Origin of the sequence: Paracoccus sp. MKU1, from assembly GCF_001447385.1 — a bacterium.
Lineage (GTDB): Bacteria > Pseudomonadota > Alphaproteobacteria > Rhodobacterales > Rhodobacteraceae > Paracoccus.
The window spans coordinates 1-54093 of record NZ_LLWQ01000162.1; the positions used below are offsets into that span (position 1 = coordinate 1).

The 54093-nt window shown below is 67.7% G+C and carries 58 protein-coding genes and 1 pseudogene (1 of these 59 only partly in view); 34 read left to right on the plus strand and 25 right to left on the minus strand.

Annotation, left to right across the window (positions count from 1 at the left end; translation table 11 throughout):
* Positions 1-313: pseudogene (locus AQY21_RS11690) on the plus strand (serine O-acetyltransferase); the annotation flags it as partial.
* Here the strand turns inward: AQY21_RS11690 and AQY21_RS11695 are convergent.
* Together AQY21_RS11695 and AQY21_RS11700 are read right to left on the minus strand one after the other, a co-directional pair.
* A complete protein-coding gene (locus tag AQY21_RS11695) occupies positions 310-1368 on the minus strand; it encodes a quinone-dependent dihydroorotate dehydrogenase (protein WP_058097827.1) in 1059 nt (352 codons plus the stop codon). The pseudogene AQY21_RS11690 and the gene AQY21_RS11695 overlap by 4 nt on opposite strands.
* Positions 1365-1697, minus strand: a complete 333-nt coding sequence (locus AQY21_RS11700) for a DUF952 domain-containing protein (RefSeq protein ID WP_058097961.1) — start codon at positions 1695-1697, stop codon at positions 1365-1367. The genes AQY21_RS11695 and AQY21_RS11700 overlap by 4 nt, the downstream gene beginning before the upstream one ends.
* 128 nt (positions 1698-1825) lie before the next feature.
* Here AQY21_RS11700 and AQY21_RS11705 point away from each other — a divergent pair, with 128 nt between their 5' ends.
* Positions 1826-3427 carry a bifunctional UDP-sugar hydrolase/5'-nucleotidase gene (locus AQY21_RS11705; protein ID WP_058097828.1) on the plus strand — a complete coding sequence of 534 codons (1602 nt, stop codon included), beginning with the start codon at positions 1826-1828 and terminating at the stop codon, positions 3425-3427.
* Between the two features lie 67 nt (positions 3428-3494).
* On the opposite strand, the gene AQY21_RS11710 is transcribed toward AQY21_RS11705, so the two are convergent.
* On the minus strand, positions 3495-3851 hold the full coding sequence (locus tag AQY21_RS11710) for a helix-turn-helix transcriptional regulator (protein WP_058097829.1): 357 nt from the start codon (positions 3849-3851) through the stop codon (positions 3495-3497).
* A 186-nt stretch (positions 3852-4037) separates the two neighbouring features.
* Between AQY21_RS11710 and AQY21_RS11715 the strand changes: the two genes are divergently transcribed.
* The 5 genes from AQY21_RS11715 to AQY21_RS11735 all read left to right on the plus strand — a co-directional run bounded on the left by AQY21_RS11715 (position 4038) and on the right by AQY21_RS11735 (position 6711).
* Positions 4038-4379: an AtpZ/AtpI family protein gene (locus tag AQY21_RS11715; RefSeq protein WP_058097830.1), complete on the plus strand. Its 342-nt coding sequence runs from the start codon at positions 4038-4040 to the stop codon at positions 4377-4379.
* A gap of 2 nt (positions 4380-4381) precedes the next feature.
* Positions 4382-5128, plus strand: a complete 747-nt coding sequence (locus tag AQY21_RS11720) for a F0F1 ATP synthase subunit A (RefSeq protein ID WP_058097831.1) — start codon at positions 4382-4384, stop codon at positions 5126-5128.
* Positions 5129-5186: 58 nt separating this feature from the next.
* Complete coding sequence (locus AQY21_RS11725; protein ID WP_010394077.1) at positions 5187-5420, plus strand: F0F1 ATP synthase subunit C; 234 nt, start codon at positions 5187-5189, stop codon at positions 5418-5420.
* 77 nt (positions 5421-5497) lie between these two features.
* Positions 5498-6160, plus strand: coding sequence for a F0F1 ATP synthase subunit B' (locus AQY21_RS11730; RefSeq protein ID WP_203416485.1), 663 nt, complete (start codon positions 5498-5500; stop codon positions 6158-6160).
* Entirely contained in the window at positions 6157-6711 is a 555-nt protein-coding gene (locus tag AQY21_RS11735) for a F0F1 ATP synthase subunit B (protein WP_058097832.1), read from the plus strand. Before AQY21_RS11730 ends, AQY21_RS11735 begins: the two co-directional genes overlap by 4 nt.
* Positions 6712-6881: 170 nt before the next feature.
* On the opposite strand, the gene AQY21_RS11740 is transcribed toward AQY21_RS11735, so the two are convergent.
* Both AQY21_RS11740 and AQY21_RS11745 read right to left on the minus strand, forming a co-directional pair.
* On the minus strand, positions 6882-7529 hold the full coding sequence (locus AQY21_RS11740; protein ID WP_058097833.1) for an OmpA family protein: 648 nt from the start codon (positions 7527-7529) through the stop codon (positions 6882-6884).
* A 162-nt stretch (positions 7530-7691) separates the two neighbouring features.
* A complete protein-coding gene (locus AQY21_RS11745; RefSeq protein WP_058097834.1) occupies positions 7692-8288 on the minus strand; it encodes a methylated-DNA--[protein]-cysteine S-methyltransferase in 597 nt (198 codons plus the stop codon).
* 101 nt (positions 8289-8389) lie between these two features.
* On the opposite strand from AQY21_RS11745, the gene nth reads away from it, so the two are divergent.
* Together nth and AQY21_RS11755 are read left to right on the plus strand one after the other, a co-directional pair.
* Positions 8390-9058, plus strand: coding sequence for an endonuclease III (nth, locus tag AQY21_RS11750; protein ID WP_058097963.1), 669 nt, complete (start codon positions 8390-8392; stop codon positions 9056-9058).
* On the plus strand, positions 9055-10062 hold the full coding sequence (locus AQY21_RS11755; RefSeq protein ID WP_058097835.1) for an adenosine kinase: 1008 nt from the start codon (positions 9055-9057) through the stop codon (positions 10060-10062). The genes nth and AQY21_RS11755 overlap by 4 nt, the downstream gene beginning before the upstream one ends.
* Positions 10063-10142: 80 nt before the next feature.
* Here the strand turns inward: AQY21_RS11755 and AQY21_RS11760 are convergent, their stop codons facing one another.
* The 6 genes from AQY21_RS11760 to AQY21_RS11785 all read right to left on the minus strand — a co-directional run bounded on the left by AQY21_RS11760 (position 10143) and on the right by AQY21_RS11785 (position 17166).
* The gene (locus tag AQY21_RS11760; protein WP_058097836.1) at positions 10143-12326 is read right to left on the minus strand and encodes a 3-hydroxyacyl-CoA dehydrogenase NAD-binding domain-containing protein; all 2184 of its coding nucleotides are present in this window, start codon (positions 12324-12326) and stop codon (positions 10143-10145) included.
* Between the two features lie 11 nt (positions 12327-12337).
* Entirely contained in the window at positions 12338-13549 is a 1212-nt protein-coding gene (locus tag AQY21_RS11765) for an acetyl-CoA C-acetyltransferase (protein WP_058097837.1), read from the minus strand.
* A complete protein-coding gene (locus AQY21_RS11770; protein WP_058097838.1) occupies positions 13546-14187 on the minus strand; it encodes a glutathione S-transferase family protein in 642 nt (213 codons plus the stop codon). The genes AQY21_RS11765 and AQY21_RS11770 overlap by 4 nt, the downstream gene beginning before the upstream one ends.
* A 279-nt stretch (positions 14188-14466) precedes the next feature.
* On the minus strand, positions 14467-16245 hold the full coding sequence (locus tag AQY21_RS11775; protein ID WP_058097839.1) for an acyl-CoA dehydrogenase C-terminal domain-containing protein: 1779 nt from the start codon (positions 16243-16245) through the stop codon (positions 14467-14469).
* Between the two features lie 23 nt (positions 16246-16268).
* Entirely contained in the window at positions 16269-16658 is a 390-nt protein-coding gene (locus AQY21_RS11780; RefSeq protein WP_058097840.1) for a MerR family DNA-binding transcriptional regulator, read from the minus strand.
* 91 nt (positions 16659-16749) lie between these two features.
* Positions 16750-17166: a MerR family DNA-binding transcriptional regulator gene (locus AQY21_RS11785; protein WP_058097841.1), complete on the minus strand. Its 417-nt coding sequence runs from the start codon at positions 17164-17166 to the stop codon at positions 16750-16752.
* 136 nt (positions 17167-17302) lie between these two features.
* Here AQY21_RS11785 and AQY21_RS11790 point away from each other — a divergent pair, with 136 nt between their 5' ends.
* From AQY21_RS11790 to AQY21_RS11800, 3 genes are read left to right on the plus strand one after another with little or no spacing between them, the layout of a single operon-like run.
* A complete protein-coding gene (locus tag AQY21_RS11790) occupies positions 17303-17746 on the plus strand; it encodes a PaaI family thioesterase (RefSeq protein WP_058097842.1) in 444 nt (147 codons plus the stop codon).
* 1 nt (position 17747) lies between these two features.
* Positions 17748-18251 (plus strand): PaaI family thioesterase, encoded by a 504-nt coding sequence (locus AQY21_RS11795; protein ID WP_058097843.1) that lies wholly within the window; start codon positions 17748-17750, stop codon positions 18249-18251.
* Positions 18244-19581: an MATE family efflux transporter gene (locus AQY21_RS11800; protein WP_058097844.1), complete on the plus strand. Its 1338-nt coding sequence runs from the start codon at positions 18244-18246 to the stop codon at positions 19579-19581. The genes AQY21_RS11795 and AQY21_RS11800 overlap by 8 nt, the downstream gene beginning before the upstream one ends.
* Before the next feature lie 46 nt (positions 19582-19627).
* Here AQY21_RS11800 and AQY21_RS11805 read toward each other — a convergent pair whose 3' ends face one another.
* Positions 19628-19942: a DUF1476 domain-containing protein gene (locus tag AQY21_RS11805; protein ID WP_058097845.1), complete on the minus strand. Its 315-nt coding sequence runs from the start codon at positions 19940-19942 to the stop codon at positions 19628-19630.
* Positions 19943-20089: 147 nt separating this feature from the next.
* On the opposite strand from AQY21_RS11805, the gene purC reads away from it, so the two are divergent.
* The 9 genes from purC (at position 20090) to rnr (ending at position 30376) form a co-directional block, all read left to right on the plus strand.
* Positions 20090-20854, plus strand: coding sequence for a phosphoribosylaminoimidazolesuccinocarboxamide synthase (gene purC, locus AQY21_RS11810; RefSeq protein WP_058097846.1), 765 nt, complete (start codon positions 20090-20092; stop codon positions 20852-20854).
* Positions 20855-20880: 26 nt separating this feature from the next.
* Complete coding sequence (gene purS, locus AQY21_RS11815) at positions 20881-21120, plus strand: phosphoribosylformylglycinamidine synthase subunit PurS (protein ID WP_058097964.1); 240 nt, start codon at positions 20881-20883, stop codon at positions 21118-21120.
* A gap of 87 nt (positions 21121-21207) precedes the next feature.
* Positions 21208-22080 carry a LysR family transcriptional regulator gene (locus AQY21_RS11820; RefSeq protein WP_058097965.1) on the plus strand — a complete coding sequence of 291 codons (873 nt, stop codon included), beginning with the start codon at positions 21208-21210 and terminating at the stop codon, positions 22078-22080.
* Positions 22081-22155: 75 nt separating this feature from the next.
* Positions 22156-22635, plus strand: a complete 480-nt coding sequence (locus AQY21_RS11825) for a formate dehydrogenase subunit gamma (protein ID WP_058097847.1) — start codon at positions 22156-22158, stop codon at positions 22633-22635.
* The gene (locus AQY21_RS11830) at positions 22632-24158 is read left to right on the plus strand and encodes an NADH-quinone oxidoreductase subunit NuoF (RefSeq protein WP_058097848.1); all 1527 of its coding nucleotides are present in this window, start codon (positions 22632-22634) and stop codon (positions 24156-24158) included. Before AQY21_RS11825 ends, AQY21_RS11830 begins: the two co-directional genes overlap by 4 nt.
* Positions 24155-27034: a formate dehydrogenase subunit alpha gene (fdhF, locus tag AQY21_RS11835; RefSeq protein ID WP_058097849.1), complete on the plus strand. Its 2880-nt coding sequence runs from the start codon at positions 24155-24157 to the stop codon at positions 27032-27034. The genes AQY21_RS11830 and fdhF overlap by 4 nt, the downstream gene beginning before the upstream one ends.
* 4 nt (positions 27035-27038) lie before the next feature.
* The gene (fdhD, locus tag AQY21_RS11840) at positions 27039-27839 is read left to right on the plus strand and encodes a formate dehydrogenase accessory sulfurtransferase FdhD (protein ID WP_058097850.1); all 801 of its coding nucleotides are present in this window, start codon (positions 27039-27041) and stop codon (positions 27837-27839) included.
* 6 nt (positions 27840-27845) lie between these two features.
* Positions 27846-28067 carry a formate dehydrogenase subunit delta gene (locus tag AQY21_RS11845; protein ID WP_058097851.1) on the plus strand — a complete coding sequence of 74 codons (222 nt, stop codon included), beginning with the start codon at positions 27846-27848 and terminating at the stop codon, positions 28065-28067.
* Positions 28068-28111: 44 nt separating this feature from the next.
* Positions 28112-30376, plus strand: coding sequence for a ribonuclease R (rnr, locus tag AQY21_RS11850; RefSeq protein ID WP_058097852.1), 2265 nt, complete (start codon positions 28112-28114; stop codon positions 30374-30376).
* A 213-nt stretch (positions 30377-30589) separates the two neighbouring features.
* Here rnr and AQY21_RS11855 read toward each other — a convergent pair whose 3' ends face one another.
* A complete protein-coding gene (locus AQY21_RS11855) occupies positions 30590-32188 on the minus strand; it encodes a phosphoenolpyruvate carboxykinase (protein WP_058097853.1) in 1599 nt (532 codons plus the stop codon).
* 230 nt (positions 32189-32418) lie between these two features.
* Between AQY21_RS11855 and AQY21_RS11860 the strand changes: the two genes are divergently transcribed.
* From AQY21_RS11860 to AQY21_RS11885, 6 genes are all read left to right on the plus strand, one after another.
* A complete protein-coding gene (locus AQY21_RS11860; RefSeq protein ID WP_058097854.1) occupies positions 32419-32844 on the plus strand; it encodes an HPr kinase/phosphorylase in 426 nt (141 codons plus the stop codon).
* An 8-nt stretch (positions 32845-32852) separates the two neighbouring features.
* Positions 32853-33812: an RNase adapter RapZ gene (rapZ, locus tag AQY21_RS11865; RefSeq protein WP_058097855.1), complete on the plus strand. Its 960-nt coding sequence runs from the start codon at positions 32853-32855 to the stop codon at positions 33810-33812.
* A gap of 24 nt (positions 33813-33836) precedes the next feature.
* Positions 33837-34262 (plus strand): PTS sugar transporter subunit IIA, encoded by a 426-nt coding sequence (locus AQY21_RS11870; protein ID WP_058097856.1) that lies wholly within the window; start codon positions 33837-33839, stop codon positions 34260-34262.
* A complete protein-coding gene (locus AQY21_RS11875; RefSeq protein ID WP_058097857.1) occupies positions 34259-34549 on the plus strand; it encodes an HPr family phosphocarrier protein in 291 nt (96 codons plus the stop codon). Before AQY21_RS11870 ends, AQY21_RS11875 begins: the two co-directional genes overlap by 4 nt.
* A gap of 9 nt (positions 34550-34558) precedes the next feature.
* Positions 34559-35170 carry a TetR/AcrR family transcriptional regulator gene (locus AQY21_RS11880; RefSeq protein WP_058097858.1) on the plus strand — a complete coding sequence of 204 codons (612 nt, stop codon included), beginning with the start codon at positions 34559-34561 and terminating at the stop codon, positions 35168-35170.
* 98 nt (positions 35171-35268) lie between these two features.
* Positions 35269-35685: a DUF2852 domain-containing protein gene (locus AQY21_RS11885; RefSeq protein ID WP_058097859.1), complete on the plus strand. Its 417-nt coding sequence runs from the start codon at positions 35269-35271 to the stop codon at positions 35683-35685.
* 51 nt (positions 35686-35736) lie between these two features.
* Here AQY21_RS11885 and AQY21_RS11890 read toward each other — a convergent pair whose 3' ends face one another.
* The 5 genes from AQY21_RS11890 to AQY21_RS11910 are packed head-to-tail and all read right to left on the minus strand — an operon-like array spanning position 35737 to position 40045.
* Positions 35737-37116, minus strand: a complete 1380-nt coding sequence (locus tag AQY21_RS11890; RefSeq protein WP_058097860.1) for a glutamate--cysteine ligase — start codon at positions 37114-37116, stop codon at positions 35737-35739.
* 49 nt (positions 37117-37165) lie between these two features.
* Positions 37166-37681 carry a hypothetical protein gene (locus AQY21_RS11895; protein ID WP_058097861.1) on the minus strand — a complete coding sequence of 172 codons (516 nt, stop codon included), beginning with the start codon at positions 37679-37681 and terminating at the stop codon, positions 37166-37168.
* Positions 37681-38097, minus strand: a complete 417-nt coding sequence (locus AQY21_RS11900; RefSeq protein ID WP_058097862.1) for a GNAT family N-acetyltransferase — start codon at positions 38095-38097, stop codon at positions 37681-37683. Before AQY21_RS11900 ends, AQY21_RS11895 begins: the two co-directional genes overlap by 1 nt.
* Positions 38094-39242: a succinyl-diaminopimelate desuccinylase gene (dapE, locus tag AQY21_RS11905; RefSeq protein WP_058097863.1), complete on the minus strand. Its 1149-nt coding sequence runs from the start codon at positions 39240-39242 to the stop codon at positions 38094-38096. The genes AQY21_RS11900 and dapE overlap by 4 nt, the downstream gene beginning before the upstream one ends.
* A gap of 29 nt (positions 39243-39271) precedes the next feature.
* Entirely contained in the window at positions 39272-40045 is a 774-nt protein-coding gene (locus AQY21_RS11910) for a sulfite exporter TauE/SafE family protein (RefSeq protein ID WP_058097864.1), read from the minus strand.
* 157 nt (positions 40046-40202) lie between these two features.
* Here AQY21_RS11910 and AQY21_RS11915 point away from each other — a divergent pair, with 157 nt between their 5' ends.
* From AQY21_RS11915 to AQY21_RS11925, 3 genes are all read left to right on the plus strand, one after another.
* A complete protein-coding gene (locus AQY21_RS11915; protein WP_058097865.1) occupies positions 40203-41858 on the plus strand; it encodes an acyl-CoA dehydrogenase family protein in 1656 nt (551 codons plus the stop codon).
* A gap of 77 nt (positions 41859-41935) precedes the next feature.
* The gene (locus AQY21_RS11920; RefSeq protein ID WP_058097866.1) at positions 41936-42355 is read left to right on the plus strand and encodes an META domain-containing protein; all 420 of its coding nucleotides are present in this window, start codon (positions 41936-41938) and stop codon (positions 42353-42355) included.
* 32 nt (positions 42356-42387) lie between these two features.
* On the plus strand, positions 42388-42771 hold the full coding sequence (locus AQY21_RS11925) for an META domain-containing protein (RefSeq protein WP_058097867.1): 384 nt from the start codon (positions 42388-42390) through the stop codon (positions 42769-42771).
* Here the strand turns inward: AQY21_RS11925 and recO are convergent.
* Positions 42740-43468: a DNA repair protein RecO gene (gene recO, locus AQY21_RS11930; protein WP_058097868.1), complete on the minus strand. Its 729-nt coding sequence runs from the start codon at positions 43466-43468 to the stop codon at positions 42740-42742. The genes AQY21_RS11925 and recO overlap by 32 nt on opposite strands.
* Before the next feature lie 63 nt (positions 43469-43531).
* On the opposite strand from recO, the gene ade reads away from it, so the two are divergent.
* Positions 43532-45307 carry an adenine deaminase gene (ade, locus tag AQY21_RS11935; protein WP_152988207.1) on the plus strand — a complete coding sequence of 592 codons (1776 nt, stop codon included), beginning with the start codon at positions 43532-43534 and terminating at the stop codon, positions 45305-45307.
* Positions 45308-45329: 22 nt separating this feature from the next.
* Here the strand turns inward: ade and recF are convergent, their stop codons facing one another.
* From recF to mutM, 6 genes are all read right to left on the minus strand, one after another.
* Positions 45330-46406, minus strand: a complete 1077-nt coding sequence (recF, locus tag AQY21_RS11940) for a DNA replication/repair protein RecF (RefSeq protein ID WP_058097870.1) — start codon at positions 46404-46406, stop codon at positions 45330-45332.
* Positions 46403-47521: a DNA polymerase III subunit beta gene (gene dnaN, locus AQY21_RS11945; protein ID WP_058097871.1), complete on the minus strand. Its 1119-nt coding sequence runs from the start codon at positions 47519-47521 to the stop codon at positions 46403-46405. Before dnaN ends, recF begins: the two co-directional genes overlap by 4 nt.
* Positions 47522-47609: 88 nt before the next feature.
* Positions 47610-48956 carry a chromosomal replication initiator protein DnaA gene (gene dnaA, locus AQY21_RS11950; RefSeq protein WP_058097872.1) on the minus strand — a complete coding sequence of 449 codons (1347 nt, stop codon included), beginning with the start codon at positions 48954-48956 and terminating at the stop codon, positions 47610-47612.
* 510 nt (positions 48957-49466) lie between these two features.
* Complete coding sequence (rpsT, locus tag AQY21_RS11955; protein WP_058097873.1) at positions 49467-49736, minus strand: 30S ribosomal protein S20; 270 nt, start codon at positions 49734-49736, stop codon at positions 49467-49469.
* 151 nt (positions 49737-49887) lie between these two features.
* Positions 49888-50664 (minus strand): enoyl-CoA hydratase, encoded by a 777-nt coding sequence (locus AQY21_RS11960; RefSeq protein ID WP_058097874.1) that lies wholly within the window; start codon positions 50662-50664, stop codon positions 49888-49890.
* Positions 50665-50770: 106 nt separating this feature from the next.
* The gene (mutM, locus tag AQY21_RS11965; RefSeq protein WP_058097875.1) at positions 50771-51616 is read right to left on the minus strand and encodes a bifunctional DNA-formamidopyrimidine glycosylase/DNA-(apurinic or apyrimidinic site) lyase; all 846 of its coding nucleotides are present in this window, start codon (positions 51614-51616) and stop codon (positions 50771-50773) included.
* Positions 51617-51715: 99 nt separating this feature from the next.
* Between mutM and ubiE the strand changes: the two genes are divergently transcribed.
* The 3 genes in view from ubiE to AQY21_RS11980 are tightly spaced (at most 59 nt apart) and all read left to right on the plus strand, a layout consistent with a single transcriptional unit that may run on beyond the window.
* Positions 51716-52468 (plus strand): bifunctional demethylmenaquinone methyltransferase/2-methoxy-6-polyprenyl-1,4-benzoquinol methylase UbiE, encoded by a 753-nt coding sequence (ubiE, locus tag AQY21_RS11970; RefSeq protein WP_058097876.1) that lies wholly within the window; start codon positions 51716-51718, stop codon positions 52466-52468.
* A gap of 1 nt (position 52469) precedes the next feature.
* Positions 52470-54005: a 2-polyprenylphenol 6-hydroxylase gene (gene ubiB / locus AQY21_RS11975; protein WP_058097877.1), complete on the plus strand. Its 1536-nt coding sequence runs from the start codon at positions 52470-52472 to the stop codon at positions 54003-54005.
* Between the two features lie 59 nt (positions 54006-54064).
* Positions 54065-54093, plus strand: partial view of a TIGR00282 family metallophosphoesterase gene (locus AQY21_RS11980; RefSeq protein WP_058097878.1) — the start only. It continues 790 nt past the right edge of the window; the window shows 29 of its 819 coding nt (coding positions 1-29); the start codon lies at positions 54065-54067; its stop codon lies beyond the right edge, outside the window.

Consider the following 54093-nt stretch of genomic DNA (forward strand, 5'->3'; position numbering starts at 1 on the left):
CATCGGCGAGACAGCGGTGGTGGGCAACGMCGCGTCGATGCTGCATTCGGTATCGCTGGCCGGCACCGGCAAGGAGGAGGGCGCCCGCCATCCCAAGATCGGCAATGGCGTGCTTCTCGGYGCCGGCGCCAAGGTGCTGGGCAATATCCGCGTGGGGCATCATTCGCGCATCGCCGCCGGCTCGGTCGTCTTGGCCGAGGTGCCGCCCTGCAAGACCGTGGCCGGGGTGCCGGCGCGGATCGTGGGCGATGCCGGCTGCGCGGACCCGTCGAACACCATGAACCAGCTTCTGGGTCACGAAGACCTGTTCTAGAGCCAGTCCGCGTTGCCGCTGCCGGTGAGTTCGGCCAGCGTGACATTCTCGCGCGCGAGCCGTTCGTCGAGGTCGTGGGCGATCCGCGCGGCGAGCGAGAATCCCCGATAGATCAGCGCGGAATAGATCTGGACGGCCGAGGCGCCGGCACGCAGCTTCTGCCAGGCCTGCTCGGCCGAGCCGATGCCGCCGACGCCGATCAGAGGCAGGCGGCCCTGCGTCTCGCGGTAGAGCCGGGCGAGGATGCGGGTGGCGCGGTCGAAGAGCGGCGCGCCGGAAAGGCCGCCGGCTTCCGCGGCATGGGGCGAAGCGAGCCCGTCGCGCGAAAGCGTGGTGTTGGTGGCGATGATCGCATCGACCGGGGCAGCGAGGGCCACGGCGGCGATGTCCGCCAGGGCGGCGTCATCGAGATCGGGGGCGATCTTGATGAACACGGGCGGGCGGTTCGGCAGCGCGTCGCGCGCCGCCAGCACCCCTTGCAGCAGCGCTGACAGGGCCTCGGGCCCCTGGAGGTCGCGCAGCTTCTCGGTATTCGGCGAGGAGACGTTGACGGTCAGGAAATCGGCATGGGCGCCGGCGATGCGCACGACTTGCGCGAAATCGGCGCTGCGGTCGGCGCTGTCCTTGTTCGCACCGATGTTCAACCCGACCGGGATACCTGCCGGGCGCTGCGCGAGGCGGTCGGCAATGGCCTGCGCGCCCTGGTTGTTGAAGCCGAAGCGGTTGATGATGGCGCGGTCCTCGGTCAGGCGGAACAGGCGCGGCCTGGGGTTGCCGGGCTGCGGGCGCGGGGTGGCGGCGCCGACCTCGACGAAGCCGAAGCCGGCGCGCATCAATGCGGGCAGGGCGCGGGCGTTCTTGTCGTAGCCGGCGGCGAGGCCGACCGGGTTCGGCAGATCGAGGCCCGCGATGCGCATGCGCAGCCGGTCGGAGGTCACGGGCCGGCCGGGCAGGGGCACCAGCCCGTGCCGCAGCGCGAGGATCGAGAGGTCATGCGCGCGCTCGGGGTCCAGGCGATGCAATGCGGCAAGGCCCAGCCGCTCGATGGGGGTCATGCGAGATCTCCGATGTCGTGGCCGGCGGGGCTGAGGGGTAGGGGGCGGCTCCAGATCACGTCGCCCATGCGCAATTCGCGGTAGAGATGCGGAAAGAGATCGCCGCCGCGCGAGGGTTCCCAGCGCAGCTCGGGCAGGGCGTCGCCGTCCAGCGCCAGCAGGTGCAGCCCGTCCTCGCCCGCGAAATGGCGCGACAGCGTGCCGGGCAGCTGTGCGGCGGTGGAGAGGTGGATATAGCCGTCCGCCAGGTCCACCGGCGCGCCGATGCTGCGGCCTTGTTGTTGGAAGGCCCGGAACTCGGTGGTGCGGAAGATCTTGTAAACCAGCATGCCGGGTTCATGCGTCGCGTCGTGCGGGCCGTCAAGCGGCATCGCAGCCACGCCTTCGTCAATTGACGGCGCCGATGCCATCCCGCAATCTGCCTTTCATTCGGACATTCGGGGTGAGAGGGATCGAGATGAAACGCTGGCTTTTGGTTTCGGCGGCGGTCGTCGCGCTGTCTTCGGGCGCGGCGCAGGCGGATTACACGCTGCATGTGTTGCATATCAACGATTTCCATAGCCGGATCGAGCCGATCAACGCCTATGACAGCACCTGCGACGCCGAAACCGAGGCGAAAGGCGAATGCTTCGGCGGCGTGGCACGCCTGGCAACCAAGATCCGCGAGTTGCGTGACGGGTTGACGGCCGACGGCCAGAACGTGGTCGTGCTGGACGCGGGCGATCAATACCAGGGCAGCCTGTTCTATACGACCTACAAGGGCAAGGACACGGTCGAGTTCATGAACGCCATCGGCTTCGACGCCATGGCGGTCGGCAATCACGAATTCGACGACGGGCCGCAGGGGCTGCAGATCCTGGTGGAGGGCGCGAAGTTTCCGGTCGTCTCGGGCAACCTGGACCTGTCGCAATCGCCCGAACTGAAGGACAAGGTCGGCGACGTGCTGATGCTGGAGGTCGGCGGCGAGAAGGTGGGGATCGTCTCGGCCCTGGCGATGGACACGCCCGAGACCGCGTCGCCCGGCGACAAGGTCATCTTCATGGACGACATGGACAGCCTGAAGGCCGATGTTCAGGAGCTGACCGACCAGGGCGTGAACAAGATCATCGCCCTGACCCATTCCGGCTACAGGCGCGACCAGGAGTTCGCGGCCGAGGTGGCCGGGCTCGACGCGGTCATCGGCGGCCACAGCCATACGCTGCTGGGTCAGTTCGAGGGGGCCGCCGGACCTTATCCGACCATGGTCAAGGGCGCGGATGGCGCCGAGGTCCCGGTGGCGACCGCCTATGCCTATGGCAAATACCTGGGCCATCTGGTGCTGACCTGGGACGACGACGGCAGGCTGATCAAGGCCGAGGGACAGCCGATCCTGCTGGACGGCTCGGTGGTGCCGGACGAGAAGCTTGCCGCCCGGGTCAAGGAAATGGCGGCACCCATCGAGCAGCTCAAGCAAAAGCGCGTGGCCGAGATCGCGGCGCCGATCGACGGCAGCCGGGAATCGTGCCGGGCCCGGGAATGCGAGATGGGCAACCTGGTGGCCGACGCCATGCTGGCGCGCGTCAAGGACCAGGGCATCGCCATCGCGATCCAGAACGGCGGGGGTTTGCGCGCCTCGATCCCGGCGGGGGTGGTGACGATGGGCGACGTGCTGTCGGTGCTGCCCTTCCAGAACACGCTGTCCACGTTCCAGCTGAAGGGTGCGGATGTGGTCGCGGCGCTGGAAAACGGCGCAAGCCAGATCGAGGAGGGCGCCGGGCGTTTTGCCCAGGTCGCCGGGCTGAAATACACGCTGGACTCCGCGGCCCCGGCCGGCAGCCGGATCAGCGAGGTTCTGGTGCGCGACGGTTCGGACTGGGTGCCGATCGACCGTGAGGCGGTCTATGGCGTCGTGTCGCAGAACTACATGCGGTCGGGCGGGGACGGTTACCGGGTCTTTGCCGAGAATGCGATAAACGCCTATGATTTCGGGCCGGATCTGGCGGATGTGCTGGCCGAATACCTGGCCAGGCAGGGGCCGGATTTCGTGCCGAAGCTGGATGGTCGCATCACCGTGAAATGACATGAAGGCAAGGGGCCGGGCATATGCCCGGCCTTTTTTGCGTTTCGGCGCTGCGTTGCGCGGGCCGTCACGGCTTTGCGTCGTCGCCATCCATCAGCGGCAGGGATTCGCGCAGGAAGCGTTCGAAATCGTCCAGGTCCACCGGCTCGAACTGGCCGAAGCCCTGCATCCAGACCGAGGCGTTGCGCAGCCCGTCGGGTTCCAGCTTGCACCAGATGATGCGGCCGCGCCGCTCTTGCCTGATCAGCCCGGCGGCCGCCAGCACGGCGAGATGCTTGGAGATTGCCGCCAGGCTCATCTCGAACGGCGCCGCCACGTCCGTTACCGCCATGTCGTCCTCGAGCAGCATGGCAAGGATCGCCCGCCGCGTCGGATCGGCGAGGGCGGAGAAAATGGCGTCGAGGCTGGGCTGCTGTGCGGGCATCGGCTTTGTTTAACTTGCCGGTTGAATATGGGGCGGATGCCCACCGGACCGCAAGACCGGGTTTTCGCCCCGGCGCGTCTTTCGCGAAATTCTCTTATTTCAATCGGTTACGATTTCTGCCCCCTTGCTTGACTCGGTGGGGATGAATCCCTATCACCGCGCCAACCGATGACGGGGGTGTGAGCCGTGGCCGAGGATGACCATGACGCCGCGCGGGCCCGGGATGCGGAGCGGTTGCGTGCGCTGGAGGCCCGGCTGGGCAAGAAGGCGGCGGACAAGCCGGGTTCGCGCGGGGAAGAGCATTTCAGCCAGGCCAACATGGCCTGGCGCATGGTGACCGAGCTGGTGGCGGGATTGGCCATCGGCTTCGGGATCGGATACGGGCTGGATTATCTGACCGGCCTGCAACCGGTCTTCATGGTGGTCTTTGTGCTGCTGGGCCTGGCAGCCGGCATCAAGACCATGATGCGGACCGCGAAGGAAATAGGCAAGGCACCGGGGCGCCCCGGCGACGACAAGGGTGAATGACGATGGCAGAAGAAGAAGCAGGTGGTCTGGTTTTCCATCCGATGGACCAGTTCGTCGTCAAACCGCTGTTTGGCGAAGGGCCGGTGAACTGGTACACGCCGACCAACGCGACCTTGTGGATGGCGCTGGCTGCGCTGGCCATCACCGCGCTTCTGGTCTTTGGCACCCGCGGCCGGGCCATCGTGCCGAACCGGGTGCAGTCCATCGCCGAGCTGCTTTACGGCATGGTCCACAAGATGGTCGAGGACGTGACCGGCAAGGACGGGGTGAAATACTTCCCCTATGTCATGACGCTGTTCTGCTTCATCCTGTTTGCCAACTTCCTGGCGCTGCTGCCCAAGTCCTTTTCGCCGACCTCGCATATCGCCGTGACGGCAGTGCTGGCGGTGCTGGTCTTCCTCGGCGTGACGGTGTTGGGTTTCGTCAAGAACGGCGCGCATTTCCTGGGCCTGTTCTGGGTCAGTTCGGCGCCGCTGGCGCTGCGCCCGGTCCTGGCGGTGATCGAGCTGATCTCGTATTTCGTGCGGCCGGTCAGCCACTCGATCCGACTTGCCGGCAACATCATGGCCGGCCACGCGGTGATCAAGGTCTTTGCCGCTTTTGCCGCCATTGCTGCCATCGCGCCGGTCTCGGTGCTTGCCATCACCGCCATGTACGGGCTTGAGGTGCTGGTCGCGCTGATCCAGGCCTATGTCTTCACCATCCTGACCTGCGTCTACCTGAAGGACGCGCTGCATCCGGCGCACTGAGCCGGGCCCGCAAGGTCTGAAAACGAAAACCCTTTCCAAAGCCTCAAGGAGCATGAACATGGAAAATCTGGGTCAACTGGGACAGTACCTCGGCGCCGGTCTGGCTTGCGTCGGTATGGCGGGCGCCGCCATGGGGGTGGGCAATGTCGCCGGCAACTACCTGGCGGGCGCCCTGCGCAACCCGTCGGCCGCTGCCTCGCAGACCGCCACGCTGTTCATCGGCATGGCCTTCGCGGAAGCCCTGGGCATCTTCTCGTTCCTGGTCGCTCTGCTGCTGCTGTTCGCAGTCTGATCCTTTTGCCATCCTTGCGGTTGGGTGGGGGCGTCCGGCGCCCACCCGATTGTGAAACGACCGGCATGGGGTAGGATATGTTCAGCCTGTTGCAACAGACCGCGCCCGTCGTGGTCGAAGAATCTGAAACGGTGATCATCACCGAATCCGCCGAAGCGGCGGGTCATGGCGCCGAAGCGGCCCATGCCGTGGCCGGCGCGGCGGATGCAGCCCATGGCGCGGCTGGCCATGCCGCAAGCGCCCCCGGCATGCCGCAACTGGATTTCACCACCTTCGGCAACCAGATCTTCTGGCTGCTGGTCATCCTGGCGGTGATCTATTGGGTTCTGTCGCGGATTGCGCTGCCGCGCATCGGCGGCGTCATCTCGGACCGCCAGGGCGCCATCACCGGCGATCTCATGGCTGCCGAGGAATTCAAGCAGAAGGCCAAGGACGCCGAGGCCGCCTATGACAAGGCGCTGGCCGATGCCCGCGCCGAAGCCGGCAAGATCGTGGCCGCCAACAAGGCCGAGATCCAGAAGGAACTCGATGCCGCCATCGCCCATGCCGACGCGGAAATCGCTGCCCGCGCGGCGGAATCCGAGAAGCGCATCGGCGAGATCCGCGCCTCGGCCGTCGAGGATGCGCGCAGTGTCGCCCGCGAGGTGACGGCGGCGCTGGTGGAGAATTTCGGCGGCAAGGTCGATCAGGGACTGGTCGATGCGGCGGTCGATCAGCGACTGAAGGGGGCGCTGCAATGAAACGTCTGAGCGTTCTCTTTGCCTTGATGGCGAGCCCGGCGCTTGCGGCTTCTGGTCCGTTCTTCTCGCTGCGCAATACCGACTTCATCGTCACGCTGGCCTTCCTGCTGTTCGTCGGCATCCTGGTCTATTTCCGCGTGCCGCAGATCGTCGGCGGTCTTCTGGACAAGCGGGCCGAGGGCATCCGCAACGATCTGGCCGAGGCCCGCCGCCTGCGCGAGGAAGCGCAGGAGATCTATGCCAGCTACGAGCGGCGCCAGCGCGAGGTGAAATCGCAGGCCGACGACATCGTCGCCAATGCCAAGCGCGAGGCAGTCGCGGAAGCCGAGAAGGCCAAGAAGGCGCTGCAACTGTCGATCGAGCGTCGGCTGAAGGCGGCCGAGGAGCAGATCGCCAGCGCCGAGGCCGAGGCCGTCCGCGCCGTCCGCGACCGTGCCATCCAGACCGCGGTCTCTGCCGCGGCCGAGATCCTGGGCAAGCAGGCCAGCCCGGTCGAGCGCAGCGCCGGCATCGACAAGGCTATCGACGAAGTGGCCCAGCGGCTGAACTGACGCGGGTTCGAACGAGAAGGGTGCGGCCGAGCATCCTCATGGGACAGTGACTGGACCCTCGGGGCGGAGACGCTTCGGGGGTTTTTCCTTTTCCGCCCGTCGAGGGGGCAAAGGAAAAGGGCCGGCTGCCTTGCGGCTGCCGGCCCCGCGCCCCGTTCTTCCGGCTGCGATCAGCGGGTCGGAACGATCAGGATTTCCACGCGGCGGTTTTGCGCCCGGCCGGCCGCGGTGTCGTTCGAGGCGACCGGCTGGGTCGCGCCGCGGCCCGTGGTGGTGAGGCGCGATTGCGACACGCCGCCTGCGGCCAGGATGCCGGCGACCGAACGCGCGCGGCGTTCGGACAGATCCTGGTTATAGGCGGCCGAACCGGTGCTGTCGGTATGGCCGACGATCTGGATGCGGCTGTTCGGATACTGGTTGAGGTTGCGCGCGATGGTGTAGAGGTCGTTCTGCCCCTGTGCGCCCACGGCAGCCGAGTCGGTGGCGAACAGCGTGGTTTCCGGCATGACCACCGACAGGTGGGTGCCGTGGTTCACGATCTGGATGTTGGGATTGTTCAGCGACTGTTGCAGCGCGCGCTGCTGCTGGTCGAGGATCGAGCCGCCGACGGCACCCGCCGTCGCGCCGATGATCGCGCCCTTCACGGCGTTCGAGCGGCTTTCGCCCGCGCCGATCAGGCCGCCGACGACGGCGCCCGCGATGGCGCCCTGCTGGGTGCGGCTGGGCTGCTGGGGCTGGCCGTAGGGATCGGTCGGTGCGCAGGCGCTGATGGCGATCACGCCGGCAGAGGCGAGAAGCAGCGAAATACGGGTCTTCATTCTTTTACCTTTCTTTTCAGGGCGATCCTACGCCGCCTGTCCTTGCGACGCGGTCGGCCTCCGGGTTTCCGCGGGGCCGGCGGCTGATGCCCAAACGCCGTCACATTGGCATGGGTTCCGGGCCAACTCCACAGGAATAGACGGCAAATCGCTCCGGCTGGCTCACAAAGCGGCGATGGCGCGGGGCGCGATGCTCGCGCCTTCGCGGGCCAGCAGGGCGCGTTTCACGGCCTCGCCCCAATGATAGCCGCCGATGCGTCCGTCGGTGCGGGTCACCCGATGGCAGGGGATCGCCCAGGAGACCGGGTTTTGCCCGACCGCCGTGCCCACGGCGCGCAGAGCGTTCGGACGCCCGATCCGTTCCGCCAGCATGGCATAGCTGATGACCTGGCCCGGCGGCACCTCGGTCAGGGCGCGCCAGACCTGCAACTGGAAATCGGTGCCGCCGAGGCGCACGGTGATCTCGCCCCGCCCGGCCAGCAAGGCATGGACGGCCGGTGCCAGCGCCTCGGGCGCCTCGACCAGGCGGGCGCGGGGGAAGCGGGTAAGCAGGTCGGCCTCGACCTGGTCCTCCGGCATGGGGCCGGCAAAGCCCAGGCCCCAGAGCGCACCCCCCGCCCCCAGCGCCACCACCGTGCCGAGCGGCGTCGAAAAACACCCTCGACACAGCACGGTGCCGGCATTCCCGCCCGGCTGGGTGGTGATCGAGACCCGCAGCCCGGGCGCGGGCGCAGCAAAGGTGAAAAGCATCTGTGTCATTGCCGCCTCGCAGCTGTTGCTGTGGCAGAGTAGCGCAACCGCGGGCCAAATCCATGCGGGAAAGCTTGCGCATGGCAACGGGGCAGGGCATCTGGGGGCGCATGGCACGCAGCACCCTTTCCCGCCTTCCGCCCGCCTTGCCCTATGCGGCCCAGGTCGCGATCTTTTCGCGGTTCCGCGAGGCCAATCCGCATCCGGTGACCGAGCTGGAATATGTGAACGCCTTTACTCTGCTGGTGGCGGTGGCGCTGTCGGCGCAGGCGACCGATGTCGGGGTGAACAAGGCGACGAAAAGCCTGTTCCAGCGCGTGAGGACGCCGCAGCAGATGCTGGATCTGGGCGTCGAGGCGCTGACCGAGAAGATCAAGACCATCGGGCTTTACCGCCAGAAGGCCAAGAACGTCATCGCGCTGTCGCACCGGCTGGTCGAGGAATATGGCGGCGAGGTGCCGCAATCACGCGCCGCGCTGATGACCCTGCCCGGCGTCGGGCGCAAGACCGCGAATGTCGTGCTGAACAGCGTGTTCGACTTTCCGGCGCAGGCCGTGGACACGCATATCTTCCGCGTCGGCAACCGCACCCGCATCGCGCCGGGCCGCGACGTCGAGGAAGTCGAGCGCGCCATCGAGGACAACGTCCCCGTCCCTTTCCAGCAGAACGCGCATCACTGGCTGATCCTGCACGGCCGCTATATCTGCCAGGCCCGGCGGCCGCGCTGCCGGATCTGCCCCATCGAAGATCTCTGCCCCTATGAGGAGAAGACCGAATGACCACCCCCTATGTGATCGGGATCGGCAATGCCGTCATGGACGTGATCGCGCCGACCTCGGATGCCACGCTGGCGCGGCTGGAGGTGGAAAAGGGCATCATGCAGCTGATCGACCGAGAGCGGTCCGAGTTCCTGATGGCGGCGCAATCGGCCGATGCCGAGGCGGGCAAGGCGCGGCTGGTGCCGGGCGGCTCGGTCGCCAATACCTTGGCGGGGCTGGGGATGCTGGGGCTGCGCACGGCCTTCATCGGCAAGGTGGCGGGCGACCCGCTGGGGTTGAGCTATGCCGAGCAGACCGAGGGGCAGGGCACGGTCTTCGTGAATCCGCCGGTGGCGGGGGATGTGGCGCCGACCTCGCGCTCGATCATCTTCGTGACGCCGGACGGCGAGCGGTCGATGAACACCTATCTGGGCATCTCGGCCGAGCTGGGTGCCGATGACGTGAATCCCGCCACCTTCAGCGGCGCCGGCTGGCTGTTTCTGGAGGGTTATCTGTTCGACAAGGATGCTGGCAAGGCGGCTTTCCTGAAGGCGGCCGAGGCTTGTCACAAGGCGGGCGGGCAGGCGGGGATCGCGCTGTCCGATCCGTTCTGCGTCGATCGGCACCGCGCCGATTTCCGCCGGCTGGTGGCCGGGCCGATGGACTATGTCATCGGCAATATCCACGAATGGCAGTCGCTCTATCAGGTCGAGGACCTGGAGGAGGCGCTGCGGCTGGCCAGCGCGGATTGCGGCACGGTGATCTGCACCCGCTCGGGCGAGGATGCGATCCTGATCCGCGGGGACGAGCGGGTGACGGCGCCGGTGCATCGCATGGTGCCGGTGGACGCGACCGGGGCGGGCGACCAGTTCGCCGCCGGGCTGATCTATGGGCTGGCCATCGGTGCCGATCTGGCGGCGGCGGGGCGCATGGGCTGCATCGCGGCGGCCGAGGTCATCTCGCATGTCGGCGCCCGGCCCGAGAGCGACCTGCGCGCGGCCTTCCGGGCCGAGGGGCTGATCTGATCGCGCCTTGGGGTGCGGTTCTTTGGGTATTTGGACAACGGAGAAGGGCAGGGCGGTGGCGCCTTGCCCTTCGGTCGTGTTCAGGCGGCCTGCTTGCCGGCGCCGAAGCGGCCATAGAAGCTTTCGCCTTTCGCCGCCATGTCCCTGAGCAGCTGCGGGGCGGCGAAGCGGGGGCCGAATTTTTCCGCCAACCTGCCGGCGATCTCGGCGGCGCGCGGGGCGCCCAGCATGTCGAGCCAGCCGAAGGGGCCGCCCGACCAGGGCGCGAAGCCCCAGCCGAGGATGGCCCCGACATCGCCTTCGCGGATGTCCTCGAGCACGCCTTCCTCGAGCGCGCGGACGGCTTCCAGCGATTGCGCGAACATCAGCCGGTGCTGGATCTCGGTCAGCTCGGGCTGGGTGTCGGCTTCGGGCCATTCGGTCGCAAGGCCGGACCAGAAGCCCTGGCGCTTGCCGGCCTCGTCATAGTCGTAGAAGCCGGCCTTGGTCTTGCGGCCTAGGCGACCCTGGTCGGCGAGCTTGAAGATCACCGCGTCCACCGCGCCGTCGGGATAGGCGTCGCCCATGGCCGCCTTGGTGGCCTTGGCGATCTTGACGCCAAGGTCGATCGAGGTCTCGTCCACCAGTTGCAGCGGGCCCAGCGGCATGCCCGTCATCTTGGCGGCGTTCTCGATCAGCGTGGGGCTGACCCCTTCGGCCACCATGCGGATGCCCTCGTTGATATAGGGGATGATGCAGCGGTTGGCGTAGAAGAAGCGCGCGTCGTTGACCACGATCGGCGTCTTGCGGATCTGGCGCACGAAGTCCAGCGCCTTGGCCACCGCGCGCGGGCCGGTCTCGCGGCCCTTGATGATCTCGACCAGCAGCATCTTGTCCACGGGGCTGAAGAAGTGGATGCCGATGAACTGGTCGGGCCGGGCGCTGGCCTTGGCCAGTTCGGTGATCGGCAGGGTCGAGGTGTTGGTGGCGAAGATCGCGTCCTGCGGGATCACCGCCTCGGCCCGTTTGGTGACCTCGGCCTTGACGGCGGGATCCTCGAACACCGCCTCGACCACCAGGTCGCAGCCTTGCAGGTCGGCGTAATCGGTGGAGGGCGTGATGCGGGCCAGCACCTCGACCTTCTTCTCCTCGGTGGATTTGCGGCGGCTGATCGCCTTGTCGAGCAGGCCGGTCGAATAGGACTTGCCGCGCTCGGCCGCCTCTTGCGTCGAATCGATCAGCACCACCTCGATCCCGGCCATGGCCGAGACATAGGCGATGCCGGCGCCCATCATGCCGGCGCCGAGGATGCCGACTTTCCTCACGCTTTGATCGGGGGCTTCGGGGCGGTTCGCGCCCTTCTCCAGCGCCTCCTTGTTGATGAAGAGGCTGCGGATCATCGCCGTCGAGGAGGGGTTCATCAGCACGTTGGTGAACCAGCGCGCCTCGATCTTCAGCGCCGTGTCGAAAGGCACCATGGCGCCCTCGTAGACGGCGCTCAGCAGCGCCTTCGCCGCCGGATAGACGCCCAGCGTCTTGCCATGCACCATGGCGCTGGCGCCGACGAAGGTCATGAAGCCGGCCGGGTGATAGGGCTCGCCGCCCGGCATCTTATAGCCCTTGGCGTCCCAGGGCTTGACCAGATCGGTCTCCGAGGCCTGCAAAACCCAGTCGCGGGCGGCTTGCAGGGGATCGGCCACCACCGCGTCGATCAGCCCGGCCGCCTTGGCCTTGGCCGGGTCGCTGAGCTTGCCTTCGAGCAGGAAGGGGGCGGCGCCCATGGCGCCCAGCTTGCGCACCAGGCGGGTGGTGCCGCCGGCGCCGGGAAAGATGCCGACCATGATCTCGGGCAGGCCGATCTTGGCCTTCGGGTTCTCGGCGGCAAAGATGCGATGCGTGGCCAGCGGCAGCTCCAGCCCGATCCCCAGCGCGGTGCCGGGCAGGGCGCTCGCGATGGGCTTGCCGCCCTTTTTCGTCTTCGGGTCCATGCCGGCAAGCTCGATCTTGCGCAGCAGGCGGTGCAGCGTCATCACGCCGTCGAACACCGCCTGCGCGCCGCCGTCCTTCATCGCGGCGATGACGTTCAGGTCCATCCCGGCGGCGAAATCCGCCTTGCCTGAGGTGATGACGATGCCCTTCACGGCCTCGTCGGCCAGCGCGTGGTCGATCAGCGCGTTCAACTCCGCCGCACCGTCCAGCGACAGCACATTCATCGACTTGCCGGGCACGTCCCAGGTGATGATGGCGACGCCGTCGGCGTCCTTCTGCATGGTGAAATCGGTCATCTTCCCCTCCCTCAGACGCGCTCGATGATGGTGGCCGCGCCCATGCCGGACGCGATGCAGAGCGTGGCGAGGCCCACGGTCTTGTCCTGCCGCTCCAGCTCGTCGAGCAGCGTGCCGATGATGATGGCGCCGGTCGCGCCCAGCGGGTGACCCAGCGCGATGGCGCCGCCGTTGACGTTGACCACGCCGGGATCGACCTGGAAGGCCTGCATGAAGCGCAGCACGACCGAGGCGAAGGCCTCGTTCACCTCGAAGAGGTCGATGTCGGAGATCGCCATGCCGCTGTCCTTCAGGATCTTTTCCGTCACCGGCACCGGGCCTGTCAGCATGATGGTCGGATCGGTGCCGATCTTGGCGGTGGCGCGGATGCGGGCGCGGGGTTTCAGCCCGTAGGCCTTGCCGAATTCCTCGTTGCCGATCAGCACGGCGGCGGCGCCGTCCACGATGCCCGAACTGTTGCCGGCATGGTGGATGTGCTCGATGCGGCCGAGATGCGGGTATTTCAGCATCGCCACCTTGTCGAAGCCGGGCATGGTCTCGCCCATCTCCTTGAAGCTGGCCTTCAGCTTGGCCAGATCCTCCAGCGTGGTGCCGGGGCGCATGTATTCGTCGCGGTCGAGGATGGTCAGGCCGTTCTGGTCCCTGACCGGCACGATGGATCTGGCGAAGCGGTCCTCATCCCAGGCGATGGCGGCGCGGCGCTGGCTCTCGACGGCCAAGCTGTCGGCATCCTCGCGGGAAAAGCCGTATTCGGTGGCGATGATGTCGGCGCTGATGCCCTGCGGCACGAAATAGGTCTTGAAGGTCAGGCTGGGGTCCACGGCGATGGCGGCGCCGTCGCTGCCCATGGCGACGCGGCCCATCATCTCGACGCCGCCGGCGATATAGGCCTGGCCGGCGCCGCCCTTGACCTGGTTCGCGGCCAGGTTCACCGCCTCCATGCCGCTGGCGCAGAAGCGGTTGATGGCGAGGCCGGGGATGCTTTCGTCCAGGTCGGATTCCAGCACCGCCGAGCGGGCGAGGCAGCCGCCCTGTTCCTTGACCTGGGTGACGTTGCCCCAGATCACGTCCTCGACGGCATGGCCCTCGAGCCCGTTGCGCTCCTTGACGGCGTTCAGCAGCCGGGCGGAAAGCGCGACCGAGGTGACTTCGTGCAGGCTGCCGTCGGGGCGGCCCTTGCCGCGCGGGGTGCGGGCGGCGTCATAGATATAGGCTTCGGTCATGCGTCCTCCTTCGCGGCCCGGTCCGCGGGATTGCCGGGCATCAGGTCATAGGGGTGTTTCCAGCCGGGCAGCGCCTGAATGCGGCTCAGCCAGGCATCGACATGGGGCCATTCGGCGCGGTCGAAGCCGAAGGGCTCGGGGTAATAGAGATAGCTGCAGCAGGAGAGGTCGGCGATGCTCGGCCCCTCGCCCGCCAGCCAGTCGCGGCCGGCGAGATGGTCGTCCAGCGTCCTCAGAGCCGGCTTGCAGCGCCCTTGCAACCAGGCGATGACCTCGACGGGGCGTTTCTCGGGCGGCAGGAAGTTCATCAGGAAGCGCAGCGTGCCGAATTGCGACGAGCCCTTGTGGTTGTCCCAGAACAGCCAGCGCAGGATCTCGTTGCGGTCGCCATCCATGAAGCGCCCGGTCTTTTCGGCCAGATGCAGCAGGATGACGCCGGATTGGGTCAGGGTCAGGCCATCCTCGACGAAGACCGGCGCCTCGGCCATCTCGTTCAAGGCACGATAGTCGCCGCCGCGGGTGGCGCCGCCGAAGAAATCCACGAAGACCGGCTGCCAGGGATAGCCGGTCAGCTGCATCATCAGCGCCACCTTGTAGGAATGGCCGGATTCTCCGAAGCAGTGAAGCTGGGCTGGCACGCTGCTATTCCTTTCTTCCGGGTTGGGCCGAGCTTTCCCGTCGCATTGGGTATTTTTACAACGAAGAAGAGCCTTAACCTGATCTTAACTTTCCAAGGCTACGGTGGGCATCGCGGTACAGGCTGGGGAGCCGATGACCGCCAACGGAGAAGTCGCCCCGGTCATCTGGCAAAAACCTGTCCCGCCTGAACCGCGGGGGTGGCCGGGGCGCAATCCGTGGATTTCTTCGTTGTCCAAATACCCATGCGACCCAGCCGCCAGGCGCTCCCCTTGCCCGTTTCAGAACCGATCCGCCGCCAGCGCCATGACCGGCTCGGCGCCCGAGCGGATGCGCGCCAGATGCGTCGCGGTCATCGGCAATTGCCGCGCCATGTAGTAGCGGCCGGTGGCCAGCTTGGTTTCGTGGAAGGCCGGGTCCTCGCTGCCCAAGGCCAGCGCCGCCCTGGACGCCGCCGCCATGCGCGTCCACATCAGCCCCAGCGCCGCATGGCCGAACAGATGCATGAAGTCGTAGGAGCCGGCCAGCGCCGCGTTCGGGTTCTTCATGCCCTGTTCCATGAAGAACATCGCCGCCGATTGCAGATCCTTCGAGGCCGCCTTCAGCGGATCGAGGAAATCGGCCTTCAGCGCCTCGTCGCCCTCATGCGCCTTGATCTCGGACTTGATCAGCTCGAAGAAGGCCATGATCGGCTTGCCGCCCTCGGCCGCCAGCTTGCGGCCGACGAGGTCCAGCGCCTGCACGCCGTTCGCGCCCTCGTAGATCATGGCGATGCGGGCGTCGCGGACGAATTGCGACATGCCCTGTTCCTCGATATAGCCATGGCCGCCGAAGACCTGCTGGGCCTGCACGGTCGTCTCGAAACCCTTGTCCGTCAAGAAGCCCTTGATCACCGGCGTCAGCAGCGAGACGAGGTCGTGGGCCTGCTTGTCATCGGCCAGCACCGCGCGGTCGATCAGATGCGCGCCCCAGAAGGCTAGCGCGCGCGCACCTTCCAGGAAGCTTTTCTGGTCCATCAGGTTGCGGCGGATGTCGGGATGCACGATCAGCGGATCGGCGGGACCCGAGGGGTTCTCGTCGCCGGTTACTGCGCGGCCTTGCAGGCGCTCGCGGGCATAGGCGACTGCGTTCTGGTAGGCGGCCTCGGCCACGGAATAGCCTTGCAGGCCGACGCCGATCCGGGCCTCGTTCATCATGGTGAACATGGCGCGCATGCCCTTGTGCAGCTCGCCCAGCAGCCAGCCCTTGGCGCCGTCATAGTTCATCACGCAGGTGGCATTGCCGTGAATGCCCATCTTTTCCTCGAGGTTGCCGACCGAGACCGCGTTGCGCTCGCCCAGGGAGCCGTCCTCGTTCACCAGGAACTTCGGCACGATGAAGAGCGAGATGCCGCGGGTTCCCTCGCCGCCGCCCGGCGCCTTGGCCAGCACCAGGTGGATGACGTTCTGCGCCATGTCGTGGTCGCCGGCCGAGATGAAGATCTTCTGCCCGGTGATGCGGTAGCTGCCGTCCTCCTGCGGCTCGGCCCTGGTGCGCAGCAGGCCCAGGTCGGTGCCGGCATGCGGCTCGGTCAGGTTCATGGTGCCGGTCCATTCGCAGCTGACCATTTTCGGCAGGTAGATGGCCTTCTGCTGGTCCGTGCCGTGGGCGTGAATGGCGGAATAGGCGCCATGGGTCAGGCCCTGATACATGGTGAAGGCCATGTTCGAGGCCGAGAACATCTCGCCCGCCGCCAGGCCGATCACATAGGGCATGCCCTGGCCGCCGTATTGCGGGTCGCAGTCGAGCGCGGTCCAGCCGCCCTCGCGCATCTGCTCGAAGGCCTCCAGGAAGCCCTTGGGGGTATGAACCACGCCGTTTTCCAGCGTGCAGCCCTCGCGGTCGCCGACGGCGTTCAGCGGCGCCAGCACCTCGGAGGCGAGCTTGCCGGCCGCCTCCAGCACGGCCTGGGTGAAGTCGCGGTCAAGATCGCCATAGCCCGGAAGATCCTGCTTCGAGATGTCGAGCACGTCATGCAGCACGAACTGCATGTCGCGGATGGGGGCGGAATAGGTGGTCATCGGTCCTCCCAGGGGATTTGCCGTCAGGCGTCGGATTTCAGGTTTCGCAGCGAAACCTCGCCCTCGGCGATCTGCTGGCGCAGCTCGGCGATGGCCTCGCCCAGTTCGCGGTGCTGCCGTTCCATGTCGGCAAGCCTGTCGCGGGCGGTGGCGAGCGTGGCTTCTGTCTGGGTAATGTTGCGTTCGGCCGGATCGTAAAGCTCCAGCAACTGGCGGATCTGTTCCAGCGAAAAGCCGAAACGCTTGCCGCGCAGGATCAGGGTCAGCCGGGCGCGGTCGGAGCGCCCGTAAAGCCGATGCTGGCCGCGCCGCTGCGGAAACAGCAATTCGCGCGCCTCGTAGAAACGCAGCGTGCGCGGCGTGACGTCGAAGGCGTCGCACATCTGGCGGATGGTCATCAACGCGTCGCTCATGGCCGATCCCCTCCCGTCTGGCTCATTCACCTGCCGGAATATAGGGCGAGTTGACGTGCGCGTAAGGGGGAACGTGGCGTCAGCGCCGGGCTCAGCCCTTTTTCCCGGCCTCGCCGGAGGTCTCGGCCGCGGCCATGCCGTCGAGGAGCGAAACCGTTTCGTTGCGCAGCGCCAGCAATTCGGTCATCGAGGCTTCGAGTTCCTCGCGCTGCTGGCGCAGCACCTCGAGCTGGCGGTCGGCCAGTTCGATCCAGACCCGATACTGTTCGCGCGTGCCCTTTTCGCCATAGATCAGCAGCCATTGCCGGATGTCCTCGAGCGAGAAGCCGAAGCGGCGGCCGCGCAGGATCAGCTTCATCCGGGCGATCTCGCGCGGGCCGTAGAAGCGCGAGCGGCCTTCCTTGCGGGGGCTGAGCAGCTCGATATATTCGTAGTAGCGCAGCGTCCGCGGCGTCACGTCGAACCGTGCGCACATTTCCTTGAAGCCAATGTATTCGCTATCGGACATCGGATGAACTCTATGCTGCGGTTGCGGCGCAGCCTAGCGCGGGGGCGGATCAAACTCAACCATTGGTCGGGCGGGCTTGCCTGCGGGTCGCGGGCTGCTACCATTCCGCCCGAAAGCCAAGCAGGAGGCCAGGGGCATGAGCGAAGCGTCGCCAGAGGACGAGCTTGAACAGCGGCGGCGCATCGCGCGCCAGTTCATCGAGGTGATCCCGCATGCCCGGGCGCTTGGCATGCATCTCGACCAGCTGACGGGCGAGGGGGCCGAGATCTCGCTGCCCTGGCGCGAGGATCTGGTCGGCGATCCGCGCAGCGGGGTGATCCATGGCGGGGTGATCTCGGCGCTGATGGACACTTGCAGCGGCGCGGCGGTGATGGCGCATCCGACCGGGGCGCGCTCGACCGCGACCATCGACCTGCGCATCGACTACATGCGCGCCGCCACGCCCGGCCAGACCATCCGCGCCAAGGCGAGCTGCTATCACATCACCCGCTCGGTCGCCTTCGTCCGCGCCTGGGCGATGGATGACGACGAAGCCCGCCCCGTGGCCTCGGCCACCGGCGCCTTTACGGTCGAGCGCTGACATGGCCGGACGCAACGAATCCCTGGACGCCATCAAGACGCGGCGCAACAACACGCTGAACGCGCTGGTTTCCAGCGTGCCCTATATCCGCTGGCTGGGCATCACCTTCGACCGCCGCGGCGACGAGCTGACCGCGGTGCTGCCCTTCGACCAGAAGCTGATCGGCAATCCGATGCTGCCCGCGATCCATGGCGGGGTGACGGCCGCCTTCCTGGAGGTCACCGCCATCGTCGAGCTGACCTGGACCGCGATCTGGGAGGATATGGAGCAGGGCCGCATCGCCCCCGACGCCGCGGTGCCGGAAAGCCTGCCGCGTCTGCCCAAGACCATCGACTTCACCGTGGATTACCTGCGGTCCGGCCTGCCGCGCGACGCCTATGCCCGCGCGCGGGTGGTGCGCTCGGGCCGGCGCTATGCCAGCGTGCATGTCGAGGCCTGGCAGGACCAGCGCCAGAAGCTTTTCGCGCAGGCGACCGGGCATTTCCTGATGCCGCAGGATGGTTGAGGCGCTGCCCGGCCAGCCCGGGAACCGGGTGGAGGCCGATCTCTCGAACCGCCGGGTGCTGGCCATCGCCCTGCCGGTGGTGCTGTCGAATGCGACGATCCCGATCCTCGGCGCGGTGGATACCGGCGTCATCGGCCAGCTTGGCGAGGCCGCGTCGATTGGCGCGGTGGGGCTGGGGGCGGTGATCCTGACCTCGCTCTACTGGATCTTCGGCTTCCTGCGCATGGGCACCTCGGGGCTGGTGGCGCAGGCGCATGGCGCCGGGGACGAGGGCGAATCCGGCGCGCATCTGCTGCGGGCGCTGGCGATCGGCCTGGCCGCCGGGCTGGTCTTCATCCTGCTGCAAGGGCTGCTTTTCGCGGCTGCCTTCCGGCTGGCCCCGGCCTCGGCCGAGGTCGAGGTGCTGGCTCGGCAGTACCTGGCGCTGCGCATCTGGGGGGCGCCGGCGACCATCTCGCTTTATGCCATCACCGGCTGGCTGATCGCCATCGAGCGGACGCGCTGGGTGCTGGTTCTGCAACTGCTGATGAACGGGCTGAACATCCTGCTGGACCTGTGGTTCGTGCTGGGGCTGGGCTGGGGCGTGCGCGGCGTCGCCGGGGCGACGCTGATCGCGGAATGGTCCGGCCTGCTCTTGGGGCTGTGGTTCGCGCGCCATGCCCTGCATGCGGCGATTCAGCGCGCCGGGCTGCTGGCCCGCGAGCGGATCGAGGAACTGGCGCGGGTCAACGGCGACATCCTGATCCGGTCCGTGCTGCTGCAAGCTTCGTTCACCACCTTCATGTTCCTGGCCGCGGGACAGGGCGACGTGACCCTGGCCGCCAATCAGGTGCTGCTGCAATTCCTGTCCATCGTCGCCTATGGGCTGGACGGTTTCGCCTTTGCCGCCGAATCGCTGGTCGGGCAGGCGGTGGGGGCGCGGCGGCCCGACCGGCTGCGGCAGGCAGCGCGGCTGACCTCGGCCTGGGGTGTGGCGGGGGCGGGGCTGCTTTCGGCGGCGTTCCTGCTGGGCGGGCCGGCGATCATCGACCTGCTGACCACCGCGCCCGAGGTGCGGGCCGAGGCGCGGCAGTTCCTGCCCTGGCTGGTCGCGGCGCCGCTGATCGGCATCGCCGCCTGGATGCTGGACGGCATCTTCATCGGCGCCACCCGCACGCGCGAGATGCGCAATGCCATGCTGGTCGCGGTCGGGATCTATGCCCTGCTGGTGCTGGCGCTGCCGCCGGTTTTCGGCAATCACGGGCTTTGGGCGGCGCTGATGGGGCTGAACGCCCTGCGCGGCCTGACCATGTGGCGGCTTTATCCGCGGGTCGAGGCGGCGGCGGGCTGAGAGGCGAAACGCCCCGGATTCCGGGGCGTTGCCGTCTTGCGGAGGCTCAAAGCTCGCTGATGATCTGCTCGCGCGCGGTGGCGCGCAGCTCGACCATCTTGGCGCGGATGGTGTCCTCGTCGGCCTTGCCGGCCAGATCGGCCACCAGCTTGCGGAACACGTCCTCGTCGCCTGGCTCGTCGAAATCCGAGGTGACCACGGTCAGCGCATAGGCGCGGGCATCGTCGCCCGTCTTGCCCAGCAGGTTGGCCGCCCATTCGCCCAGCAGGCGGTTGCGGCGGGCCTCGGCCTTGAAGTTCAGTTCCGCATCATGGGCGAATTTTGCCTCATGCGCGCGCTCGCGGTCGTCAAAGGTGGTCATGGCGGCCTCCGGCTTGGGGTCATCCCGTGGTTATTGCGCAGGATATGCCCATGCCGGGGTGCCATCGCAAGCCCGTATTGCCCATGACCCCGTTTCTGGCCTATAGCCGCATAAAGATTGTCACCTTGCGGACGGGAGAAGCGCAGCATGGCACCAAGGCGCAAGAAAATCTACGAAGGCAAGGCCAAGATCCTCTACGAGGGCACCGAGCCCGGCACGCTCATCCAGTATTTCAAGGATGACGCCACCGCCTTCAACGCCCAGAAGAAGGCCACCATCGAAGGCAAGGGCGTGCTGAACAACCGCCTGTCCGAGTTCTTCATGACCGGGCTGACCAATATCGGCGTGCCGAACCACTTCATCCGCCGCATCAACATGCGCGAACAGCTGGTGCGCCAGGTCGAGATCATCCCGCTGGAGGTGATCGTGCGCAATTTCGCCGCCGGCTCGATCGCCAAGCGGCTGGGCATCGAGGAGGGCACGCCGCTGCCCCGTCCCATCGTCGAATACAGCTTCAAGAACGACGAGCTGGGCGACCCCTTCGTTTCCGAGGAATACATCATCGCCTTCGGCTGGGCCTCGCAGCAGGATCTGGACGATATCGTGAGCCTTGCGCTGCGGGTGAACGATTTCCTGTCGGGCGTGTTCTTCGGCGTGGGCATCAAGCTGATCGACTTCAAGATCGAGATCGGCCGCATCTGGGACGGCGATTTCATGCGCCTGGTGGTGGCCGACGAGATCAGCCCGGATTCGTGCCGGCTCTGGGACGTCAAGACCGGGCAGAAGCTGGACAAGGACGTGTTCCGCCGCGACCTGGGCAGCCTGACCGATGCCTATACCGAGGTGGCGCGCCGGCTGGGCCTGATGCCCGCCAACACCACCTCGCTGACCAAACCGACGCTGATCAACTGAAAGGCCTGCCCGCGATGACCGCTGTGATGAAAGCCCGTGTCACCATCATGCTGAAGGACGGCGTTCTGGACCCCCAAGGCGAGGCGATCCGGCACGCGCTTGGCGGGCTGGGCTTTGCCGGCGTCTCGGGCGTGCGCCAGGGCAAGGTGATCGAGCTGGACCTGGCGGCAACCGATGCCGAGGCGGCGAAGGCCGAGGTGGCGCGCATGTGCGAAGGCTTGCTCGCCAATACCGTGATCGAGAAATACGCGGTCGAGATCGTCTGATCCGCCGGACCGGGGGCTTCGCGCCCCCGGACCCCCGCGGAGTATTTGGAAAACGGAGAAAGCCGGCCGGGCGGGGAGGGCGGGTCCGTGATCGATAAGCTCTCGATGTTCATGGCGCTGGCGCGCGAGAAGCATTTCGGCCGCGCCGCCGAATCGCTGGGCATCACCCAGCCTACCCTGTCATCCGCCATCCGGGCGCTGGAGGAGCAACTGGGCGTGCAGCTGGTGCGGCGCGGCTCGCGTTTCCAGGGGCTGACGCCCGAGGGCGAGCGGGTGCTGGGCTGGGCGCGGCGCATCGTCGCCGATGCCCGCGCCATGCAGGCCGAGATGCAGGCCAGCCGCAAGGGTGTCTCGGGCCTGTTGCGCATCGGCGTGATCCCGACCGCCATGCCGCGCATCGCCGAGCTGACCGGACCCTTCCTGCGCCGTCATCCCAATGCCGGGGTTTCGATCCTGTCGCGCAGTTCGGACGAGATCCGCGACCAGATCGAGGCGCTGGAGCTGGATGCCGGGGTGACCTATCTGGACAGCGAGCCTTTGGGCCGGGTGCAGAGCCTGCCGCTGTATCGCGAGACCTATTGCCTGATCGACCGCAGCGAGGTGAAGGGACCGGCGGATTGGGCCGAGACCGCCACCCGGCCGCTCTGCCTGCTGACCCCCGACATGCAGAACCGCCGCATCGTCACCCGCCATCTGGTCGAGGCGGGCGCGGATGCGGCGCCGCGGGTCGAATCGACCTCGATGCTGGCGATCCTGTCGCATGTGGCGACCGGCGACTGGGCGGCGATTCTGCCGCGAGCCCTGGCGCGCGGCCTGCCCCTGCCCGAGGGGGTGCGGGCGCGCGACCTGACCGGGAACGGGCATATGGTCGGGCTGGTCGTCGCCCGGCGCGAACCGCATCCGCCGCTGGTCGAGGCGCTGATCCGCATCGTCTCATCGATTGATAGTTTCAATCGATAAACGATATATCACGATTGTTTCGTCTATCATCGGTCTCTAGTCTGGACAAAACAGCAGAGCCCGGACCACCTAGCCATGACCTCACCAGCGACCGACGCTGATTTCCTTTTGCGCCTTGACGAAATCATCGCCGCCCACAAGGGCCGCGAGGGGCCGCTTCTGCCCATCCTGCACGATGTGCAGGCCGAATGGGGCCATGTGCCCGAGGAGGCGCAGCCTGTGCTGGCCGAGGCCCTGGGCATGACCCGCGCCGAGGTGCATGGCGTGGTGAGCTTCTATCACGATTTCCGCGACCATCCGCATGGCCGGCATGTGCTGCGGCTGTGCCGGGCCGAGGCCTGCCAGTCGATGGGCGCCGAGGCGCTGGCCGAGGAGGTGCGCACCGCGCTGGGGATCGACTGGCACGAGACGACGCCGGACGGACGGCTGACGCTGGAGCCGGTGTTCTGCCTGGGGCTTTGCGCCTGCGCGCCCTCGGCGCAGATGGGCGACAGGCTGCTGGGCCGGGCGAATCTGGCCAAGGTGCAGAAACTGGTGGCGGAGGCGGGCGCATGAAGGTCTGGGTTCCTCTGGATGCCGCCGCGCGGGCGCTGGGTGCCGACGAGGTGGCCGAGGCGCTGGGGCGCGAGTTCACCGTCACCCGCAACGGCACCCGCGGCATGATCTGGCTTGAGCCTCTGGTCGAGGTCGAGCGCGACGGCGTGCGCCACGGCTATGGGCCGGTGGCGCCCGAGGACGCGGCCTCGGTCGCCGAGGCGATCCGCACCGGCGGCGAGCATCCGCTGGCGCTGGGGCCGGTCGAGGAGCTGCCCTGGATGAAGGCGCAGACCCGGCTGACATTCGCCCGCGTCGGCGTGATCGACCCGCTGTCGGTCGCGGAATACGAGGCGCATGGCGGCCTGGCCGGCCTGCGCCGCGCCATCGGCATCGGGCCGGAGAAGATCGTCGAGGAGGTCACCGAATCCGGGCTGCGCGGCCGCGGCGGCGCCGGTTTCCCGACCGGGATCAAGTGGAAGACCGTGGCCGGCGCCAAGGCCCCGCGGAAATACATCGTCTGCAATGCCGACGAGGGCGATTCGGGCAGTTTCGCCGACCGCATGCTGATGGAGGGCGATCCGCTGGTCCTGATCGAGGGCATGGCCATCGCCGGCATCGCCACCGGGGCGGTGCAGGGCTATGTCTATATCCGCAGCGAATATCCCGACGCGATCCGGCTGATGGAGGCCGCCATCGGCAAGGCCCGGCAGGCGGGCATCCTGGGCCAGTCGGTGCTGGGATCAGACCATGCCTATGGCATGGAGGTGCGGGTCGGTGCCGGCGCCTATGTCTGCGGCGAGGAGACCAGCCTGCTCAACAGCCTGGAGGGCAAGCGCGGCGTGGTGCGCGCCAAGCCGCCGATCCCGGCGCTGGAGGGTTTCCTGGGCCGGCCGACCGTGGTCAACAACGTGATCTCGCTGGCCTCGGTGCCCTGGATCCTGACCCATGGCGGGGCGGAATATGCCAAGCTGGGCATCGGGCGGTCCAAGGGCACGATCCCGATCCAGATCGCCGGCAATGTGAAATACGGCGGGCTGTTCGAGGCGGCCTTCGGCATGTCGCTGCGCCAGATCATCGAGGAGATCGGCGGCGGCACCGCCTCGGGGCGGCCGGTCAAGGCGGCGCAGGTGGGTGGGCCGCTGGGCTCCTACATCCCGCATTGGAATTTCGACGTGCCCTTCGGCTACGAGGAGCTGGCCACCAAGGAGGGGCTTCTGGGTCATGCCGGCATCACCGTCTTCGACGATACCGCCGACATGCTGAAGCTGGCCCGCTTCGCCATGGAGTTCTGTGCCGTGGAGAGCTGCGGCAAATGCACGCCCTGCCGCATCGGCTCGATCCGGGGCGTCGAGACCATCGACCGCATCGCCCAGGGCGACGAGACGGGGATCCCGATCCTCACCGATCTTTGCAACACGATGAAATGGGGCTCGCTCTGCGCGCTGGGGGGGTTTGCGCCCTTCCCGGTCATGTCGGCGCTGACCCATTTCCCCGATGATTTCAGCGGGCGCCGTGAGCCCCGCAAGGAGGCCGCCGAATGAAGGATTTCATCATTCCCGACCGCGACATGGGCACCCCTGCGGTCAAGTCCGACGTCACCGTGAACCTGATCGTGGACGGCATTCCCGTCAGCGTCCCCGCCGGCACCAGCGTCATGCGCGCCGCCGCCGTGGCCGGGATCTCGGTGCCGAAGCTCTGCGCCACCGACCATGTCAGCGCCTTCGGCTCCTGCCGGCTTTGCGTGGTGCAGATCGACGGCATGCGGGGCCTGCCGGCCTCCTGCACCACACCGGTGACCGAGGGCATGGTGGTCCATACCCAGACCGACGAGGTGGCGCAGATCCGCAAGGGGGTGATGGAGCTTTACATCAGCGACCATCCGCTCGACTGCCTGACCTGCGCCGCCAATGGCGATTGCGAGTTGCAGGACATGGCCGGCGCCGTGGGCCTGCGCGAGGTGCGCTATGAACCGGGCGCGAACCATTTCGCCCGCCGCGACGCCGAGGGGCCGAACCCGGAATACCGGCCCAAGGACCAGTCGAACCCCTATTTCACCTTCGATCCGGCGAAATGCATCGTTTGTTCGCGCTGCGTGCGGGCCTGCGAGGAGGTGCAGGGCACCTTCGCGCTGACCATCGAGGGGCGGGGCTTCGACAGCCGCGTCTCGGCCGGGATGGCCTCGGACAGCTTCCTGTCCTCGGATTGCGTCAGCTGTGGCGCCTGCGTGCAGGTCTGCCCGACCGCCACGCTGATCGAGAACAGCGTGATCCAGATCGGCACGCCCGAGCATATCGTCAAGACGACCTGCGCCTATTGCGGCGTCGGCTGCTCCTTCGACGCGCATATGCGCGGCGAGGAGGTGGTGCGCATGGTGCCCAGCAAGGACGGCAAGGCGAACCATGGCCACAGCTGCGTCAAGGGCCGCTTCGCCTGGGGCTATGCCACGCATCGCGAGCGCCAGACCCAGCCCATGGTGCGCGAACGGATCACCGATCCCTGGCGCGTGGTCACCTGGGACGAGGCGCTGGATTTCGCCGCCAGCCGGCTGCGGCAGGCCCAGGCGGATTTCGGGCGCGATGCCATCGGCGTCATCACCTCGTCGCGCTGCACCAACGAGGAAACCTATCTGGTGCAGAAGCTGGCCCGCGCCGTCTTCCACAACAACAATACCGACACCTGCGCCCGGGTCTGCCATTCGCCCACCGGCTACGGGCTGAAGACCACCTTCGGCACCTCGGCGGGCACGCATGACTTCGACTCGGTCGATGAGACCGACCTGGCGCTGGTCATCGGCGCCAACCCGACCGACGGCCATCCGGTCTTTGCCAGCCGGCTGCGCAAGCGGCTGCGCGAGGGCGCCGGGCTGATCGTTCTCGATCCGCGGCAGATCGATCTGCTCAACTCCCCGCATATGGGCGAGGGGCTGCACCTGCCCTTGCGGCCCGGCACCAATGTCGCCGTGCTCACCGCCATGGCGCATGTGATCGTGGCCGAGAAGCTCTATGACGAGGCCTTCATCCGCGAGCGTTGCGACTGGGACGAGTTCCTGGCCTATGCCGAGTTCCTGCTGGACCCGCGCCACGCGCCGGAAGAGGTCGAGAAACTGTCCAAGGTGCCGGCCGAGCTGATCCGCAAGGCCGCCCGCGCCTATGCCGCGGCGCCGCGCGCCAGCATCTATTACGGTCTCGGCGTGACCGAGCATTCGCAGGGCTCGACCACGGTGATGGCCATCGCCAACCTGGCGATGCTGACCGGCAATATCGGCGAGCCCGGCACCGGTGTGAACCCGCTGCGCGGCCAGAACAACGTCCAGGGCTCCTGCGACATGGGCAGCTTCCCGCATGAATACCCGGGCTATCGCCATGTCTCGGACCCCGAGGCGCGGGCGATCTATGAACGCGCCTGGGGCGTCGAGCTGTCGCCCGAACCGGGCCTGCGCATCCCCAACATGTTCGACGAGGCGCTGGCCGGCCGGTTCAAGGGGCTCTATTGCCAGGGCGAGGACATCGTGCAATCCGACCCCGACACCCGGCATGTGACCTCGGCGCTGGCGGCGATGGACATCGTCATCGTGCAGGACCTGTTCCTGAACGAGACCGCGAACTATGCGCATGTCTTCCTGCCGGGCTCGAGCTTCCTGGAAAAGAACGGCACCTTCACCAATGCCGAGCGGCGCATCAACATGGTCCGCCGCGCCATGACGCCCAAGAACGGCTACGAGGACTGGGAGGTCACGCAGCTGCTGGCCAACCGCATGGGCGCCGCCTGGTCCTATACCCACCCGCGCGAGATCATGGCCGAGATCGCGCTGACCACGCCCAGCTTCGCCGGGGTCAGCTACGATCTGCTGGACCGCGAGGGCTCGGTGCAATGGCCCTGCAACGACAAGGCTCCGCTGGGCACGCCGGTCATGCATATCGACGGTTTCGTGCGCGGCCGGGGCAAGTTCGTCCATACCGAATATGTCGCGACCGAGGAACGCACCGGGGCCCGCTTCCCGCTGCTGCTGACCACCGGGCGGATCCTGTCGCAATACAATGTCGGCGCGCAGACCCGGCGGACCGAGAACGTCGTCTGGCACCCCGAGGACATCCTGGAGATCCACCCCTCGGATGCCGAGAACCGCGGCATCCGCGAGGGCGACTGGGTGCGCGTGGCCTCGCGTTCGGGCGACACGTCGCTGAGGGCACATATCACCGAGCGGGTGGCGCCGGGCGTGGTCTATACCACCTTCCATCACCCGACGACTCAGGCCAATGTGGTGACCACGGACAATTCTGACTGGGCCACCAACTGTCCCGAGTTCAAGGTGACGGCCGTGCAGGTCAGCCCCTCGAACGGCCCGTCGGAATGGCAAGAGGAGTATCGCCATCATTCCGACCTTGCCCGCCGCATCCTGCCCACCGCAGCCGAGTGACGGCATGCGGGACGTGACGGGCGGTGTGCTGCGCTGGGAGGGCGGCTGGCATTCGATCGAGCCACCCCCCGCGCCGCAGGAATGCCCGGTGGCCATCGTCATCGACGGCATGAGCCAGGCGGTGCTGATGGCGACGCCGCAGGACCTGCGCGACTTCGCGCTGGGATTTGCGCTGACCGAGGGGCTAATCGCCACGCCCGAGGATGTCGAGGGCTTCGAGGAGGCCGAGGTCGAGGCTGGTGGTTTCCCGGCGCGCGAGGCGCGGCTTTGGCTGCGCCCCGGCCTTGCCGCCCGGCTGGCCGAGCGGCGGCGCAGCATGGTCGGTCCCGTGGGCTGCGGGCTTTGCGGTGTCGATAGCATCGAGGCCGCGCTGCCCGAGATCGTGCCGGTCGCCTCGGACTGGTCGATGCCGCCCGGGGACGTGGCCCCCGCCATGGCCGCGCTGTCCCAGGGCCAGGTTCTGCGCCGCCAGACCCCGGCGATCCACGGCGCCGCCTTCTGGGATGGCGCCCGCGCCGTGACGCGCGAGGATGTCGGCCGTCACAACGCGCTGGACAAGCTGGCCGGTGCCTTGGCCCGGGCCGGGCAGTCGGGGGGGCAGGGTGCCATCGTCATGTCCTCGCGCCTGTCGGTCGATCTGGTGCAGAAGGCTGCCCGCATCGGCGCCCCGATCCTGATCGGCGCCAGCGCGCCCACGGCGCTGGCGCTGGCCTGGGCCGAGCGTGCCGGCATCACCCTGATCGCCCGCGCGCGCGGCGAGAGCTTCGATCTTTACACCCATCCCCGGCGCATCGCCGGAAGCTGAGGCGACATGTCCCACGACCATTCCAAGCTGATCCGCATGGCCACGCAGATGGCGCAGTTCTTCACCAGCCAGCCCGACCGGCCGGCGCCCGAGGCGGTGGCCGCGCATATCAACGAATCCTGGACGCCGCGCATGCGTCAGGATTTCGTGGCGCAGATCCGAGCCGGGGCCGAGGCCGATCCCGTGGTGCGCGAGGCCGCCGCGTTCATCCGCCTGCCGGCCGCCTGATTTTGCCTCTGCCACCCCGTCTGGCGCCGTGCTAGCGTGGCGGCATGGCACAGCTACCTTCCCGGCAAGAGATTCTCGACTGGGTGTCCGCCCACCCGGACGCCACCGCGAAACGCGACATCGCGAAAGCCTTCGGCATCAAGGGCGCCGAACGGATCGAGCTGAAGCGGCTCCTGAAGGAGCTTGAGGCCGAGGGGCTGCTGGAACGCCGCCGCCGCCATTACCACGATGCCGAGCGGTTGCCGCCGGTCACCGTGCTGCAATTGCTGCCGCCCGACCGGGACGGCGATATCTTCGCCAAGCCGCTGGAATGGCAAGGCGAAGGGCCGATGCCGCGCATCCTCTATGCGGCGCTGAAATCCGACCCGGCCGTCGCGCCGGGCGAGCGCATCCTGGCCCGGCTGATCGAAACCCGGGGCGAGGATCACGACTACCAGGCCCGGCTGATCCGCCGCATCGGCACGGTGCAGCACCGCGTGGTCGGCATCTTCCGTGCGGCCACCGGCGGGCCGGAGGCGGGCGGCCGCATCCTGCCGATCGACAAGGGCCAGGACAAGGAATGGCAGGTGCGGCCCGGCGATGCCCATGGCGCGAAAAGCGGTGAACTGGTCGAGGCCGAACAGGTCGGCCCGCGTGGCCGGCTGGGCCTGCCGCTGGCACGGATCGTCGAGCGGCTGGGCGACCCTTCGGCGCCCAAGGCCGTCAGCCTGATCGCCATCCATCAGCACGGCATTCCCGATGATTTTCCCGACGAGGTGATCGCCGAGGCCGATGCCGCCCGTCCCGCCACGATGAAGGGGCGCGAGGACCTGCGCCACCTGCCCTTCATCACCATCGACCCCTCGGATGCGCGCGACCGCGACGATGCCGTCGCCGCCGAGATGCATGAGGATGGCGGCGCCACGGTCTGGGTCGCCATCGCCGATGTGGCGCATTACGTCCGCCCCGGCTCGGCGCTGGACCGCGAGGCGAGGAACCGCGGCAATTCCACCTATTTCCCCGACCGGGTGGTGCCGATGCTGCCCGATATCCTGTCGAGCGACCTGTGCTCGCTGCACCAGGGCGTGGACCGGCCGGTGATCGCGGTCAGGATGCGGCTGGACGCGCAGGGCGACAAGACCGGCCACAGCTTCCATCGCGGCATGATCCGCTCGGCCGCGAGCCTGGCCTATGAGCAGGCGCAGGCGGCGGCGGACGGCAATCCCGACGCGCAGACCGCGCCGCTGGTCGAGCCGGCGATCCGGCCGCTCTGGCACGCCTACGGCTTGCTCAGGGCTGCGCGCCAGCGCCGCCAGCCGCTGGAACTGGACCTGCCCGAGCGCAGGATCGTGCTGACCGCCGATGGAAGGGTGAAATCGGTCAACTTCCGCGAACGCTACGACGCGCACCGGCTGATCGAGGAATTCATGGTGCTGGCCAATGTCGCCGCCGCCGAGGAGCTGGAACGGCTGCGCCGGCCGCTGCTCTATCGCGTGCACGAGGAGCCGACAATGGAAAAGCTCGACGCGCTGCGCGAAGTGGCCGAGGCTTCGGGCTTCACGCTCGCCAAGGGCCAGGTCTTGCAGACGCGCCACCTGAACCGGCTGCTGGAACAGGCCGAGGGTTCGGAATTCGATGAGCTGATCAACATGACCGCGCTGCGTTCGATGCAGCAGGCCTATTACAACCCCGAGAATTTCGGGCATTTCGGGCTGGCGCTGCGATCCTACGCGCATTTCACCTCGCCGATCCGGCGCTATTCCGACCTGATCGTGCATCGGGCGCTGGTCATGGGCCATAAATGGGGCGATGATGGGCTGTCGGCGCAGGATATCGAGATGCTGTCGGAAACCGCGCAGCATATCTCGGAAACCGAGCGGCGCTCGATGGCGGCCGAGCGCGACACCACCGACCGCTACCTGGCCGCCTACCTGGCCGACCGGGTGGGGGCCGAGTTCACCGGGCGCATCAGCGGCGTGCAGAAATTCGGCGCCTTCGTGCGGCTGGACGAGACCGGGGCGGACGGCCTGCTGCCGATCCGCGAGATCGGCCGGGAATATTTCCACTACGACCCGAATGCGCAGGTGCTGATGGGCTCCGAGACCGGGCTGGAAATCGGTATCGGCCAACGCGTGACGGTGCGGTTGACCGAGGCGGTGCCGCTGACGGGCGGGTTGATGCTGGAACTGCTGGAACTCGAGGGCCGGCCGCTGCCGCAGGGCTCGACCGGCGGGCGCGGCAAGGGGCCGATGCGCAAGCGCGCCACGCAAGCCCGGCTGGCCGAGATCAAGCGCGCCCAGAAGCGTCGCCGGGTTCGGCGGCAACATTGAAGGAGGGGGCTTCGCCCCCGCGCGTTCCGCGCTCCCCCAGAGTATTTGGAAAACGGAGAAAGCCGCAAAGGGCCAATGCTTCTTTCGTGCCCAAATATCCTGCGGGGGAGCCAGCCGCAGGCTGGCGGGGGCGCAAAGCCCCCATGCGGCGGTGACGCAAGCGGAAGGGGCGGCCGGTTCGACCGCCCCTTGCATCATTTCCCGTGTCAGGCTTCAGCCGATGGCGGCAGCGCGGACGTCGTCGTCGATCTTGTCGGCATATTGTGCGAAATTGTCGCTGAACATGCCGACCAGCTTGCGGGCCTGCGCGTCATAGGCGGCGCCGTCCGCCCAGGTCTGGCGCGGGTCGAGCAGCTTGTCATCCACGCCGGGAACCGAGACCGGGACCTCGAAGCCGAAATTCGGGTCCTTGCGGAACTGGGCATTGTTCAGCGAGCCGTCCAGCGCCGCGGTCAGCAGGGCCCGGGTCGCCTTGATCGGCATGCGCTTGCCGGTGCCGAAGGCGCCGCCGGTCCAGCCGGTGTTGACCAGCCAGCAGGCCGCGCCGGTCTTGGCGATCTTTTCCTGCAAGAGCTTGCCATAGACTTCCGGCCGGCGCGGCATGAAGGGCGCGCCGAAGCAGGTGGAGAAGGTCGGCGTCGGCTCCGTCACCCCGACCTCGGTGCCCGGGGTCTTGGAGGTGAAGCCCGACAGGAAGTGATACATCGCCTGCGCCGGGGTCAGCCGCGCGATCGGCGGCAGCACGCCATAGGCGTCGCAGGTCAGCATGATCACGTTCTTCGGCTGGCCGCCCAGCGAGGTCGGCGATGCGTTCGAGATCTGCTCCAGCGGATAGGCGCAGCGCATGTTGTCGGTGATCGAGTTGTCCTCGAAGTCCAGCTCCAGCGTGTCGGGGTCGTAGACCATGTTCTCGATCACCGTGCCGAACTTGTAGCAGGTGGCGTAGATTTCCGGCTCGGCCTCGGCCGAGAGGTTGATGGTCTTGGCGTAGCAGCCGCCCTCGAAGTTGAAGATGCCGCTGTCGGACCAGCCATGCTCGTCATCGCCGACCAGCGTGCGCGAGGGATCGGCCGAGAGCGTGGTCTTGCCGGTGCCCGACAGGCCGAAGAAGATCGCCGAATCGTCCGGGTTGCCAAGCGCGTGGTTGGCCGAGCAATGCATCGGCATCACGCCTTTTTCCGGCAGGATGTAGTTCAAGAGCGTGAAGACCGATTTCTTGTTTTCGCCGGCATAGGCGGTGTTGCCGATCAGGATCAGCTTCTTGTCGAAATTGAGTGCGATCACCGTTTCCGAGCGGCAGCCGTGGCGTGCCGGATCGGCCTTGAACGAGGGGCAGTTGATGATGGTGAATTCCGGCGCGAAACTGGCCAGTTCGGCGGCCTCGGGACGGCGCAGCAGGTTGCGGATGAACAGCCCATGCCAGGCCAGTTCGGTCACGACCCGGACGTCGAGGCGCAGGGCAGGATCCGCGCCGCCGTAGAGGTCCTGAACGAAATAGTCCTTGCCCTTCATGTGCTCCAGCATATCAGCATGGAGCCGGTCGAAGGCCTCGGGTTCCATCGGGCGGTTGTTTTCCCACCAGATGCTGTCTTCGACCGAGGGGGTGCGCACGACATGCTTGTCCTTGGGCGAGCGGCCGGTATGCGCGCCGGTCGAGACCAGGAATGTGCCGCCCAGACCCAGCTTGCCCTCGTCCCGCTGGATCGCCGCTTCGATCAGCGCCGGTTCGAGCAGGTTGTAGTAGACATTGCCGAGCCCCGTGATTCCCTGGTCTTCGAGACGGCAATTCGGATTGACGCGCGGTTCGGTCATGGCACCTGTGCTCCTGCTAGAATTCCGGGCCGGCAACCGGCCGTTGCGCGTCCTATAACACGGCATTTCCTGGGCGAAAGCGCACTTATGGGCAGGGTTAGCGCAATCAGACACAGTTAGCGCAATCATTTGTCGGATCGTGGCCTTGGCTTTGGGAATTCGTCACAAAGGCCCCCACCCCGGTATCGGTCGCCGGGGCGATTCGGGCCGGCGGAAAAGGGGTGGGCGCCATGATCCTGCATGCGAGCTGCATCGCCCATCGGGGCAGGGGGCTGCTGATCCTCGGCCCCTCGGGCGCAGGCAAATCCACGCTGGCGCTTGAAATGATGGCCTTCGGTGCGACGCTTGTGGCGGATGATCGCACCATCCTGCGCCGCGAGGGGGGGCGAATCGTCGCTGATGCGCCGGATTCGATTCGCGGCCGGATCGAGGCGCGCGGCGTCGGCATCCTGCATGCCGCGCCGCACGGGCCGGTGGATGTGGCGCTGGCGGTCGATCTGGCGCGCCCCGAGCCCGACCGCCTGCCGCCCGACCGCCGGCTTGACCTTATGGGCAGGTCCGTGCCCCTTGTCCTTGGTGCCGGCCGCGTTCATCTTGCATCAATACTGTTGCAATATCTTGTCGCAGGACGGGCGGACACGGATTTGCGGAGATAGGTCGAACCATGCCAGAGGCGATGAGCGCCATGGACAGCCAGGACGAACGGGCCCAGCGGCTGGTATTGATTACCGGCCCGTCCGGTGCCGGGCGTTCGACGGCGATCAACGTGCTGGAGGATCTGGGCTATGAGGCCATCGACAACTTGCCCCTGTCGCTGATCCCGCGGCTGCTGGACGGGCCGGCGCGGCCGATGCCGCTGGCGCTGGGGCTGGACGTGCGCAACCGCGACTTTTCGGTCGCCAACCTGATCGAGTTGATCGACCGGCTGACGCGGCTGCCGGAGTATGCACCCGAGCTGCTGTTCCTGGACTGCACGACCGAGCAGCTTTTGCGACGGTTCAACGAAACCCGCCGTCGCCATCCGCTGCGGACCGAAGGCTCGCCGCTGGATGCGATCCTGGCCGAACGCGACATGCTGGCACCGATCCGCGCCCGGGCCGATGTGCTGGTCGATACTTCGGAGTTGTCGCCACATGACCTGAAGGCCGAGCTGGCCCGCTGGTTCGAGACCGAGCCGGGGCGGCGCCTGACCGTCTCGGTGCAGTCCTTTTCCTATAAGCGCGGGGTGCCGCGCGGGGTGGACATGATGTTCGACTGCCGCTTTCTCGCCAATCCGCATTGGCGGCGGGAATTGCGGCCGCTGGATGGCCGCGATTCGGCGGTTCAGCAATATGTGATGGCCGATTCGCGATTCGACGAGTTCTTCCGTCGGGTGCGCGATCTTGTGCTTTTTGCCCTGCCCGCCCATCTGGAGGAGGGTAAGGCCCATCTGGCGATCGGCTTCGGCTGCACCGGGGGGCGACACCGTTCTGTCACAATGGCGGAAAAAATGGCGGATGCGCTTGCGAAAGCAGGCTGGCAAGTGTCAATTAGACATCGGGAACTTGAACGCCGTGAAAAGGCGCCGGCACCTGGGGATGATGGCCATGTTCGGGCCTCTCGCACAGCCTTGGCGCAAGGGTGAACGGCTGGTGCGTGGTAGGGTGAATTGATCGGGATTGTCATCGTGGCGCATGGGGGGCTGGCCCGGGAATATCTCTCGGCGGTCGAGCATGTGGTGGGACCGCAGACCGGGATCAAGGCCGTGGCGATCGAGGAAAACCATGACCGGGGCGAGAAACAGGCCGAAATCTGCGCCGCCGCCGATGCGGTGGACGCGGGCGACGGCGTGGTGGTGGTCACGGATCTGTTCGGAGGCTCGCCCTCCAACCTGTCGTTGATGGCCTGTGCGGTGCGGAATCGCTCGATTCTCTACGGGGCGAACCTGCCGATGCTGGTCAAGCTGGCCAAATCCCGCAAATTGCCGGTGGCGGATGCGGTCTCGCTGGCCAAGGATGCGGGACGCAAGTACATCAACAGCTATGACGTCCTGCCTGCCGATGTGCTTCCCATTCCGAAACGTGCCGCTTCATGAATGACATGACCAACGGGGCCGTCACCCGTACCCTGGCGATCATCAACGAAAAGGGCCTTCATGCGCGGGCCAGCGCCAAATTCGTCGAAACGGTCGAACAGTTCGACGCCCAGGCCACCGTCGAAAAGGACGGCATCAGCGTCTCGGGCGATTCGATCATGGGCCTGCTGATGCTGGCCGCGCCGCGCGGCAGCACCATCCGCGTCACCACGCGCGGCGTGCAGGCCGCCGAACTGGCCGATGCCCTGACCGCGCTTGTCGAGGATTACTTCGGCGAAGGCATGTAAGGGCCGGACATGGCCCGATCCTCCTATCACCATGGCAACCTGCGCCAGGCCCTTGTCGAGGCCACGGTGCGGCTGATCGAGGAAAACGGCCCGCAGGCCTTTACTCTCGCCGAGGCCGCGCGCCTGGCCGGGGTCAGCGCCGCCGCGCCCTATCGCCATTTCACCGGCCGCGAGGAATTGCTGGAGGAGGTCGCGCGCCAGGGGTTCGAGGAGTTCGCCGACCGGCTGGAGACCGCCTTCGACGAGGGCCGGCCACGCCCGCTGACCGCCTTCCTGCGCATGGGCCAGGAATACCTGAACTTTGCGGCCGAGCGGCGCGGCTTCTACATCGCCATGTTCGAATCCGGCATCTCGATCGCCGGCAATGCCGGATTGTCCCAGGCCTCGGAGCGGGCCCGCGGCATCTTGGTGCGCGGCGCCGAGGCGCTGTTCCGGCAATTGCCCGAGGGACGCCGGCCGCCGTCCGGCATGGTCGCCGACCATATCTGGGCGCTGAGCCATGGCGTGGTCGAGCTGTTCGGCCGTGGCAAGCCCGGCTCGCGCTCGCCGATCTCGGCCGGCGACATGCTGGAAAGCGGGGCGCTGATCTATCTGCGCGGGTTGGGCGTGATCCCCGACTGAAAGTTTTCCATGAAAATTTCTGCCGCTTCCCTTGAACCGGGCCGGCTATGCTCCATCTATGTAAATGTGATTAACATTCACATCGGAAAGGGACCGCAATGAACACTGACATCGCCCCGCGCCCCTCCGCCCTCGACCGGATCGGCGCAGCACTGGCCGGCATCCGGGACTGGCTGGACGAACGCGGGAAAGGCGCCTGGATCGCCGCCATGATCCTGGCCTTCATCGCCGCCTGGCCCCTGGGCCTTGCCATCCTGGGTTACATGATCTGGAGCAAACGCATGTTTTCCTGTCGCCACCGCCATCATCACCACCGTCACGGCTATGGCCGCGGTTTCGCGGCGCCGACCGGCAATTCTGCCTTCGACGCTTATCGCGAGGAGACGCTGAAGCGGCTCGAGGACGAGCATCGCGAATTCCTCGATTTCCTGCAAAAGCTGCGCGAGGCCAAGGACAAGGCTGAATTCGACCAGTTCATGCAAAGCCGCAAGGAACCGCCCGCGCCGCAGGCGTGAACCGGGGCGCAGGCCCGATGCGAAAGGGGCCGGGGATCACCCGGCCCTTGGTCAATAGGAGTATTCGGCGTAGATGCGGCTCAGGTCGCCCGCCCATTCGCCCTGGTATTTCCCCAGCAGCTCGTCGGCCGGCACCCTGCCGGTCTCGACGCTTTCCCTCAGCGTGTTCAGGAAATGCGTCTCGTCCGGGACCAGCCCGCCCGAGCCGGTGCGGGCCCGCGCCTTCAGCCCGGCTTCCGAGATCGCCAGCACCTCGCGCGCCAGATCGCGCATCTTCATGCCCTTCACCTCGGCATCCAGCGCCAGCAGCCCGGCGCCCTGCCGCCAGCTCTCGCGCGTCTCGGCATCCCAGCCCTTGATCAGATCCCAAGCCGCATCCAGCGCCGAGGCGTCGTAAAGCAGCCCGACCCACAGCGCCGGCAGGGCGCAAAGCCGCCGCCAGGGACCGCCATCGGCGCCGCGCATCTCGATGAACTTCTTGACCCGCGCCTCGGGGAAAACCGTGGTCAGGTGGTCGGCCCAGTCCGACAGCGTCGGGATCTCGCCCGGCAGCGCCGGCAGCCGGCCTTGCAGGAAATCGCGGAAGCTCTGCCCCAGCGCGTCGATATACTTACCGTCGCGATAGACGAAATACATCGGCACATCGAGCACGTAATCGACCCAACGCTCGTAGCCGAAGCCGTCCTCGAAGGCGAAGGGCAGCATGCCGGTGCGCGCCGCGTCGAGATTCTGCCAGATATGCGCGCGCCAGCTTTTCCAGCCGTTCGGCTTGCCGTCGAGGAAGGGCGAATTGGCAAAAAGCGCATTCGCCACCGGCTGCAAGGCCAGGGCCACGCGCAGCTTCTGCACCATGTCGGCCTCGGACGCGAAGTCCAGGTTCACCTGCACGGTGCAGGTGCGATACATCATCTGCGTGCCCAGCGTGCCGACCCGGCCCATGTAATCGGTCATCAGCCGGTAGCGCCCCTTGGGCATCATCGGCATCTGGTCCTGCGTCCAGACCGGTGCGGCGCCCAGCCCGATGAAACCGGCGCCCAGATCGTCCGCCACGGCCTTCACCTCGGCCAGATGGCTGTTCACCTCGTCGCAGGTCTGGTGGATGGTCTCCAGCGGCGCGCCGGAAAGCTCGAGCTGCCCGCCCGGCTCCAGGCTGACATTGGCGCCGTCGCGCTCCAGCCCGATGATGTTGCCGGCCTCCAGAACCGGGGTCCAGCCGAAGCGGCTCTGCAACCCCTCCAGCATGGCCTTGACCGAGGGCTGGCCGGGCGCGGCCTCATAGGGCAGGGGCATCAGGTCGGCATGGCGATAGCCGAATTTCTCGTGCTCGGTGCCGATCCGCCAGGCCTCGCGCGGCTTCTCACCCGCGGCGATATATTCGACCAGCTGTTCGGGACGTTCGATCGGGCCGCCGCCCTGTTGGGGAATGGACATCGGTGGCCTCTCGTTTGCCTTGCCCGCCACAGGTGGCAAGGCAGGCGGCTCAAGTCAAGCGGGCGCGCGCGGGCCTCGTCCAAACGGTTTGGATCGTCGGCGCATCCGGCGCCAGAGCCGAGGCGAGGCGGCCCATCTCGATCCCCGGCAGCGTCGAGAAGGCGCCGGCCAGATATTCGGCCCCCGCCGCATCGACCGGGATCAGCAGCGCCTGGCCATCGCTGCTTTTCAGTCGCCAATGCCGGCGGCCGTTCAGCCGCATCAGCCGGATCTCGGCCAGCTCGCGCAGCGCGATCTCGCCGCCCAGCAGCCGGTTGGGGGAAAGATAGCGGATCGCGCCCTCGTCCAGCTCGACCATGCCGGGGCCGAGCGTGTCGTGCCGGAACCGCATCCGCCGCCGCGCGTCCAGCGCCCAGAGCGCCGAGGCCCCGGCAATCGCCGCGCCGATGGGCCACAGGATCCAGCCGCCCAGCGAGAACACCCACAGCCCGAACGCGGTCGCGGCCAGCGCCGCGCCGGTCTCGGCCCAGGGGCGCAGCTTTTCGGCCAGCTCCGGGCGGATCATCAAAGCTCCAGCGCCATGTCGCGATGCGGGATGCCGGCGTCGTCGTATTCGGGGCCGTAGGCGGCAAAGCCCAGCTTCTCGTAAAAGCCGATGGCATGGGTCTGGGCGCCAAGCTTGGCCCGCGTGACGCCGGGCAGGGCGCGCAGCTCGTCCAGCGCCGCGCGGATCAGCGCCGCGCCGGCGCCGGTGCCGCGCGCGGATTTCAGCACCGCGACGCGGCCGATCTTGCCGGTCGCGCCCTCGACCAGGATGCGGGCGGTGCCCAGGGCCCGGCCGCTGTCATCCCGCGCCAGCAGGTGGATCGCCGCGCCGTCGCGGCCGTCCCATTCCTCGGCCTCGGGGACGTTCTGCTCGACGATGAAGACCGCGCGGCGGATGGCGCGGCAGGTGTCGAGGTCGGTGGTCTTCTCGATCATGCGAAGTAACGCTCCAGGATGCGGCGATAGATGCGGGCGAGCTGGCGCACCTGCTCGGCCGGCACGCGTTCGTCCACCTGATGCATGAAATGCCCGACCAGCCCGAATTCAAGCACCGGGCAGTGATCCTTGACGAAACGCGCATCCGAGGTGCCGCCCGAGGTCGAGAGCACCGGATCGAGCCCGGTCTCCTCGCGCACCACGCCGGCGACCAGATCGACGAAGGGGCCGGGCGCGGTCAGGAAGCTTTCGCCCGACACATCGGTCGAGATGGCGAAATCCACCCTGGTCTCGGCCGAGATCGCCGCCGCGCGGGCGCGGATCATGCGGTCGAGGCTTTCGGACGTATGCGCGTCGTTGAAGCGGATATTGATCGCCGCCCGCGCCCGTTCCGGGATCACGTTCGAGGCCGGGTTGCCGCAATCCACCGTCGTCACCTGCAGGCCCGAAGGGTCGAAATGCGCGGTCCCCTCGTCCAGCGGCGCGTCGGTCAGTTCGTGCAGCAGCCGCAGCAGCGCGTGGATCGGGTTGCGGGCGCGATGCGGATAGGCGGCATGGCCCTGGATGCCATGCGCCTCGATCCGCAGGGTCATCGAGCCGCGGCGGCCGATCTTGATCATCTCGCCCATGCGGTCGGGATTCGAGGGCTCGCCGACGATGCAGACATCCATCCGCTCGCCATGCGCCGCCATCCAGTCGAGCAGCGCGCGGGTGCCGTGCTTGCCGGGGCCTTCCTCGTCGCCGGTGATGGCCAGGATCACCGCGCCGTCCGGCGGCGGGGTTTCGGTTACGAAACCGATGGCGGCGGCGACGAAGGCCGCGACCCCGGATTTCATGTCGGTGGCGCCCCGGCCCCAGATCCAGCCTTCGGCCTCATGCCCCGAAAAGGGCGGATGCGTCCAGCTTGCCGGATCGCCCGGCGGCACCACATCGGTATGGCCGTTGAAGCCGAAGGTCCGCGCGCCCTTCGCCCCCCAGCGCGCGAACAGGTTCGGCACGCCCTCGCGGTCCACGCGATGGCATTCGAACCCCGCCGCGCCCAGCACATCCGCCAGCAGCAGCAGCGCGCCGCCCTCGTCGGGCGTGACCGAGGCGCAGCGGATCAGCCGGGCGGTCAGTTGGGCGGGATCGGGGATCGGGGTCATGGGCGGGCCTTTCGCTTTTGGTCCCCTGACTACACCGCCGGACCCGCAAGCTCCAGCGCGCGGCGCAGCAGGTTGGCCCCGGTCAGCACCAGCAGGATCAGCGTCCAGCGCCGGAATTGCGCCACGTCCAGCCGGTCATGCGCCAGATAGCCCAGGCCCATGCCGACCAGCGCCGGGATCACCAGGATCGCGGAAAACGGCAGCGTCTGCGCGTTCAGCAGTCCCGATTGCAGATGCGAGACGGTCAGCACCGCCGCGCCCAGGAAGAACACCACGCCCTGCACCCGCATCTGTTCGGCCTTGGGCGCGTGCAGCGACAGCAGCAGCACCAGCAGCGGCGGCCCCCAGATGCCCGAGACCCCGCCGATCAGCCCGCCGATCACGCCCGTCGCGATCTCCATGCGCCGGCGGTGATGCACCGGCAGGACCAGGCTGCGGCCCATGATCTGCCACAGCGCGAAGACGGTGATCGGCAGGCCGATGATGGCATACATCAGCCATTGCGGCACCCGCGTGGCGAAGAAGGCGCTGACCGGGATGAACAGCACCACCATGCCGATATGCCAGCGATAGGCCCAGCTTGCCTGCCAGGCCGGCCGCCAGCCGCCGCGCAGCGCCTGGCGGATATTCGTGACCAGCACCGGCAGGATCACCGCCGCCACCGCCTGCTGCGCGGTCAGGAACGACCCCAGCGCCGCCAGCATGATCATCGGCATGGCGAAGCCGATGGCGCCCTTCACGAAGCCGGAAAACAGCGTGATCGCGATGGCGATCCAGAAATGAAAGGGGTCGAGGCCGAACATGGGCGCAGGTTGCTGCGCCGCGCCGTCCACCGCAAGGGCCGTTCTTGCGCAATCAGCGAGACATTTTAGTTCGCGTTGTGTCTGAATTGCGCATGATAGTTGCGCTGCGATTGCGAAACCGCTAGTCATGCCGCAACGCCGCATGAAGGAGTCTGCCATGAAGGACATGCCCGCGATGCCAGCCGATACGCCTTCCGCCCTGCTTGCGCTTGCCGCCGAGGCCCTGCCGGAGCTCGAATCCCTGCAATCCCGCGCGACCGAGGCGCTGCGCGCGCTGGTGGCGCCCTCGGGCAAGCCACAGCCGGCGCTGTTGGAGGAACACCAGCACGCCGCCCATGCCCTGTCCTGGCTGACCACCTATGTCGAATCGATCCGCCAGTTGACCGGCTGGGCCGGGCGGCTGGCCGAGGCGGGCAGCCTCGGCCGGACCGAGGCACTGATCCTGCAAATCGGCCTGGGCGAATACCTGAGCCAGATCGCCGGCGGCATCCCGATGAGCCAGACGGAATTCGCCCGGCTCTCGGACCTGGACCTGGACTGGCAGCCGGGCGAGGCGGCGGCCAAGCTGATGCGCGGCAATACCGCCCCGGCGCGGGCCGAGCTTGCGCGGCTGATGCAGGACAATCACGGCCGCGCCACCTTCGGCGCCACCGGGCTCGACGAGGATCTGGAGATGATCCGCGACCAGTTCCGCCGCTATGCCGAGGAGCGGGTGATCCCCAACGCCCATGAATGGCACCTGAAGGACCAGCTGATCCCGATGGAGATCATCGAGGAACTGGCCGAGCTCGGCGTCTTCGGCCTGACCATCCCCGAGGAGTTCGGGGGCTTGGGCCTCTCGAAAGCCTCGATGGTGGTGGTGACCGAGGAGCTGTCGCGCGGCTATATCGGCGTGGGCTCGCTGGGCACGCGCAGCGAGATCGCGGCCGAGCTGATCCTCTGCGGCGGCACCGCGGCGCAGAAGGCGAAATGGCTGCCGGCGCTGGCCTCGGGCGAGATCCTCTCGACGGCAGTCTTTACCGAGCCGAACACCGGCAGCGACCTGGGCAGCCTGCGCACGCGGGCGGTCAGGGACGGCGAGGATTGGGTCATCACCGGCAACAAGACCTGGATCACCCATGCGCAGCGCACCCATGTCATGACGCTGCTGGCGCGCACCGACCCCGAGACGACGGACTGGCGCGGGTTGTCGATGTTCCTGGCCGAAAAGACGCCGGGCACCGACGACGACCCCTTCCCGACCCCCGGCATGACCGGTGGCGAGATCGAGGTGCTGGGCTATCGCGGCATGAAGGAATATGAGCTGGGCTTCGACGGTTTCCGCGTCAAGGGCGAGAACCTGCTGGGCGGCGAGCCGGGGCGCGGTTTCAAGCAGCTGATGGAGACCTTCGAATCGGCGCGCATCCAGACCGCCGCCCGCGCCGTCGGCGTGGCGCAATCGGCGGCCGAGATCGGCATGCGCTACGCCATCGACCGCAAGCAGTTCGGCAAATCGCTGATCGAATTCCCCCGCGTCGCCGACAAGCTGGCCATGATGGCGGTCGAGATCATGATCGCCCGGCAGCTGACCTATTTCAGCGCCTGGGAAAAGGACCACGGCCGGCGCTGCGATCTGGAAGCGGGAATGGCCAAGCTGCTGGGCGCCCGCGTCGCCTGGGCGGCGGCGGACAATGCCTTGCAGATCCATGGCGGCAACGGCTTTGCACTGGAATACGCCATCAGCCGGGTGCTGTGCGACGCGCGCATCCTCAACATCTTCGAGGGCGCGGCCGAGATCCAGGCCCAGGTTATTGCACGCAGGCTACTGGACTAGGATGAAATTCCGGCCCCTGCTGGACAGCGGGGGCCGTTAGGGCATTATGGCAGCAACAGGACATAACGGAGCTGCCAATGACCCGCATCCCGATGATTTCCGCGGCGATTGCCGCCACGCTCGGCCTTGCCGCCTGCGAGCCGACGGCGCCCGACCTGCCGGGCGCCAATATCCCGACCGGGCCCTATGTGCTGGTCGGCATCGGTTCCGACACCGTGCCGCAGCGCAATGTCGGCATGACCATCGAGGCGGATGGCTCGATCTCGGGCCGGGCGCCCTGCAACACCTACTCGGCAAGCCAGAACGCCGAGCCGCCCGCCTTTGCTCTGGGGCCGCTGACCCGGACGGAAATGGGTTGCAGCGGGCTGGCCGGGCGGCTGGAAGCGCGCTATTTCCAGGCGCTGTCGGCAGCCAACGGCATCACCTATGAAGGCGGCGTGCTGACCATCAAGGGGCCGACCTACCTGACCTATGAGCCGGGCTATCGCAAGGAATGACCGTGCGGGACCCGGCCGGAAGGAGATGAGCGATGCGGAAACTGATTCTCGCCCTGTCCCTGGGGCTAGCCGCCTGCGGCGCCGAAACGGATGAGGCGGCGCAGATTCCCGGCGAATACACGCTGATCGCGGTGGAAGGCGTCGAGGTCTCGGGCACGCCCACCCTGCGCATCGCCGAGGACGGCGCGGTCTCGGGGCAAGGGCCCTGCAACCTGTTCACCGGCCGCAATAATGCCACGCTGCCGGCGCTGGACCTGGGCGCGCTGGCGACGACCCGCCGCGCCTGCCTGCAAGAGGGCGGCGAGCAGGCTTTTTTCCAGGCGCTCGGTGCGGTGCGCGAGGCAAGGCGCGAGGGTGAGGAACTGGTGATGACCGGCCCCGATGTCACCATCCGCTGGCGGGCTGCGACGCAGTAAGCCGGGCGACCAGCCGGGCGCGTGCCGGGGGCAGGGGCTTGCCCGCATGGCTCTCGGCCAGCCGCGATTGCAGGAAATGCCCGGTCAGGGCCAGCGCGTCCTCGATGCCGCCATTGCCGCGCCCGCCCAGCATGGCGGGCAGCGGCAAGAGCCTTGGCGCCCATTCCCCCGCCGCCTGGGCAGACACCGCCCGGCCCGAGCGCGGGCTGACATAGGCCAGCCCGTCGCGCGTCCCCGTCACCGCGCAACTTGTCAGGTCGAGACCGAAGCCCAGCTCGTCGAGCAGCCGCATTTCCCAATGCAGATAGGCCTCGGCCCAGTTCCCGCCCGCATCCATCAGGTCCAGCAGCGCCTCGGTCGCGTCGGCCAGGCGGGGATGCGGGTCGCGCTCGGGCAGGGCATAGGTCAGAAGCGCGGTGACTGCATTCACCCCGGCCAGCGCATCGGCGCCGGCCAACAGCCCCGGCCGCGCCCGCGCCGGCTCGATGCTGAAGGTGCCAAGCTGATCCTCCAGCCGCGCCCGCCAGCGCAGGCTGACCCGGTTGCCGGGTTGCAGCATGGCGGCACGCCTGGTGCTGGCGCCGCCGGGCACCAGGCCACGCAGCAGCCCGGCCTCGCCCGACAGCACGGTCAGGATCACGGCGCTTTCGCCGTGCCTTTGCAGCGCCATCACGCTGGCCTCGCCGCTCCATTCCATCGCACCGCCTTTCCTTTCACGCCACCCTGCCGCAATCTGGGGGCGATGAACAAGGAGACAGGCATGTTGAAACCGTGGATCGAGGCCCAGGCGCGGCTGGTCGAGGTGGCGGCGGGCCGCGCGCCGGCCGATCTGGTGATCCGGGGCGGGCAATGGGTCAATGTCCACACGCGCGAGGTGATCCCTGGCATCGACGTGGCCGTGGCCGATGGCCGGGTGGCCTATGTCGGCCCTGACGCCGGGCCGTCGATCGGCCCCGATACGCAGGTGATCGAGGCCGAGGGCCGCTTCATGCTGCCCGGCCTGATCGACGCGCATATGCATGTCGAATCGGGGATGCTGACGCCGGCCGGCTTTGCCGCCGCGGTGATCCCGCACGGCACCACGACGATCTTCCACGACCCGCACGAGATCGCCAATGTGCTGGGCCTTGAGGGCGTGCGGCTGATGCGGGACGAATCGCTGCTGCAACCGATCAGCATGTTCACCCAGATGCCCAGCTGCGCGCCCTCGGCCCCCGGCCTGGAGACCACCGGCCAGCCGATCACCGAGGGCGAGGTGGCGCAGGCCATGGGCTGGGACGGCATCGTCGGCCTGGGCGAGATGATGAACTTTCCCGGCGTCGCCGCCGGCGACCGGCAGATGCTGGCCGAGATCGCCGCCACCCGTGCCGCCGGCAAGACGGTGGGCGGCCATTACGCCAGCCCCGACCTGGGCCGGCCCTTCCACGCCTATGTCGCCGGCGGTGCCAACGACGACCACGAGACCACGACCGAGGCGCAGGGCATTGCCCGCGTGCGCCAGGGCATGGGCTGCATGATGCGCCTTGGCTCGGCCTGGTATGACGTGGCAAGCCAGATCACCGCGATCACCGAAAAGGGGCTCGATCCGCGCTTCTTCATCCTCTGCACCGATGACAGCCATTCCGGCACGCTGGTCCATGAGGGCCACATGAACCGGGTGGTGCGCCACGCCATCGACTGCGGCTGCGATCCGCTGGTGGCGATCCAGATGGCGACCATCAACGCCGCGCAGCATTTCGGGCTGGAACGTGAACTCGGCAGCATCACCCCAGGGCGGCGGGCGGATGTGATCCTGACCTCGGACCTGCGCAGCCTGCCCATCGAGGCGGTAGTCGCGCAGGGCAGGCTGGTGGCGGCAGGCGGCAGGCTGCTGGTCGATTGCCCGCGGATCGCCTGGCCCGAGGCGGCGCGCGATTCGGTGCATCTGGGCCGCCGCCTTGCCGGCGCGGATTTCGCGGTCCGGGCCACGGGCGACAGCGCGCACGTCCGCGTCATCGGCGTGGTCGAGAACCAGGCGCCGACCCGTGCGCTCACGGCCGAGCTGCCGATCCGCGACGGCGTCATCGAGGGGCAGGGCGACACCTGCCACATCGCCCTGGTCGAACGCCACCGGGCGAGGGGCGGCGTGGTGAACGGCTTCGTCTCGGGCTTCGGCTACCGGGGCCGGATGGCGGTGGCCTCGACCGTGGCGCATGACAGCCATCACATGGTCGTCGTCGGCACGGATCGCGACAGCATGGCTGCGGCGGCGAACCACCTGGGCCGGATCGGCGGCGGCGTCACCGTGTTCCGCGACGGCGAGGAACTGGCGACGGCGGCGCTCCCCATCGCCGGGCTGATGTCCGACCGCCCCGCCGCGGCGGTGGCCGAGGCCGCGCAGGGCATCGTCAAGGCCATGCAGGATTGCGGCTGCACGCTCAACAACGCCTATATGCAGCATTCGCTGCTGGCGCTGGTGGTGATCCCCGAATTGCGGATCTCGGACCTCGGCATCGTCGATGTCACCCGGTTCGAGCTGGTCGATCTGCTGCTCTAGCGGCCCCCCGCTTCTTCGTTGTTCAAATACCCATGATGCGCGAGACCTCGGCCTCGCGCGCGACCGCCAGGAATTGCGCCCGGCCGCGCAGCGCCTCGAACAGCTCCGGCCCGGTGCCGGTCAGCCAGGCCTGGGCGCGAAGCGCGCAGATCTCGTCGTAAAGCGCGGCACGGCGGTCTGCGTCCAGATGCGCCGCCACCTCGTCCAGCAGCAGCACCGGGCTTTCCTCGGCCAGCGCCCGGGCATTGGCGAGGATCAGCGACAAGAGCAGCGCCTTTTGCTCGCCGGTCGAGGACAGCGCGGCGGGCATCGCCTGCGGCCCCCAATGCGCGCCCAGGTCGGCGCGATGCGGGCCGGTCAGGGTGCGGCCGGCCGCCATGTCGCGGCCGCGCCCCTCGGCCAGCCGGGCGGCGATGCTCTCGGCGTCGGGATCGTCGGCCGAACCCTCGCCCGGCAGCAGCGTCAGGCAGGCCGAGGGAAAGGCGGTCTCGGCCCCTTCCTGCGCCGCCATGATCCGGGCGATGGCGTCCAGGCGGTTGCGGGTCAGCGCCGCGCCCGTCTCGGCCATCTGCGCCTCCAGCGCGCGATACCAGCCGGCATCGCGGACCTCGTCGCGCAGCAGCCGGTTGCGCTCGCGCATGGCCTTGTCGTAAGCCAGCGCCTCCTCGGCATGGCCCGGCGTGAAGCTGAGCGTGATCCGGTCCAGGAACCGCCGCCGCTGTTCGGGCGCGTCGGTCCACAGTCGGTCCATGGCCGGGGTCAGCCAGATCACCCGCATCAACCGGCCGAGCGCGATCTGCGTCGCGGGCTTGTCGTCGATCACCACCTCGCGCGGCTGGCCGGGCAGGGCGCGGGTCAGCACCTGATGGGTGTCGATCCGGGCCCGGATCTGCCAGCCGACCTCCGGCCCCTTGCGGGCCTGGTCGCCGGGCACGGCGCCGCGCATGCCGCGGCCGGGCGACAGCATCGAGACGGCTTCCAGGATATTGGTCTTGCCCGCCCCGTTCGGACCATGGATGGCGACGGGGCGGCGGTCGGCCTCGATCTCCAGCCTGGCCCAGCTGCGGAACTGGGTCAGGTGCAGCCGGGTCAGCGTCACACGCGCATCGGCATGACGACATAGACCGCGCTGGTGTCGCCGCCCTCGCGGATCAGCGCCGCGTCGCCCGAGCCGTTGAACAGGAAGACCGCATTCTCGCGCTCGATCTGGCTGGCGATCTCGTGCAGGTATTTGGCGTTGAAGCCGATCTCCAGCGGTTCGTCGGCATAGGCGACCGGCAGTTCCTCGTCTGCCGCGCCGGCATCCGGGGCGTTCACCGACAGGACCAGCCGGTCCTCGTCCAAGGACAGCTTGACGGCGCGCGAGCGTTCGCTGCTGACGGTGGCCACCCGGTCGACCGCCTTGGCAAAATCGCCGGCATCGACCTCCAGCTTGCGGGCATTGCCCGAAGGGATGACCCGGCTGTAATCGGGGAAGGTACCGTCGATCACCTTCGAGGTCAGCGTGATCGTCGGCGTGGCGAAGCGCACCTTGGTCTCGCTGACCGAGACCGCGATCTCGGCCTCGTCATCGTCCAGCAGCTTGCGCAGCTCGGCCACGGTCTTGCGCGGCACGATCACGCCGGGCATCTCCTCGGCCCCCGCGGGCAGCGGCGCGTCGATCCGCGCCAGCCGGTGGCCGTCGGTCGCCACGCAGCGCAGGCTGGCGCCGTCCTCGGTTTGCGCGACATGCATATAGACGCCGTTCAGGTAATAGCGGGTCTCCTCGTTCGAGATGGCGAATTTCGACTTGTCGAACAGCCGCCGCAGCACCGCGGCGGGGGCCGAGAAGTTCGCCGAATATTCGGACGAGGACATGACCGGGAAATCCTCGCGCGGCAGGGTCGCGAGGCTGAAGTTCGAGCGCCCTGCCTGCACCGACAACCGCCCCGAGGCGGCATCCAGGCTGAGCTGCACCAGCGCGCCGTCCGGCAGCTTGCGGGCGATGTCGTTGAGCATCCCGGCCGAGACGGTGGTGGCGCCGGGCCGCTCGACCTGCGCATTCGCGCGGTCCACGATCTCGGTATCCAGGTCGGTGGCGCGGAGGCTGACGCCTTCGGGCGTGGCCTCGATCAGCACGTTGGCCAGGATCGGAATGGTGTTGCGGCGTTCGACGACGGACTGGGCCTGGGAAACGGCCTTCACCAGATCGGCGCGTTCAATCGAAAATTTCATGGTCCACCCTTATGTCCTTCTGGCCTCATGTCGATCCGGCGCGGGGCGCCAATGTGGCACAATCCCGCGCAAGGTCAAGCGGATGCGTTCAGGCCTCCAGCAGGCGGCGCAGCAGGTCGATATCCTCGGCCAGGCTGCGATCCGAGCCGCGCAGCTCCTCGATCTTCTTCACGCCATGCATGATGGTGGTGTGGTCGCGGCCGCCGAAGCGGCGCCCGATCTCGGGCAGGCTGCGCGAGGTCATCTGCTTGGCCAGATACATGGCGATCTGGCGGGGGCGGGCGACGGTGCGCACCCGCTTGGGCCCGATCATGTCGGCCAGGCGGATGTTGTAATGCTCGGCCACCTTGCGCTGGATCTCCTCGATGGAGACCTTGCGGTCGTTGGCGCGCAGGATGTCGGCCAGGCATTCCTGGGTCATGTCCAGCGTGATCTCGCGCCCCATCAGGCTGGCAAAGGCGAACAGCCGCTGCAACGCGCCCTCCAGCACCCGGACATTCGAGGTGATGCGATGGGCCAGAAATTCCAGCACCCCCGGCGCGATCAGCAGGCCGGGATATTGCGCGCGGAAACTGTCGGTCTTGCTTTGCAGGATGCCCAGGCGCAGCTCGTAATCGGTCGGGTGCAAATCCACCACCAGGCCGCATTGCAGGCGCGACTTGATGCGCTCCTCCATGTCCTTGATCTCGCCCGGCGCGCGGTCGGCCGAGATGACGATCTGCTTGCCCTGATCGACCAGCGTGTTGAAAGTGTGGAAGAATTCCTCCTGGGTGGAATCCTTGCCGGCGATGAACTGCACGTCATCGACCATCAGCACCGAGACGGTGCGGAACAGTTCCTTGAAATCCATCACGGTGCGGTCGCGCAGCGCCTGGACGAAGCGATACATGAACTGCTCGGCCGAAAGATACAGCACCCGCGCCTCGGGCTGGCGGATCTGGATCTCGCGGGCGATGGCATGCATCAGGTGGGTCTTGCCCAGGCCGACGCCGCCATAAAGGAACAGCGGGTTGAAGGTGACGGGACCGCCCTCGGCCACGCGGCGGGCGGCGGCATGGGCCAGCTCGTTCGGCTTGCCGACCACGAAGTTCTCGAAGGTGAAGCGGCTGTCCAGCGGTGCGGCCAACTCCTCCTCGCCCGAGGGGCGCGGGGGGGCGTGGCGCTTGACGGCGGGCGCGGCGGCCTGGCGGGCGGTCTGGCTGCGGGTCTCGAAGCTCAGGCGCTGCACGGGGCCGCCCATGCGGTCCAGCACCTTGAGGATGTCGTCGCTGTAATGGCGCGAGACCCAGTCGGACAGGAAGCGGGTCGGGCAGGCGATGGTGGCGGTGCCGCCCTCGACGCCGGTCAGGCGCAGGGGCTCGATCCAGGTCGAGAAACTGTCGGTTCCGACGATCTTCTGAAGTTCTTCACGCGCCTGCCCCCAAAGTCTGTCCATCTCGCCCAGTTCCGTCTCTTGTCCCACATGCCGCCGGGATTTTCCGGCGTGAGGCGATTCGGGCGCCGCGACCTGAACGACAATAGTTTCGGCAACAGAAGACCCCCGCCGCCCAGGGCGACGTGCGGGCCGTCCAGCGGCCGAAACTTTCAGACACGCAGCACAGGCCGGTGGCAGCCGGCTTGTGCTTCATCGGTAGCGGATCTTGTCCGATCCTGCTGCCACCCTGCCTGTCGGCGGCAAAGCCGACGGTTCAGGGCATGTCCCCCAGGCGCGACGGTGAATCGCAGGGAACAAGCTAGCAAGAACCGCGGCAGGCCAGCAACCGATCTTCGCGCTTGACAGTCACTTTGCCTGATCGAATCTGGCAGTTGGGAGACAGCTGCATGACAACGCCGAGGGGATTGAAAAGCCAAGGAAAAACCGTGGCTTCCTCATGCAGAAGGGCGCGCCTGGATAGAGCGCGCCCTTGATAAGTTCCACCGGCAGTTGCGAAAATGTCGCAGCGGCTCAGGCGGTGGCGAGGGCCTTTACCCGGGCCGAAAGGCGCGAGATCTTCCGCGCTGCGGTGTTCTTGTGGATCACCCCTTTGGTCACGCCGCGCATCAGTTCGGGCTGGGCGGTCTTCAGGGCTTCGCGGGCGATCTCGGCATTGCCGCTGGCGATGGCTTCCTCGACCTTGCGCAGGAAGGTGCGGATGCGCGAACGGCGGGCCTTGTTGACGGCGGTGCGGCGCTCGATCTGGCGGGCGCGCTTTTTCGACTGGGGCGTGTTGGCCATGGGTGCGGTCCTATCTGTTCTTCATGTCTCGGTTGCGCAAAGCCCATAGCCCCGTCCGAAGGCGGACGGTTGTGATTCTTGCCTTAAGCGGGCCCACACGCATGTAAGCCCGGGCCTATACAGCGGACGGGCCCGAATGCCAAGCGTGAAATCAGCGGTCGCGGAATTGCGGCTCGCGCTTCTCCAGAAAGGCGGCCATGCCCTCTTTCTGGTCCTCGGTCGCGAACAGCGCCTGGAAACTGCGGCGCTCGAACAGGATGCCCTCGCGCAACGTAGTCTCATAGGCGCGGTTCACCGCCTCCTTGGCGGCCAGAACGGCGATCTGGCCCTTCTCAGCGATCTTCTTCGCCGCCGCCAGCGCCTCGGGGATCAGCTTGGCCGCCGGCACCACGCGGCTCACCAGGCCTGAGCGTTCGGCCTCGGCCGCGTCCATGAACCGGCCGGTCAGATGCATCTCCATCGACTTCGACTTGCCGACGAAGCGGGTCAGGCGCTGGGTGCCGCCGATGCCGGCCATGACGCCCAGGTTGATCTCGGGCTGGCCGAACTTGGCGTTATCGGCGCAAAGGATGAAGTCGCAGGCCATGGCCAGCTCGCATCCGCCGCCAAGCGCATAGCCTGCGACCGCGGCGATGATCGGCTTGCGCGTCGCGGTGATGCGGTCGATCTCGGCGCCGAACAGGTCGTCGGTATAGACATCGACGAAGCTCTTGGCCGACATCTCCTTGATATCGGCGCCGGCGGCAAAGGCCTTCTCGCTGCCGGTCAGCACGATGCAGCGCACCTTCTCGTTCCGGTCGGCCTCGGCCAGCGCATCGCCCAGCTCGCCCAGCAGTTGCGAGTTCAGTGCATTCAGCGCCTCGGGCCGGTTCAGCCGGATCAGCGCAACATAGTCGTCGATCTCGACGGTGAGGGTCTGGTAAGCCATCGACTCCTTGCCTTTCGCAAACAAGCTGACCGCGACTCGTAACAAATGCGCGACCGCAAGGCCAGCGCGCTTCTCTGTTGTCCAAATACCCCCGCCGGAGGCGGCTTCAGCTCTGGCAGAGCGGGCAGAAATAGCTCGACCGGCCGGATTGCACGATGCGCTGGACCGTGCCCGCGCAGCCCGGCGCCGGGCAGGGCGCGCCCTCGCGATCATAGACCCGAAAGGAATGCTGGAAATAACCCAGCTCGCCCGTCGCCTGCCGGTGGTCGCGCAGGGACGAGCCGCCGGCGGCGATCGCTTCCTCCAGCACGGCGCGGACATGGCCGACCAGCGCCGCCAGTTCGGGCGCCGCGACCGCGCCGGCCAGGCGGCGCGGGTCGATCCCGGCGCGGTGCAGCGCCTCGGAGACATAGATATTGCCCAGCCCGGCCACGATTCGCTGATCGAGCAGCGCCGCCTTGACCGGCATGCGCCGCCCGGCAAAGGCCCGCCCCAGCGCCTCGGCGGTAAAGGCGTCCGACAGCGGCTCGGGGCCCAGATGCGCCAGCAGCGGATGCGTTGCGCCCGGCGCCACCAGGTCGACCATGCCGAATCGCCGCGCGTCGTTGAAGGTGATGCGCGTGCCCTGGTCGGTCCACAGCACCACATGGTCGTGGCGTGGCAGGATCGTCGGGTCGCGGTGGAAATCCCCCTGCGACTCCCCCTCGATCAGCATCCGCCCCGACATGCCCAGGTGCAGAAGCAGGCTGCCGCGATCCTCCAGCTCGGCCAGGATGTATTTCGACCGCCTGTGCAAGCCGACGACCCGCGCGCCGGTCAGCACCTGCACCAGATCGGGCGGCAGCGGCCAGCGCAGGTCGGGGCGGCGGGCTTCGGCGCGGGCGATCACCCGGCCCTCGAGATGCGGCTGAAGGCCGCGTCGGACGGTTTCGACCTCTGGCAGTTCTGGCATTTTCTTCCCGTTCGTCGCATGGTGCGGCCCGCGTCCCAGCTATGGCGCGCGGCGCGCTTTCGGACTATCTGGGCGCGAAACGACGGATGGACAAGCGACATGACCCCTGACGAGCCAAAGCAGACCCATTTCGGCTTCCGCACCGTGGCCGAGACGGACAAGGCCGGGCTGGTCCATGGCGTCTTCTCGCGCGTCGCCTCACGCTACGATGTGATGAACGACCTGATGAGCGGCGGCATCCACCGGATCTGGAAGACCGCGATGATGGATTGGCTGGCGCCGCGCGACGGCCAGCACCTGCTGGACGTGGCGGGCGGCACCGGCGACATCGCCTTCCGCTTTCTGGAACGCGCCCCGGGCGCCCGCGTCACCGTCTGCGACATGACGGAATCGATGCTGGTCGAGGGCCGCAAGCGCGCCCAGGCCGGCAGGCTGGCCGAGCATCTCGCCTGGGTCACCGGCGACGCGATGCAACTGCCCTTTGCCGACAACAGCTTTGACCGCTACACGATCAGCTTCGGCATCCGCAACGTCACCCGCATCCCCGATGCCCTGGCCGAGGCGCGGCGGGTGCTGCGTCCCGGCGGGCGGCTGATGGTGCTGGAGTTCAGCCAGATGCCGGTGCCGATGCTGCAATGGCTCTATGACCGCTACAGCTTCAACGTGATCCCGGTCATGGGCCAGATCGTCGCGAACGACCGCGACAGCTATCAATACCTGGTCGAATCGATCCGCAAGTTCCCCGATCAGGATACCTTCGCCGCGATGATCCGCGAGGCGGGCTTCGGCCGCGTGCAATGGCGCAACCTGTCCATGGGCATCGCCGCGTTGCATTCGGGCTGGAAGCTCTGACATGCGCGGCCCGCACAACATCTGGCGCCTGATCCGCACCGGCGCCACCTTCGAACGCACCGGCGCCATGAAGGTGGCGCTGGACGCCGCGGACGCACCCGCCCGCCTGCGCGTCGCGGCCCGCATCCTGGGCTGGCCCTTCGCCTGGCTGGGCTACAAGGGCGACCCGGCCCTGCCGCCCGTCACCCGCGCCATCACCGCGCTGGGGCCTGCCTATGTGAAATTCGGCCAGATCCTTTCGACCCGGCCCGACGTGGTGGGGGTGGAGCTGGCCAACCAGCTGTCCATGCTCCAGGACCGGCTGGCGCCCTTTGCGCAGGAACAGGCGCTGCGCACCGTCGCGGCCGAACTGGGCCGGCCGGTCGAGACGCTGTTCAGCGAGTTCTCCGAACCCGTGGCGGCGGCCTCGATCGCGCAGGTGCACCGGGCCCGGCGCATCGACAACGGCCGCGAGGTCGCGGTCAAGGTGCTGCGCCCGGGGATCGAATCCGCCTTCCGCCGCGACATCGACGCCTTCCATTTCGCCGCCGGCATGATCGAGCGGCTGTCGCCCGCCACCCGCCGGCTGCGGCCGCGCGACGTGGTCAGCCATTTCGAATCGGTGGTCACGGGCGAGCTGGACCTGCGGCTCGAGGCCGCCTCGGCCTCGGAATTCGCCGAGAACACGGCCGGGGACGAAGGCATGGCGGTGCCCGCCCCCTACTGGCACCTCAGCGCCCGGCGCGTGCTGACCACCGACTGGGCCGAGGGCGTGCCGATGGGCGATGTCGCGGCGCTGCGGGCGGCCGGGCACGACCTGCCGACGCTCGGCGCGCGGGTGTTGCAGCTTTTCCTGCGCCACGCACTGCGCGACGGCTATTTCCACGCCGACATGCACCAGGGCAACCTGAAGGTGGCCAGGAACGGCGACATCGTCATCTATGACTTCGGCATCATGGGCGAGATCGACGAATACACCCGCCGCGTCTATGCCGAGATCCTGATGGGCTTCATCCGCCGCGACTACGAACGCGTCGCGCGGGTGCATTTCGAGGCGGGCTATGTGCCGCGCGACCGCGACATCAAGGAATTTGCCCGCGCCCTGCGCGCCGTGGGCGAGCCGATCTTCGGCGCCGATGCCAGCCGCATCTCGATGGCCAATCTGCTGGCCTATCTGTTCGAGGTCACCGAACGCTTCGGCATGGCCACCCGGACCGAGCTGATCCTGCTGCAACGCACCATGGTGGTGGTCGAGGGCGTGGCGCGCTCGCTCGACCCGCAGATCAACATGTGGGAGGTCGCCAAGCCCGTGGTGGAAAGCTATATCCGCGACAATCTCGGCCCCCGGGCCGCGGCGCGCGACCTGACCCGGGCGGCGCAGGTGCTGGGCCGCTTCGCGCCGCTTCTGCCGGAGTTCCTCGAGCGCCGCATGCCCGAACTGCTGCGCGAGCCGCCGCCCCCGGCCGAGCCGCGCCAGGGCCGCGGCCTCGCCGCCGGCATGGCGCTTGGCGCCGTCGTGGCGCTGGCGGGCGCGATGCTTGGCGCATGGTTGGGATAGCCGGCCCGCTGCCGCCATCGGGGCTTGAGTGCGCTCCGGCTTTCGCCTAACGCTGGCCCATGCGGATTCTCTATCTTGGCGATGTGAT

What these genes read in the sequence shown, in the direction of transcription:
- ade (WP_152988207.1), top strand. Translation starts at nt 43,532, where the DNA reads ATGTTGAAACCGTGGATCGAGGCCCAGGCGCGGCTGGTCGAGGTGGCG.
- AQY21_RS11855 (WP_058097853.1), bottom strand. Translation starts at nt 32,188, where the DNA reads ATGACCGAACCGCGCGTCAATCCGAATTGCCGTCTCGAAGACCAGGGA.
- AQY21_RS11825 (WP_058097847.1), top strand. Translation starts at nt 22,156, where the DNA reads ATGACCTCACCAGCGACCGACGCTGATTTCCTTTTGCGCCTTGACGAA.
- AQY21_RS11725 (WP_010394077.1), top strand. Translation starts at nt 5,187, where the DNA reads ATGGAAAATCTGGGTCAACTGGGACAGTACCTCGGCGCCGGTCTGGCT.
- dnaA (WP_058097872.1), bottom strand. Translation starts at nt 48,956, where the DNA reads ATGGACAGACTTTGGGGGCAGGCGCGTGAAGAACTTCAGAAGATCGTC.
- AQY21_RS11960 (WP_058097874.1), bottom strand. Translation starts at nt 50,664, where the DNA reads ATGGCTTACCAGACCCTCACCGTCGAGATCGACGACTATGTTGCGCTG.
- AQY21_RS11700 (WP_058097961.1), bottom strand. Translation starts at nt 1,697, where the DNA reads ATGCTGGTTTACAAGATCTTCCGCACCACCGAGTTCCGGGCCTTCCAA.
- AQY21_RS11765 (WP_058097837.1), bottom strand. Translation starts at nt 13,549, where the DNA reads ATGACCGAAGCCTATATCTATGACGCCGCCCGCACCCCGCGCGGCAAG.
- purC (WP_058097846.1), top strand. Translation starts at nt 20,090, where the DNA reads ATGGCACCAAGGCGCAAGAAAATCTACGAAGGCAAGGCCAAGATCCTC.
- AQY21_RS11780 (WP_058097840.1), bottom strand. Translation starts at nt 16,658, where the DNA reads ATGAGCGACGCGTTGATGACCATCCGCCAGATGTGCGACGCCTTCGAC.
- AQY21_RS11805 (WP_058097845.1), bottom strand. Translation starts at nt 19,942, where the DNA reads ATGACCACCTTTGACGACCGCGAGCGCGCGCATGAGGCAAAATTCGCC.
- AQY21_RS11795 (WP_058097843.1), top strand. Translation starts at nt 17,748, where the DNA reads ATGGCCGGACGCAACGAATCCCTGGACGCCATCAAGACGCGGCGCAAC.
- purS (WP_058097964.1), top strand. Translation starts at nt 20,881, where the DNA reads ATGAAAGCCCGTGTCACCATCATGCTGAAGGACGGCGTTCTGGACCCC.
- AQY21_RS11775 (WP_058097839.1), bottom strand. Translation starts at nt 16,245, where the DNA reads ATGACCACCTATTCCGCCCCCATCCGCGACATGCAGTTCGTGCTGCAT.
- AQY21_RS11880 (WP_058097858.1), top strand. Translation starts at nt 34,559, where the DNA reads ATGGCCCGATCCTCCTATCACCATGGCAACCTGCGCCAGGCCCTTGTC.
- dapE (WP_058097863.1), bottom strand. Translation starts at nt 39,242, where the DNA reads ATGACCCCGATCCCCGATCCCGCCCAACTGACCGCCCGGCTGATCCGC.
- AQY21_RS11800 (WP_058097844.1), top strand. Translation starts at nt 18,244, where the DNA reads ATGGTTGAGGCGCTGCCCGGCCAGCCCGGGAACCGGGTGGAGGCCGAT.
- AQY21_RS11730 (WP_203416485.1), top strand. Translation starts at nt 5,498, where the DNA reads ATGTTCAGCCTGTTGCAACAGACCGCGCCCGTCGTGGTCGAAGAATCT.
- AQY21_RS11785 (WP_058097841.1), bottom strand. Translation starts at nt 17,166, where the DNA reads ATGTCCGATAGCGAATACATTGGCTTCAAGGAAATGTGCGCACGGTTC.
- AQY21_RS11860 (WP_058097854.1), top strand. Translation starts at nt 32,419, where the DNA reads ATGATCCTGCATGCGAGCTGCATCGCCCATCGGGGCAGGGGGCTGCTG.
- AQY21_RS11845 (WP_058097851.1), top strand. Translation starts at nt 27,846, where the DNA reads ATGTCCCACGACCATTCCAAGCTGATCCGCATGGCCACGCAGATGGCG.
- AQY21_RS11705 (WP_058097828.1), top strand. Translation starts at nt 1,826, where the DNA reads ATGAAACGCTGGCTTTTGGTTTCGGCGGCGGTCGTCGCGCTGTCTTCG.
- rpsT (WP_058097873.1), bottom strand. Translation starts at nt 49,736, where the DNA reads ATGGCCAACACGCCCCAGTCGAAAAAGCGCGCCCGCCAGATCGAGCGC.
- AQY21_RS11790 (WP_058097842.1), top strand. Translation starts at nt 17,303, where the DNA reads ATGAGCGAAGCGTCGCCAGAGGACGAGCTTGAACAGCGGCGGCGCATC.
- nth (WP_058097963.1), top strand. Translation starts at nt 8,390, where the DNA reads ATGGCACGCAGCACCCTTTCCCGCCTTCCGCCCGCCTTGCCCTATGCG.
- AQY21_RS11915 (WP_058097865.1), top strand. Translation starts at nt 40,203, where the DNA reads ATGAAGGACATGCCCGCGATGCCAGCCGATACGCCTTCCGCCCTGCTT.
- AQY21_RS11755 (WP_058097835.1), top strand. Translation starts at nt 9,055, where the DNA reads ATGACCACCCCCTATGTGATCGGGATCGGCAATGCCGTCATGGACGTG.
- AQY21_RS11745 (WP_058097834.1), bottom strand. Translation starts at nt 8,288, where the DNA reads ATGACACAGATGCTTTTCACCTTTGCTGCGCCCGCGCCCGGGCTGCGG.
- dnaN (WP_058097871.1), bottom strand. Translation starts at nt 47,521, where the DNA reads ATGAAATTTTCGATTGAACGCGCCGATCTGGTGAAGGCCGTTTCCCAG.
- mutM (WP_058097875.1), bottom strand. Translation starts at nt 51,616, where the DNA reads ATGCCAGAACTGCCAGAGGTCGAAACCGTCCGACGCGGCCTTCAGCCG.
- AQY21_RS11875 (WP_058097857.1), top strand. Translation starts at nt 34,259, where the DNA reads ATGAATGACATGACCAACGGGGCCGTCACCCGTACCCTGGCGATCATC.
- AQY21_RS11900 (WP_058097862.1), bottom strand. Translation starts at nt 38,097, where the DNA reads ATGATCGAGAAGACCACCGACCTCGACACCTGCCGCGCCATCCGCCGC.
- AQY21_RS11695 (WP_058097827.1), bottom strand. Translation starts at nt 1,368, where the DNA reads ATGACCCCCATCGAGCGGCTGGGCCTTGCCGCATTGCATCGCCTGGAC.
- AQY21_RS11895 (WP_058097861.1), bottom strand. Translation starts at nt 37,681, where the DNA reads ATGATCCGCCCGGAGCTGGCCGAAAAGCTGCGCCCCTGGGCCGAGACC.
- AQY21_RS11830 (WP_058097848.1), top strand. Translation starts at nt 22,632, where the DNA reads ATGAAGGTCTGGGTTCCTCTGGATGCCGCCGCGCGGGCGCTGGGTGCC.
- recO (WP_058097868.1), bottom strand. Translation starts at nt 43,468, where the DNA reads ATGGAATGGAGCGGCGAGGCCAGCGTGATGGCGCTGCAAAGGCACGGC.
- AQY21_RS11720 (WP_058097831.1), top strand. Translation starts at nt 4,382, where the DNA reads ATGGCAGAAGAAGAAGCAGGTGGTCTGGTTTTCCATCCGATGGACCAG.
- AQY21_RS11760 (WP_058097836.1), bottom strand. Translation starts at nt 12,326, where the DNA reads ATGACCGATTTCACCATGCAGAAGGACGCCGACGGCGTCGCCATCATC.
- fdhF (WP_058097849.1), top strand. Translation starts at nt 24,155, where the DNA reads ATGAAGGATTTCATCATTCCCGACCGCGACATGGGCACCCCTGCGGTC.
- ubiE (WP_058097876.1), top strand. Translation starts at nt 51,716, where the DNA reads ATGACCCCTGACGAGCCAAAGCAGACCCATTTCGGCTTCCGCACCGTG.
- fdhD (WP_058097850.1), top strand. Translation starts at nt 27,039, where the DNA reads ATGCGGGACGTGACGGGCGGTGTGCTGCGCTGGGAGGGCGGCTGGCAT.
- rnr (WP_058097852.1), top strand. Translation starts at nt 28,112, where the DNA reads ATGGCACAGCTACCTTCCCGGCAAGAGATTCTCGACTGGGTGTCCGCC.
- AQY21_RS11885 (WP_058097859.1), top strand. Translation starts at nt 35,269, where the DNA reads ATGAACACTGACATCGCCCCGCGCCCCTCCGCCCTCGACCGGATCGGC.
- rapZ (WP_058097855.1), top strand. Translation starts at nt 32,853, where the DNA reads ATGCCAGAGGCGATGAGCGCCATGGACAGCCAGGACGAACGGGCCCAG.
- AQY21_RS11740 (WP_058097833.1), bottom strand. Translation starts at nt 7,529, where the DNA reads ATGAAGACCCGTATTTCGCTGCTTCTCGCCTCTGCCGGCGTGATCGCC.
- ubiB (WP_058097877.1), top strand. Translation starts at nt 52,470, where the DNA reads ATGCGCGGCCCGCACAACATCTGGCGCCTGATCCGCACCGGCGCCACC.
- AQY21_RS11890 (WP_058097860.1), bottom strand. Translation starts at nt 37,116, where the DNA reads ATGTCCATTCCCCAACAGGGCGGCGGCCCGATCGAACGTCCCGAACAG.
- AQY21_RS11910 (WP_058097864.1), bottom strand. Translation starts at nt 40,045, where the DNA reads ATGTTCGGCCTCGACCCCTTTCATTTCTGGATCGCCATCGCGATCACG.
- AQY21_RS11710 (WP_058097829.1), bottom strand. Translation starts at nt 3,851, where the DNA reads ATGCCCGCACAGCAGCCCAGCCTCGACGCCATTTTCTCCGCCCTCGCC.
- AQY21_RS11735 (WP_058097832.1), top strand. Translation starts at nt 6,157, where the DNA reads ATGAAACGTCTGAGCGTTCTCTTTGCCTTGATGGCGAGCCCGGCGCTT.
- AQY21_RS11920 (WP_058097866.1), top strand. Translation starts at nt 41,936, where the DNA reads ATGACCCGCATCCCGATGATTTCCGCGGCGATTGCCGCCACGCTCGGC.
- AQY21_RS11925 (WP_058097867.1), top strand. Translation starts at nt 42,388, where the DNA reads ATGCGGAAACTGATTCTCGCCCTGTCCCTGGGGCTAGCCGCCTGCGGC.